The sequence below is a fragment of the Tenacibaculum jejuense genome (assembly GCF_900198195.1).
GTDB classification, from domain to species: Bacteria; Bacteroidota; Bacteroidia; order Flavobacteriales; family Flavobacteriaceae; genus Polaribacter; species Polaribacter jejuensis.
This window is the reverse complement of the sequence record NZ_LT899436.1, coordinates 3668158-3725828: the sequence shown is the minus strand read 5'-3', so window position 1 is coordinate 3725828 and position 57671 is coordinate 3668158. Positions and strand designations below refer to the sequence as shown.

Below are 57671 nucleotides of genomic sequence, written 5' to 3'. Positions count from 1 at the left end.
TGTACTTATATTTTCCATTACCAATTAAATCATTTAAAGAAGTTTTACCACCATTATAATTATCTAGATTGTTAAACTTTGGAGAGTTTTCTCCTTTAGCAGTTAGTTTTAATTTGTTGTAGATGTTAGTAATTTCTTTTTTATTATTCTCACTAGTTGAATAAAGCATATACTTTCTGTAGTATTCCTTTAAATTATCAACTCTATGAATGATTTCTTTTGCAGCATTATGAAGTAAGTCGTTTTTAACTAAGGTATCAGATACTTCAACATGAATAGTTTCAAGATAGGCTAAATTGAAATCTCTTTTCTTAGATTTTCGATCATTAGCTTTCTTTTCTAAAAGTTCTTTTACTAACAAACGATATGATAGAGAGTTGATATAATCCTCACTTTTATTAATATCAATTTCTTCAATCAAATCAGAAGGATAATATTTAGAAACAACAAATCTATTATTACCATACAACATTCTATGGTAGGGTTGATAGTTCTTTATGTTACGAACAAATTCATAATAAATATTTCTTTTTTCTTTTTGAAGGTAATTTGATGGTAGGTTAGATTTTTTTGCTAAATCTTCCAGTGAAGATTTGTATTTGTCCATTTTACTTAAAAATTCATTTTCATCTAATGAGAATAATTTTTCAGCACCTCCAAGAATAAAGCTATGTTTCTTTATTTTTTTAGTTAAATAGTTGTTGATAGTTTCGTTCTGACCTTTAAAAATAGGATCTTTAATACGTTTTTTTGCATCTACAATTAGGTTTAGGTCGTCAAAACTAGAGAGATACATATTAACTATTCTTTTGTTAATTTGTAAAGCATAGTGGCCTTCTTTAAAGTTTCTTAACGTATCAACAAAGGTTTTTGATTTTTTATGGAAACGTATATTTTTACTGAAATTATATCCAGAAATTTTAATCTTTCGTTGTTTAAAATTTTCTACTTTCCCGGAAATAACCAGAAAGTCCTTTTGTTTTTCTTCTTTACAATTGATAAAAGTTAAGCTTAAAATAAGGAGAAGTGCGTAATACTTATTTTTCATAATAAATTTTTAGGGGTTGATTTTTAGAGATAAAAAAAAGAGTTACAAATAAATTATAACTCTTTTTGTGATTATTTAGATAGAATTAGATATCTAATTCTTCAAATAGCTTAATTAATTCTTCACTTCGACTAGGTCTTGGAGCATTAGCATTAACTATTTTTCCATCAGGATCGATTAAGATAAATCTTGGTAATCCTTTAATTAAATAGTCTTTAGTGAATTGTAATTCTTCTTGAGTTTTTCCAGCGAAAAGTTGGATTCCACTCATTTCTCTGTCTTTAATAGTTTGTTTCCACTTTTCTTTGCTAGCAGGTCTATCAACACTTAAACTAACAAATTCAATGTTTTTATCGTGGAATTGCTGTTCGAATCTTTTTAATAATGGAATTTCTTTTTTACAGAAACCACACCAAGTAGCCCAAACATCTATATATACATATTTTCCTTTACCGATTAAATCATCTAAAGATGTTTTACCTCCGTTATAGTTTTCAAGTTTTTCAAACTTTGGAGAAGGTTGACCTTTAGCTGTTAATTTTAACTTATTGTATAAATCAGAAATTTCAGCTTTATTCTTAGCATTGGTAGAATAACTATTATATTTTCTAAAATATTCTTTTAAGTTAATTGTAGTGGTAATTTGCTTTTCAGCAGCTTTATGTAATAAGTCATTTTTGATTAACGTATCGTTAATTTCAGTGTGAACAGACTCTAAATAAGATAAGTCAAAATCTCCATCTGTTCTATTTTTCTTATTCGTTACTTCATCTAATCTCTTTTTGATTAAATCTCTGTAAGGCTTAGAATTAATGTAATCACCACTATTATTTAAATCAACATCTTTAGGAATATCAGAAGGGAATTGATTAGAAACTACAAATTCATCATCTCCATAAAGAATTCTATGATAGTTTTGATAGTTTTCAAGAGCTAAAGCAAATTCATAATGGATATTTCTCATTTCTTTGTCAAGATAGTCTTGAGGTAATTGAGAACTTTTAGCTAAATCTTCTAATATAGATTTGTATTCGTCTAATTTACTTAAAAACTCTTCTTCATTCATAGAGAATAGTTTAGAAGCATTACCTAATACAATACCGATTTTTTTAGCTTTTTCAGTAATGTAATTGTTGATGTTTGCAGTAGGACCTTGGAAAACTGGATCTTTGGTTCTCTTTTTTGCATCAACAATTAATTTTAAATCATCAATAGAGCTAAGATATACTTGTACAGGTCTTTTACCTATTTTTAATACATAGTGACCTGGAGTAATATTAGTAAGAGTATCAAGAAAAGTCTTTGTTTTTCTATCAAAACGAATCTTCTTTTCAAAATTGTGACCAGTAAGTTCTATTGTTCGTTTCCTAAGATTATCAACTTCACCAGAAAGCACTAAATAATCTTTAGGCTTTTCTTTCTTCTCGCAAGAAACTACTAACGAGACTGTGAATAGTATTAGCAACAATTTTTTCATAATTATAAAATTTACTTTATAGGGAATAATTAAATTACGTGTTTCAACACCGAAAGTACCTAATTTTTAAAAAACCTCAAAATCTTTAAGGTAAAAATTTGGAAAAAATACAATGTTTGCGCACTTTTGGCCAACTAATTTAATGAAAAAATCTTCAGCGGCTTCAAAAATCTTAAGTGTTTATAAATAAGCAGGTTTCGATTTATGTAATGTTAAAGATGTTATATAACTAATTCAAAAATCAATCTAAAATGAGAAAAGTAGTTTTTATCACAGGAGCTTCATCTGGAATAGGAAGGGCTATTGGAGAATATCTTATTGAAAAAAACTATGTAGTGTATGGAACATCTAGAAATCCAAAACGTATCGAAGATTCTAAATTTCCTTTAGTAGCACTAGATGTATTACAATCAGACACTGTTTTTTGTGCAATAAAGGAAGTTGTTGATAAAGAAGGACGTATAGACGTTTTAATTAATAACGCAGGTAAAGGAATAATGGGAGCTATGGAAGATATTGCCATAGAGGAAGTTGAGAATGGTTTTAATACAAATTTCTTAGGACCAATTCGTGTTATGAAAGCCGTATTGCCTTTTATGAGAAAGCAAAAAACTGGATTAATTATAAACATTACATCGCTAGCAGGTTATTCTGGATTACCTTTTAGAAGTGTTTATTCTTCTAGTAAAGGAGCTTTGGAGTTATTAACAGAATCTGTAAGTATGGAAGTCAAAAATTTTGGTGTTAATGTTGTTAGTGTTGCTCCAGGAAGTTTCGCTACAAACATTGCTTCGGGTAGATATTACACACCGGTTTCAGAAAATTCTGCTTATAAAGAAGCTTATGGGAAAAACTTAAAAGTTAGTGATGATTATGTAGACCAAGGTTTAAATCCTTTAGTTATGGCTAAAGCTATTCATAAAATTATAGAAACCAAAAAGCCAAAACTTCATTATAAAATTGGAGCTTTTATGGAACGTTTTTCAGTAGTTTTAAAAAGGGCTTTACCAGATAGAGTCTACGAAAAACTTATTATGAATCACTATAAGTTGTAAGTTTGTTTTCTTTTAAATCGAGTAATTGTTTTAAGATAGTTTCTACACCGAAGTGATTATTACTTTTTGTAGAAAAATTCGCAGTTTCTTTTACTTGAGGATGCGCGTTTTCCATAGCATAACTAAAATGAGCTCTTTTTAGCATTTCTAAATCATTATTGTAATCACCAAAAACTAAGGTCTCTTCATAAGAAATATTATATTCTTTCTGTATTAATTCTACAGCATCACCTTTGTTGGCTTTCATTTCGGAAATATCAACCCAATGATTTGCAGAAACTTTAACTTTAAAGTTTTCTTCTAAATGTTTTAAGTGAGGGTACAAAAATTGTTCAGTACTAACCTCATGGTAAATAGCTATTTTATAAACGGGTTCCTTAATGTCGTTAACCGAATTTATGGTGTCGTAATTTTTGTAAAATTCAGCAAGAAGTTTTAATAATTCAGGGTTATTACTTGTTGTAAAAGCTTTGTCTCTAGTACAAAAAACAGGGTGTGCTTCTGGTAAAGTATTCAATAATTCATTTATCATGAATAAGTTGTTCTCCTCCATAGCTGTAGATAATAAAGTTTTACCATTTTTTATGGCTAAACCTCCATTTTCTGCAACGATAATAATATCATTTTCAATCTTACCTAACTTTTCTCTTATACCATACAATGGTCTTCCGCTTGCGGCAGTAAATAAGATATTGTGTTTTTTTATTTTACTAAACAATTCAAAAAATAAATCACTTACCTCATGATTAGAGTTTAAAAGAGTTCCATCTAAATCTGTAACGATAAGTTTAACATTCGATAGGTTCATAAAAAAGAATTAAACGATAAAAATAGGTATTGATAAATGTAAAAAACTAATTTTTGTGTTAACTAATTACTAACTTATAATTTTTGATAGTAAATTGACACTACAGATTTAAGAGTAAAAGTAGTTTAGATGATTTATGAGTATCTTATTTTTTTGGATTGATAGTTTTCGTTGCAGGATTAGTAGTTTTTAATAAGAAGAAGTCTGATGATGTTGATTTTGATAGTCATGTGTTTGAAAATGATGATGACCAAGATTTTTTCTCTTTTTATTAAAGTATTCTTAATTATACTGTGTTAAAAAAACAGATTCAATCATTTTGTAACATTTATTTCACATTTCAAATGTAAAAATGTAATAATTTTGCAATTAATATTTGAATTAGTGATCCTCCTTATTACGAACAAGCAGCTTTTATTTATGGCTGTTTGTTCTCGTTTATAATAGTTACTTAATTTATATTTAAGTCACTGTTAATAATTCTCGTAACTTTATTATAAATAGGTTTATAAAAAACGTTTAAAGTTGTAGTTTTGCGGCAAACACAACAGTAAAACAAAAGATAAATGAAATTTTTTATAGATACGGCAAACTTAGATCAAATTCGTGAAGCGCAAGCTTTAGGTATTTTAGATGGAGTTACAACAAATCCTTCATTAATGGCTAAAGAAGGAATTACTGGAGAAGAAAATATTAAAAATCACTATAAAGCAATCTGTGAGATTGTAGATGGAGATGTTTCTGCTGAAGTAATTGCTACAGATTACGAAGGAATGGTGAGAGAAGGAGAGGCATTAGCTGCTTTACATTCTCAAATTGTTGTAAAATTACCAATGATTGCAGATGGAGTAAAAGCGTGTAAATATTTTTCTGATAAAGGTATCAAAACAAATGTAACGTTAGTGTTTTCTGCAGGACAAGCTTTGTTAGCAGCTAAAGCAGGCGCAACTTATGTTTCTCCTTTCATTGGACGTTTAGATGATATTTCTACAGATGGGTTAAACTTAATTGCTGAAATTCGTCAGATTTACGACAACTATATGTTTGAAACTGAAATTTTAGCTGCTTCTGTACGTCATACAATGCACGTAATCGATTGTGCTAAAATTGGTGCAGATGTAATGACAGGACCTTTAAAAGCTATTGAAGGGTTATTAAATCATCCTTTAACAAACATTGGTTTAGAGAAGTTCTTAGCAGACTACAAAAAAGGAAACTAAATAATAATTAGTATAAATAATCAAGAAGTCCACGCATATTGTGTGGATTTTCTTTTTTAGTAATACTTTTGCAAACTAATGTATCCAGAAAAACAACTTGCTCAATTAGTAATTAAAGCGTGTCAATTTTATAATGTTGATAAAGTGGTCATTTCTCCTGGTTCGAGAAATGCACCACTAACAATAGGTTTTTCGAATATTTATGAAATTGAAACGTATAGTATTGTAGACGAACGTTGTGCAGCTTTTTTTGCTTTAGGAATGGCACAGCAAACACGTAAACCAGTAGCAATTGTTTGTACTTCAGGATCAGCTTTATTGAATTATTACCCTGCAGTTGCTGAAGCTTTTTATAGTAAAATTCCTTTATTGGTAATTTCTGCTGATAGGCCAAAGCATCTTATTGATATAGGAGACGGACAAACTATTCGTCAAGAAAACGTATTCAAAAATCATATTTTATACTCTGCAAATCTTATTGAAGATGAAAGCAAATTGAAATATAACATAGAAGAAGTAGAAAAAGCTATTTTTACTTGTGTTTCAGAAAGTGGCCCAGTACATATTAATGTGCCTTTTAATGAACCGATTTACAATACTATTGAAACTCTATCAAATTTTGAGTTTAATACCAAACTTAAAAAGCTGGATCAAATTCAGGTTGAATTGGATACAGAAGTTGTTGATATTTGGAATGCTTCTGAAAAGAAGTTGATTTTAATTGGAGTGAATTATCCTGACGAAAAACTTCAAGAATTATTAAATCATTTTGTAGAAGATAGTTCAGTTTTGGTTTTTATTGAAACTACGTCAAATGTTAGTCATCCAAGATTTATCAATTCAATAGATCAATTAATTACTAAGTTAGACGCAGAAGAATTTACAGATTTACAGCCTGATTTATTAATTACTTTAGGAGGAATGGTGATCTCTAAAAGAATAAAACAGTTTTTGAGAAAATACCAACCTAAACATCATTGGCACATTGATAAGTTAGTTAAAATGGATACTTATTTTTGCTTGTCGAAACATATTCAAGAAAAACCAGCCGATTTTTTTGAAGTTCTTAAGTCTAAAGTAGTTGTAAATAAACTTAGTAATTATCAAGAAAAATGGGTTCAAGAGAAAAAGCAACGACAACTAGTACACCAAAGTTTTATTGAGGAAACAGCATATTCAGATTTTAGAGTTTTTAAAAATATTTTAGAAACATTACCCGATTTTTCTCAAGTACAGGTTAGTAATAGTGCTGTTATACGCTATATGCAATTGTATGATGTAAACCCTACTTTAAAGGTGTTTTGTAATCGAGGAACAAGTGGAATAGATGGAAGTACATCAACAGCAATTGGTGCTGCTGTGGTAGAGAATCAGAATACAGTTTTAATTACGGGAGATTTAAGTTTTTTCTACGATAGTAATGCATTATGGAATAATTATATTCCTTCAAGTTTTAGAATTATTCTGATAAATAATTCAGGAGGAGGAATTTTTAAAATTATACCAGGACCAAAATCTACAAATGCATTACAGTATTTTGAAACCCCACACGACTTAACAGCTGAGTATTTGGTAAAAATGTATAACTTAGAGTATGCTAGCGCTTTGTCGTTAAATGATGCAGAAAACAAGTTAAAGAATTTTTATGAGGAAAGTGAAAAACCTAAGATTTTAGAGATTTTTACACCATCTGATAAAAATGATATAGTATTAAAATCATATTTTAAAAATTTATAATGGAGTTACAAGAAGGAGATAAAGTAGATTTAATTATTGGTGTACAAACAGCTCTTGGATATACAGTTTTAATTAATGAAACTTATGAAGGTTTGTTGTATAATAATGAGGTTTTTTCTGATGTAGAAGAAGGAATGAAAACTTACGGTTATATAAAAAAGATTAGAGAAGATGAGAAAATAGATGTTTCTCTCAGACCGCAAGGTTTTAAAAATGTAATTGATGAAGATGTAGAAAAAATATTGAGAAAATTAGAGGAAAAAGGACCATTAATGCTAACAGATAAAAGCTCTCCTGAAGCGATTAAATTTCGTTTACAAATGAGTAAAAAAGCATTTAAAAGAGCTGTTGGAAGTTTGTACAAACAGCGAAAGATTCAGATTTTTGAAGATAGAATAGAATTAATAAAAAAGAATTAAGGAGATATAAATAACCTGAAATGAAAAAGGTGAGTGTTTTGGACACTCACCTTTTTTTATTTTTATGTAATGATAAGAGTCTTGTAAAATGTAAACTCAGAATTTTCTAGAATTTTACTTGAGCTGACTTCTTTTACTTATATCAAATTGATATTATTTATTGTCTTCGTTATCGTCATCTTCATTATTATCTTCCTCTTCTTGATCTTCTTCAGGAGCATCTTCTAGAGGTAAAGGTTCTTCTTTAGGAGCATTTTTCATTGCACTTTCTATACGAATGATATTTTCATAAAAAGCTTCAGCATTAGGATCTGAAAGTTCCATTTTTCCATAAGCTTCTTTATAATAGAATAATGCCTGTTCGTAATTTTTACCGGTCTCATGGAATTTTCCTACATAATATTCTCCTAAGTGAGATTCAGGGTGCTTAATCATTACAAAGTCTCCAAGAACTCTAAGGTAATCACCATCTTGTTTGTCAATAACAATACCTTCGATTGTATATATATCTTCAAAACGAACATTTAAATTTGTACCATACAAATATTCAATATCTAAGTATTTTTTCTCTAAATATTTAATAGCATCTAAAGGTTCAAGATCTTTTACTTTCTCCTCGTATTCTTGTTTTGATATTCTTGGGTATAATCCGAAAATATTACTAAAAGCATCAGGTAAAGCTTTTACAAGCGCGGTAGGTTTATTGGCTTCATTTTTAAAATCATTAAAAGCAATATGAAGTTTTTCTGTTTTTAAAGCTTCTAATCCTGTTTGTAATTGTTGATGTAAATCTTTACGCTCCTTTTTTTCATATGGATTCGAACTTACATACAGGTAAAATTGATTATCAATTTCATCTAAGCGTTTCAAATCAAAAGTACTCATCAAACGAAGTGTTTGATCAGTTAGTCGAGGAGAAATGGAAACGTAGGCATTAAAAATTGGATTTTTCTCTTTCAAAAAATGAAGTAGAAAATTACCAGCATCTTGATCTCCTACTATAGTTAAATAAGGAGAAGTTCTATAGTTTGCTTCCAAATAAGGAAGTAATTCTTTTTTTATGTAGTTGTAAAACTTTTTTGCATTAGAGGTTAAGTTTCCACTTTTAGTAACTACAGAAACATCTTGATTTTTTCTGGAATCTACATCTACACCAACAACAATTTGCTTCGGAGTTAAATCTGCATTAGCATAAATTTTAGAGTTACCAACATAAATGTCAAAAAGGTAATCATCGTCTAAAACAATTGCAATAGGATATTTTCTAATCGTATCACGATCATGTTCTTCTGGAACATACAATTTAATATTACGATCTCTGTTAAACTCTACAGAATTTACTTTTTTATTTGTAATTCCTTGAGAGAAAATAGTGAGATTCAAAAATAAGATAGTTAATACAAGTAAATTTTTAATCGACATATTTTGTGTTTCTTATTTAGTACTGAACTACTAAACTATAATTATAGTATTTTTGCTTTTGTAAATAACGAATTTTTTTTCAAATTATGATGCACATCGACTGGAAAACTGCAAAAGAATATACAGATATCACGTATAAGAAACATAACGGTGTGGCTAGAATTGCTTTTAACAGACCAAATGTTAGAAATGCTTTCAGACCACATACTACAGCTGAATTATTAGATGCTTTTAGAGATGCTCACGAAGATACATCAATTGGTGTTGTTTTATTATCTGCTGAAGGTCCGTCTACTAAAGATGGAATTTGGAGCTTTTGTTCAGGGGGAGATCAAAAGGCAAGAGGTCATCAAGGTTATGTTGGACAAGATGGTTATCATCGTTTAAATATTCTTGAAGTTCAAAGATTAATTCGTTTTATGCCAAAAGCGGTAATTGCTGTTGTTCCTGGTTGGGCAGTTGGTGGAGGACATAGTCTTCATGTGACTTGTGATTTAACTTTAGCAAGTAAAGAACATGCTATTTTTAAACAAACAGATGCTGATGTAACATCTTTCGATGGAGGTTACGGTTCTGCTTATTTAGCAAAAATGGTAGGGCAGAAAAAAGCAAGAGAAATTTTCTTTTTAGGAAGAAATTATTCTGCTCAAGAAGCTTATGAAATGGGGATGGTAAATGCAGTGATTCCTCACGATGAATTAGAATCAACAGCTTACGAATGGGCTCAAGAAATTTTAGCAAAATCACCAACATCAATCAAAATGTTAAAGTTTGCCATGAATTTAACGGATGATGGAATGGTTGGGCAACAAGTTTTTGCTGGAGAAGCAACTCGTTTAGCTTACATGACAGATGAAGCTAAGGAAGGAAGAGATGCGTTCTTAGAAAAAAGAAAGCCAAGTTTTGAGAAAAAATGGATTCCATAGTAGATAAAATTTTAGGAGAATAACAATTCATCCTTTATTTTAATCAATTCGGTAATAAAAAAATCTTAATTGTTTTTTCTTCAGTTAAGTTTGATAAAAATTAATCAAACAATAATGGAAGGAACAATTAAGATTTTTATTTATATACATGCTTTTTTTGGCGGTTTGGGTTTAATATCTGGCTTAGGTAGTATTCTTGTAAAAAAAGGAAACTCAAATCATAAAAAACTAGGAAAACTCTTTTCAATTAGTATGATTACTAGTTGTTTAATTTCTTTAGTGATAGCATGCCTTCCTAATCACGAAAATCCTTTTCTCTTTTTAATTGGTTTGTTTACTGTGTATTTAGTAGTTTCTGGTAAATTGATGTTGTCTTTCAAATCTAAGACTAAAGAAAAAGCAAATATTTTAGATAAAACGGTATCCGCTTTTATGTTAATTATTTCTGCAGGTATGATTTTATTTGGGACTTATGGATTATTAACTGTTGGAAACGGATTTCTATTATTTGTGTTTTTTGGAGGTTTTGGAGTGTCTTTATCTATCGGGGACTTTTTATTTTTCAGAAAGTTTGAAAAGATTAGAAATAACGGTTGGTTGTCTAATCACGTAAGTAAAATGGTTGGAGCATTTATTGCTTCTGTAACAGCTTTTATTGTCGCAGGAATTGGATTAGGAAGTTTCGTTTTTTGGATTGTTCCAACAATAATTGGATCATTTTATATTGCATACTGGAAAAGGAAATTGAAAATAGTAGAGAAAAGAAAATAGAAATTAATAATTTTGAGGAATAATTATTTCTGATGAAATCACAAATAGTAACATTCCTAATCAAATGTCCTGATCAAAAAGGACTTGTCGCAAAGTTTACTTCATTTTTCTATGAAGAAGGTTTTAATATTTTAAGTTGTCAACAGTATGTAAATGGAATTGCAGATCGTTATTATATGCGTATTCGTTTAGATGCTGAAGATGTTGGGATTTCTAAAAAAGATCTAGAAGATAAATTTTCTAATCTAGCAGAAGTTTTAGAGTGTACTTGGTCGGTTCATTACGATAGTGAAAAGCAGAATGTAGCAATATTAGTTTCTCATACAAGTCATTGTTTGTATGATTTGTTGGAAAGACAAAGAGAAGGAGCAATCGATTGTAACATCAGTTTAATTATTAGTAATCATAATAAGTTAAAACCGATAGCTGATATGTTCGGTGTGCCTTATTATCATTTGCCAATTACAAAAGAAACAAAGGCTGAGCAAGAAGCGCAAGTAATTCAATTATTATCTGAGCATAATGTAGATTTGATTGTTATGGCGCGTTACATGCAAATTCTTTCAGAAAACTTTATTAATCAATATCCTCAGCGAATTATTAATATTCATCATTCTTTTTTACCAGCTTTCCAAGGAGCAGATCCTTACCGAAGAGCATATGAAAGAGGTGTGAAATTAATTGGAGCGACTGCACATTATACAACGGTTGATTTGGATGAAGGTCCAATTATAGAACAAGATGTAGAAAGAATTACTCATGAGAGTACTCCGAAAACACTAAAGCAAATTGGAGCAGATGTTGAGCGATTAGTTTTGGCAAAGGCTGTAAAGTGTCATTTACAACATCAAATTATTGTTTCAGATAATAGAGCCATTGTTTTTCCAGAATCTGGAGAATAATATTTATATAAAATTAAGTAAAGAAACCACATGAAAATAATTTGTATTGGTAGAAATTATGCAAAGCATATAGAAGAATTAGCGAATGAAAAACCTGAAAGTCCAGTGATTTTTTTAAAGCCAGATTCTGCAATACTTCCTAAAAACATTCCTTTTTTTATACCTCCATTTTCTAATGAGATTCATTACGAAGTAGAAGTTTTAGTGAAAATTAACAAAGTAGGAAAACATATTTCACCAAAATTTGCTCATAAATATTATGATACTGTTGGTTTAGGGATAGATTTTACAGCCAGAGATGTTCAAGCTGTATGTAAAGAAAAAGGATTGCCATGGGAAAAAGCAAAAGCATTTGACGGAAGTGCAATTGTAGGGCAGTTTTTTCCGAAAGAAGATTTCGATTTAGAAAATTTATCATTCCAATTGCAAAAGAATGAGGAAATTGTTCAAGATGGAAATACATCATCAATGTTATGGAAGATTGATGAATTAATTGCATATGTTTCTCAATATTTCACATTGAAAAAAGGAGATCTTATTTTTACAGGAACTCCAGCTGGAGTAGGAAAAGTTGAAGAGAATGATATCTTAACCGGAACTATAGAAGGAAAACAATCGTTTCAAATTAAAGTGAAATGAGTTTAATGTCTATTTTATTTGTCATAATTTTAATAACTATAAGTTGGTCTTTTTATAGATTAGCTAAAAAGTATGATAAGAATAGACTAGTCTACACTTTAGTAGGCGTAATAGCTTTCATGGGATTTGTATTTATTAATGCATTGTTGTATACATTTTTAAGTGTGATTTCAGATAATATAAATATTGAAACTCATCGGTTATTAACTTTTTTAATTGGAGTTTTAATTTCTATAGTATTACATTTTATTTTAGAAAAGACTTGGTTGAAAGGTAAAAATGTAGAAGCTGAAGAAGCAATAAATGAAATAGGTGAAAATTAATAGTGATTATTTATATTAAAGTTTAAAATCTAGCATTTCTTTTTCTTAACAAAAACTTTAAGTAAGATTAGTTGAATCTTTTCTAAATTATATTAGATTTGTAATATTAATCAAAAAAAGTGCTATGTTTAAAAACTACTATGTTTTTATATTCGCTATTATGGCGAATATTTCTATTTATTGCCAAAATCCAGATCAAATCGTTAACATTCCAGATCCTGTTTTTAAAGAATTTTTAGTCTATAACCATGATGTAAATGGAGATGGAGAAATACAATATGGTGAAGCCTATTTGTTTACAGGTGAAATAGATATTTCAAGACGCGAAAGGATTACAGATCTAACAGGTTTAGAAGCTTTTGAAAATATAACAAAACTTAATTGTGATTTTAACGATATAGAATATCTCGATAAAGTACTTTTCAATTTAAAAAAATTAGAAGTTTTAAAATGTTCTCACAATTCTCGTCTAAAGAGTTTAGATGTTAGTAAGAACATTAATTTAAAATTATTGTACTGTGGTGGAGGTTACCTTTCACATCTAGATTTATCTAAAAACTTATTGTTAGAAGAGTTCGCTTTAGATAACAATAAAGATATGGATTGGGTGAATTTAAAAAATGGAAATAACTCAAATTTAAGAGCATCATTTTATACTACAGATATAGGGTGTATACAACAAGATAGAGAAGAAAGATATAGTCATTGGCAGTTTTCTTCTAGCTTTAAGGGAACATTTTCTACCAATTGTGATGCTAATTTGCATATTCCTGATCCTATTTTCAAAACTTTCTTAGTAGGAAATAATTTAATTAATCTTAATGGTGATTCTGAAATTCAAAAAAATGAAGCAGAATCATATACAGGAGAATTGCTTCTTGATGGTTTAGGTATAAGTGACTTAACTGGTGTTGAATATTTTTATAATATAAGGACGTTGTCTTGCGCAAATAATTCTATCTCTATTCTAAATGTCGATAATAATATACTACTGGAAAAGCTTAATTGTAGTAATAACACAATTGAGTATTTAGATACATCAAAAAATACTTTATTGAAAGAATTAAATTGTGAAAATAATGCGTTAGTATTTTTAAACTTAAAAAATGGTGCAAATTCTGAAATAGAGAGGGGTAAAATAACTATAGCACCTAATGATTTTTTATCGTGTGTGGCTGTAGATAATGTTCAGGAATTTAGTGGTATACATAGAGGTAGTTTGGTGAATTTAAATGCAAGTTTAAATGAAGAGTCATGTGTAGGTAAGGGAGATTTTATAGATATACCAGATGCAAGTTTTAAGTCAGCTTTATTAAATATTCCAGAGATAAATTTAAATGGAGATGATGAAATTCAAATTTTAGAATCGAAGTACTATGAAGGTTCAATTAATGTAAATAATAAAAATATTGAAAATTTAGATGGTATAGAATCATTCAAATATTTAAAAGAATTTTATTGTATCGGAAACAAAATCAAAAAAATAAATGTTGAACATAATGAATATCTAGAAGTTTTGTCTTGTGGAAATAATGAATTAGAAAATTTAGATTTATCTAAAAACACATCATTAACTACAGTTTATTGTGCAAATAATAAACTATTAAGACTAAATATGAAGAATGGAAAAAACGGACAAATTGACGCTAGGTTTAATAGTTTTGGTAATCCAAATTTAACCTGTATTCAAGTGGATAGTCCTGATTATGTAGAAAGTTTAGGTTGGATTAAAGATAGTACTTCAAGTTTTAATTCGACATGTGATTATAATGATTTAATAGTTTCTATTCCTGATCCAATTTTTAAGAATGCACTTATTACAGATGACAGCGTTAATCTTAATGGAGATTCAGAAATCCAATTAGTAGAAGCGGAACAGGTATTAAGTTTAGGTGTTAGTGACTTAGGTATACAGGAACTTACAGGTATAGAGGATTTTATCAACTTAAAAGTCTTGAATTGTAGAGGTAATGAATTAACATCTTTAGATCTGTCTGAAAACAGGAAATTAGAATATTTAAATTGTTCAAACAACAAACTAGATTTTATTAATATTAAAAATAGGAATAACGAAAAATTAAAGGATAATGATGTTGATTTTTCAAATAATGAAACATACGCTTGTATTCAAGTTGATAATAGAGAATATGCTGTAAGTGAATGGCGATTGAAGAAAGATAGAGGAGCAGTTTTTAGTATTGATTGTGTAGACACAAGACTTGTAGTTAATATTCCAGATGATGAATTTAAAAGAGTTCTATTGTTAAATAATGAAATAAATACCAATAATGATCATGAAATACAAGTTAGTGAAGCTTTAGTTTTTACTGGAGAAATAAATACAACAAGTAGTGGAATATCTGACTTAACAGGAATAGAAGCTTTCGAAAAAATAACAGGTCTAAAATGTGTATATAATGATTTGACTAGTTTAGATGTTTCAAACAATAAAGAATTAATTAATTTAGAATGTACGGGAAATGAATTAATATCTGTAAACCTTTCAGAAAATTTAAAGCTAGAAAAGTTAATTCTAGATGACAATAATTTACAAACTTTAGATATATCTAATAATACAGAATTAACTAGTTTAGATTGTTCAAAAAATGAGTTGACCTCAATCAATATAACTGGAAATTTAAAATTAGAGGAATTATTTGCTAATAATAATAACTTGCAGACTATAGATACTTCTATGAATACATCACTATCTGTTTTTAGTTGTATATCTAATGAAATAGATGAATTAAATCTAACTAATAATACTTCTTTATTAGGATTTAGCTGTGAAGGAAATAACTTGACTACTTTAGATGTAAGTAACAATTTGAATTTAAGAATTCTTTATTGCAGTAATAATGAATTGACAGATTTAGATATATCACAAAATACAGCATTAGTAGAGTTGCTTTGTAGATCGAATAAATTAGAATCATTAAACCTTAAAAACGGGAATAATGCTAATTTTACGAATATAAATGTTACAGGTAATTTAGATCTTGCCTGTATCCAAGTAGATAGTAAAACGTATTCAGATAATACTTGGAGTACTTTAAAAGATGCAACAGCAGAATATAGAGAAGATTGTAACATTTCTTCGGATGCTGTTGTAATTATACCAGATGCTAACTTTAAAGATTATTTAGTTAGTAATACAGCTATAAATACAAATGGAGATGATGAGATTCAAGTAACAGAAGCGCAATCATTTTCAGGCTCTATTAATTGTTCTAATTTAAGTATTGATAATTTAGAAGGAATAGAATATTTCCCTGCTATTACGGGATTAAACTGTAGTGATAATAGATTAACTAGTTTAAATATTTCTAGTAATATAAATTTAACATCATTAAATTTTGATAATAACAACATTGATACTATTGATATTTCTAAAAACATCTTATTAAATTCTTTATCATGTTTTAATAATAGGCTTACTGAGTTAGATATTTCATCAAATACTGCTTTGTCTTTTTTAGTATGTGCTGATAATTTTATTGAGATTTTAGATGTTTCTTCAAATGATGAATTGACTGATGTGTATTGTAATGGAAATGAATTAACAAGGTTAAATGTGTCTAACTTGAAGTTAACTAATTTCGATTGTTCAAATAACAATTTAACAACCTTAATAATAGGCAGTGGTTACAATACAACTTTAGATAATTTTTTCTTGTCGAATAATGTAGATTTAACATGTATTCAAGTAGATAATAAAGTATATTTTGATCAGAATTGGTCTACGGCAAAGGATGCTACGGCTAATTATAGCGAAGATTGTTCTGTATTACCCGATGCTATTGTTTATATACCTGATACTAATTTTAAAAGACGTTTATTATTGAATACGAATATCAATACAAACGGAGATGATGAAATTCAAGTTGCAGAGGCTAAAGCATTCTCAGGAATAATAGATGTTTCTGATTCAAATATCAATAGTTTAGAAGGGATTTCGTTTTTTACAGATATAACGAGTTTAAATTGTAGTGATAATAATTTAACGGAATTGAATGTTGAAGAAAATGTTTTATTGACGTATTTAAATTGTAGTAAGAACAGTTTAAACACACTAGATGTTACTAAAAACAAAGTGTTAAATGAATTAGATTGTCACTTAAATGAGTTAACATATTTGGCTGTATTTAAAGTTTCTTCAACAGGAAATGTAGAAAGAGATGATGTATTAACTTCTCTTGATTGTAGTTCTAATGAATTATCAAGTTTAGATGTTTCTTACAATACTTCATTAACACACTTAACGTGTAGTTATAATATGTTGGAAAGTTTAAATGTTTCTGAAAATAGCCAGTTGAAATATTTGAATTGTTTTTCAAATAAACTAGAGCAGTTATCTCTATTACAGAATACATTTTTAGAAGAACTGTATTGCGGTTCTAATGAACTATCAAGCTTAAATACATTTAATAATCAAAATTTAGAGAGATTAAATGTTAAAGAAAATAATTTAACAACATTAAATGTTTCTAATAACTTACAATTAATAAGTTTAGGTTGTAATGACAATGAACTTTCGAATTTAGATGTTTCTAGAAATACAAGCTTAGTAGATTTAACATGTAGTGGAAATAATTTAGTAACCTTAAATGTTAAAAATGGACACAATATAGATTTTGAGAGATTTAACGCATTATTAAATCCTAATTTAACTTGTATTCAAGTAGATGATGTAACTATTGTTTCTGGAAATACTTTGTGGCGAAAAGACGTAACAGCGACATACAATGAAGAATGTAATATTCCAGAAGAAGTTGTATACATACCAGATACTAATTTTAAAAGACGTTTATTATCAAACACCAACATAAATACCAACGGTGATGATGAAATTCAAATAACTGAAGCAGTATCTTTTACGGGTGTAATTCGTGTTGGTTTTGATGGAGTAGGTGAAAAAATTGAAGATTTAACAGGTATTCAAGCTTTTATCAACATTATCGGTTTACATTGTTCTTCTAATAAATTAAAAACGATAAATGTTTCTGAAAACACGAAATTAACAGACTTGTTTTGTGGACTTAATGAGTTAACAACTTTAGATGTGTCTAATAATGTAAACTTAGAGGATTTATATTGTACTGGTAATTCTTTAACGGAATTAAATGTTACTAATAATACAAAATTAAACACGCTTTATTTTGATACTAATCAAATTACAGAAATAGATTTGTCAAATAATCTAATGTTAACAACGCTAAGTTGTAATACAAATAGTTTAAGAGTTTTAGATATATCTAAAAATACGAACTTGACAGATGTTACATGTTCTTTTAATCAAATAGAAACATTAGATCTTTCTTCAAATCAAAAGTTATCAGCATTATACTGTAATGATAATGTTATAGAAGAGTTAGATTTATCATTAACTTCAATCCAGAACCTAGATTGCTCAAATAATAAATTAACATATTTGAATCTGGATAGAGGTGAGAATTATGCTTTCGATATTTTCAATACGATTAATAATTCAGAATTAACATGTATTAAAGTTCATGATGTAGCTTTTGCAAATGAGAATTGGAGTTTCGGAAAAGATACCACAGCATCTTTTAATAGAGATTGTACTTCAACAGCAAGTATTGTAGACGAAGAATTTAATGATAACATTATTATATACCCAAATCCAGCAATTAATACAATTACAATTGATTTTAAAGAAACTACTCAAAGTGCTGATTTTGAAATTTATTCAATACTAGGGAATAGTATTTTAAAAACAAATAATCGAAAAATTAATGTAGCAGGATTATCTAAAGGAATATATATCTTAAAAATTATTACAGAAGATAATAAAGTAGGCGTAAAAAGATTTGTAAAAAAATAATTGTCAACTACTGTATTTAACCAAAAAGACTAAGAATTTATACTCTTAGTCTTTTTTTATTTTGTTTGAAAATGATTTAATTCAACTTAAACCATTCAATAGCTTCTGAAATTCCGTTTTCAATAGGGTTTTGTTCAAGTTTTAATTCCTCTTTAGCTTTTTGATTCGAATAATAATTATTCACACAAAGTGTTTGAACATTAGTTAAAGAAATATCTGTTTTAATCTTAAAAAAGCGCAGTAAGTTTCCGAAGTAACCAATACCATATAATAAAAACTTAGGAATTTTTATATAAGATGATTTTTGTTCGAGTTGATGCGTAACTTTTTTATAAAACTCCTTGTAACTTAAGTTTTCTCCACATAGAATATAACTCTCACAATGCTTACCTAAATCTATAGCATTAACAACAGCATTAGCGGCATCAGTTACATTAATAAAACTTTTTCCTCCAGGAGGATAAAAAATAATTTTTTTGTTGTGTGCACTTAAAACTAATCTCCCAGAACTAGGTTTTGTGTCATAAGACCCAATCATAAAAGTTGGATTTAACGTCACAAGTTTTGTTTCAGAGTTTTCTTTTGCAAGTTGAAGAATCCTTTCTTGTCCTTCTAGTTTACTTTTAGCGTATAATGATTTAGAAAAAGGAAAACGAATAGGTTTCTTTTCATTTCCCAAATCATTCAAACTTCCAAAACCAAAACAATTGGCTGTACTTATATATACAAAGGTTTTAATATTATGCTGTAACGCTTTTTTATATAATGTTGCTGTAGCTGTCGCATTTACGTTTTTGTATATGTTGTAATCTATAATATCCTGCCCGGTAAGAGCAGCTGCATGAATAATACAATCAATTTCAGGTAAAATAGATTCAAAAGATTCACTTTTGGTAATATCACCAATATGAAGTTTTAAATTTTCATGAGTTGGTAAAGCAAAACTTTTTTCATTTCGTAATAAACCAATAACATGATATTTTTTTTTCAGTAAAACTGCGATAATATTTGTGGCTAATAAACCATTAGCACCAGTAACTAAAACTCTCATTAGGCTTGAATTTCTTTTCTCATGGCATTACTTAACATCTTTATTTTAGTGTTAGACGGTAAAACGCTTAAAATAAATTTACTAATTCTGTTTAATCGACCAGGAACAACACGTCTTTTACCTTTAAACATTTTAGAAATACTCATTCTTGCAATTTCATCAAGTTCAACTACACCAAGATTTACAAATTTACTTTGACTCTCAATTCGAGAAGTAACTTCATCATTTGTTTTCATTGGTCCAGGATACACAACAGTAACCGAAACATTTTTATCTTTTAATTCTTCTCTAAGTCCCATTGAAAAATGATCGATAAATTTTTTAGATGCAGGATAAACGGTTTTATATCCCATCGGACTAAAAGCTGCCATACTAGAAATATTCATAATATATCCTTCTTTACTTTCGATTAAATTAGGAAGTAAAAGTTTGGTCAACATTGAAGTTGATGTCACATTCAGTTGAATAATCTTTTCAATATATTCTAAAGAAACTTCAGTAATACGTTTCGAACCACCACTTCCGGCGTTATTAATAAGAATAGATACCTTATAATTATTAGCCCATTCACCAAGTGCTATAACATTGCTTTTTTCTGTCATGTCTGCTTCAAAATAATCAACAGTAACATTAAAATCGTTAGCTATTCTTTCAGAAGTATCACTTAAATTTTCATTAGGAAGCGCAGCTAAAAGCAGATTGAATTTTTGTTTAGCTAGTTCTTCAGCTAAGGCCAAACCTAGTCCCTGACTAGCTCCCGTAATTAAAGCAAAGTTGTTTTTCATTATTGGTTTTTCAGAAAAGACTATTCACATCGTATTCAGTTACATTACAATCAATGATTTTTAATCATTTTTTACAAAACGTTTAGAAAATATGTGAGTATTTTTGTCTTTGGTTGATTGCAAATGTATTCTTGAAATGTTTTCGAAACAAGAAAACAACTAAGTTTAATAAATAATTAGGATACAATTTGCTGAAAATCAAAAATAGAATCAAACATATGAAAGCAGAAATCATCACAATTGGAGATGAAATCTTAATAGGACAAATAGTTGATACAAACTCACAGTGGATAGGAAAGGAGTTAAATAAGATTGGAGTATCGGTATATCAAATTTCATCAATTCAAGATGAAAAACAACATATTTTAACTGCATTAAAAGAAGCTCAAGATAGAGTAGATATTGTCATTATAACAGGAGGATTAGGTCCAACCAAAGATGATATTACTAAAAAAACAATAGCAGAATATTTTAATGATCATAAAATTATAGAGTATCCAGAAGTCATAGAAAATATCAAGCAATTATTCAAAAAGGTGAATCATCCTTTTAATGAAGTTCAAAAATATCAAGCACATTTACCTTCAAAGGCAACACTTTTACCTAATATATATGGTACGGCTCCAGGAATGTGGTTTTATGAAAATGAAACTGTATTTGTTTCGTTACCAGGAGTACCCTATGAGATGAAAGGTTTAATGACAAATGAAGTTTTACCTCGAATTCAAGAAAAGTTTGATTTACCATATATATTACACAAGACAATTCACACTTACGGGCAAGGAGAGAGTGTAATTGCTGAAAAAATCGAAGATTTCGAGAATAACTTACCAAATCACATAAAGTTAGCATACCTACCATCTTTCGGAAAAGTAAGATTACGATTAAGTGCAAAAGGAAATGATATTGATTTTGTAACTAAAACTTTAAATGAAGAAGTAAAAAAGTTATCGGTTTTAATTTCAGACATAGTTGTTGGATTAGATGAAGGATTAACAATTGAAAAATTAGTAGGGAATTTTTTGAAAGAAAAAAATAAAACAATTGGAACTGCCGAAAGTATGACAGGAGGAAAAATTGCATCTACTTTAATATCAATTCCTGGTTCTTCAACATATTTTAAAGGAAGTTTCGTGGTGTATTCTTCTGAATTAAAGCAAAAATTGTTGGATGTTCCAAAATCTATAATTGATGAATTTTCCGTAGTTAGTAAAGAAGTTGCAGAAGCAATGGCAAAATCAGCTTTAGAAAAATTGGGTACAGATTATGCAATTTCAATTACTGGTAATGCAGGCCCAACAACAGATCATAATGATAAAGATGTAGGAATGGTTTACATTGGTTTAGCTTCCAGAGGAGAGGTTGAAGTTCACGAATTTAATTTTGGACAACCTAGAGAAAAAGTAATAAACAAAACAGTAAATAAGGCTTTAGAGCTTTTGCTTCAAAAGAATATGTAAAATTAATTTTATATAGTTTGTTTTATTGAGTTTAAAATACGTATATTTGCACCTCGTTTAGAAATAACAACAAAAACTGTCAAGAAGATGTCTAGAGTTTGTGAATTAACAGGAAAAAAAGCGATGGTAGGTAATAATGTATCTCACGCTTTAAACAGAACAAAGAGAAAATTCAACGCTAATTTAATGACTAAGCGTTTCTATATTCCAGAAGAAGATAAATGGGTAACATTAAAAGTATCTGCTTCTGCATTAAAAAACATTAACAAAAAAGGAATTACAGCTGTAATTAAAGAAGCTAGAGAAAAAGGTTTCTTAACAAAGTAATTACTTCTAGATAAAGTATTAGAGAGATGGCAAAAAAAGGAAACAGAGTTCAAGTTATATTAGAATGTACTGAGCATAAAGCTTCTGGTCAACCAGGAACTTCTCGTTACATCACGACTAAGAATAAAAAGAATACTCCTGATAGAATGGAATTAAAGAAATTTAATCCAATCTTAAAGAAGATGACAGTTCACAAAGAAATTAAATAATAAGAGGTTTTAGTTATAAAACGTCAAATACCCTATAGGTCATGGCAAAGAAATCAGTAGCAACGTTACAAACAGGTTCTAAAAGACTAACTAAGGCTATCAAAATGGTAAAGTCACCTAAGTCTGGTGCTTACTCTTTTGTTGAAGCTATTATGGACCCTACACAAGTTAACGACTTTTTAGCAAAAAAGTAATTCTTGTATACAGTTTACAAAAAAGCTGCTTTCATTATGAAAGTAGCTTTTTTTGTATATGCTAAAAAGATGTATTTTTGAAGAAAGTCTATTGGTATAAAGCAAAATAGAATGACATTTTGACTGAATTTTGATACTGGTACGATTTTTTACACCAAACTATTACGACTATAACTGTTAACTATGAGTTTTTTTAAAAAAATATTCTCGAAGGAGAAAAAAGAAACTTTAGACAAAGGGTTAGAAAAATCTAAAGAAAGTTTTTTCTCTAAATTGTCTAAAGCGGTTGCTGGAAAATCTAAGGTAGATGATGATGTATTGGATAATCTTGAGGAGGTTTTAGTATCTTCTGACGTAGGAGTGAATACTACTTTAAAGATTATTGAAAGAATTGAAGAGCGTGTAGCTAAAGATAAATATTTAGGAACCGAAGAATTAAATAAAATATTACGTGAAGAAATTGCAGGATTGCTTTCTGAAACGAATATTGGAGATGAAACTGATTTTACAATTCCAGAGAATAAAAAACCATATGTTTTAATGGTTGTTGGAGTAAATGGAGTAGGAAAAACTACAACTATTGGTAAACTAGCATCTCAATTTAAAAAGAAAGGTTTAAAAGTTGTTTTAGGTGCAGCAGATACATTTAGAGCAGCAGCAATAGATCAATTGCAAGTTTGGGCAGACAGAGTTGATGTTCCTATTATTCGTCAAGAAATGGGATCAGATCCTGCTTCTGTAGCTTTTGATACATTAGAATCAGGAGTAAATCAAGGTGCAGATGTGATTATTATTGATACAGCTGGACGTTTACATAACAAAGTGAACTTAATGAATGAGTTGACTAAGATTAAACGCGTAATGCAAAAAGTAGTAGGAGATGCTCCGCATGATGTATTATTAGTTTTAGATGGCTCAACTGGTCAGAATGCATTTGAACAAGCAAAACAGTTTACTAAGGCAACAGAAGTAACTTCTTTAGCAGTTACAAAATTAGATGGAACCGCAAAAGGTGGAGTTGTGATTGGAATCTCTGATCAATTCCAAATTCCTGTAAAATATATTGGTGTTGGTGAAGGAATCGATGATTTACAAGTATTTAATAAATATGAATTTGTAGATAGTTTCTTTAAATAAACACACTTATAGTCAATATCAAAAAAGCTACTTTCGATGCAGAAAGTAGCTTTTTTTAGTTTAATTATTTTATGTTTTTACTGTTTTAGAAAAATAGTTTAGCAGAAACGTTAGTGATAAAAAAAGCGAAATAAGAATTAAACTATATCCACTTGCAGGATCAAACTGTACAGCAGTTTTTAAATCTACTCCATTAAGTTTAGGAAAAATATTTATAAAAGTAATACATATAATTAGTCCTAAAATTAAGAATAAATTAGGTCGTATTTTTTTTAGAAAACTGTATTGGAAATTTTAATCTTTTCCACTTCATAAATTGGAATAAGAAGATAAATGCCAAAACAAAAACAATAAACGGTAAATTTCTGTAATATTGGAAAGATGATTTATTATTAAATTTTTGGTTTAATAAAATGCTTGCTATACCATCAATAATTTCGCCATCGGGAGCTTGGTTTGAATTAATTAATACAACGATAGCCTTATTAATAGAAGGCAGTATATACATGCTAGATTCAAAGCTTTTGTTTGTCCCGTAATGATAAAATATATCATTAATAATTCGCCATCCAAATCTATAATTAGATTTTTCATTTGCAGTAAACAATCGTTTGATAGAATTACTATTTAAAGTAGAATTTGTGTTATCATTATAGCTATTCATCAAATTCCTTAAATAGCTAGACATGTCATTTGCTGAACTCGATATTAATCCTGAAGGAATTTCTTGACGATGAAAACTCTTGTTAAATTTTATATTAGGATAGTATAAGAAATATTGATAACTATCGATTAATTTTGGAGTTATGCTAGCTGATGTGTCATCTAAATTCATAGGTTTAGTAATATAAATTTCTAAACATTCTTTATAACTTTTACCAGTTGCATTTTCGATTATTAAACCTAATAATCTGTAATTTGCATTAGAATATTCATAACGTAATTCTGGAGAATCAACTAAATCAACTTCTTTTAGTACTTCAGTGTAATATTGAGTATAATCAAAATCACTATTATTTTCTAAAAAAGTGTTTCCTATCTCGGTACTTATTCCAGAGGTATGCTGCAGTAAATCCTTAATTGTAACCTTATCAGAGATTTTTTTGTTTTTATAAGTAAACCATTCTAAGAATTTATGTACAGGATCATTAATATTCAATACCCCTTTTTCTTCCAAAATAAGTGTAAGTAATGCAGTAAAAGATTTTGTGTTAGATCCAATTAAGTATTTGTCTCCTTTTTTAGCATTTCCAAAATGTTTTAAGTAAATGGTTTTGTTTTCATCTGTTATTGCTACAGCTATACTTGGTGAATTGTAATACTCTCTTTTGCTTTGAACGAATTCGTTTATTTGATCAATCTTTTTTTGAGAAAGTAATGAGTCATTTTGTGAGAATATAGAGGTAAAAGTTAAAAAAGAGAATAGTAATAAGATAGTTTTCATAGAATAAATTAGTTTTTAATTTTTAACGAGCTAAAAGTATATCTATGAATTTATTTATGATTAGTTAAGAGGGGTTTAGGTGTTAAATAACAGTTTTTAGGTGCGAAACTTATATAGCTGAAAGATTATTTTTATAGTTTTTAGAAATAGGAATTTCAATTTGTGTAAGTAAAATAGTATTTGAGTCTTTCCAAGATTTAAAGTGTGACGGATTAATTAAATGCGAACGATGTACTTGTATTAAAAAAGATATCTCTGAGTTTATTTTCTTTAAAGAAGACCTAATCAGTTTTGATTGAATTGAATTATTTTCAATAAAAAAGACTTCAACATAATTTTGAGATTTTGAAATACAAACTAAATCTGAAGCTTTAATTTTTAAAATATCTAATTTATATTCTCCTCGAATAGTTATTTTCTTCTCTATTTTTTCTGGGATAGAAGTTGTAATGATTTCTTTTTCTTCTGGAAGAAACTTTAGAGTTAAACTTCGAGCAAAAATAATGATAGGAGTAAAGATGATTGTAGATTTTAAGGTAGCATAAAAAAACTCACTAAATGTTAAAATACCATACAAAAACGGACTTTTATAATATAAATAGCTAAATATTAAATTTATTGAGAGAAAGAAAAGAATTGATAGTACTTCAAAGATTACATTCCATTTATAGTTTATCCGATATATAGAATCTTGTAACATTGATGTAACAAAATAACACATAAATGCAATGAGACTAAAGCCAATACTTAAAAAAGTCCACCATGTATAATCTCCAGTAGTGCCATCAAAAGGTTTTATATAGAAGGTGAAAATCCAAATCCAAATCCCAATAAATATTCCAACGAGAGTATGATGTTTTATAGAAGGATTAAGTTGATTCATTAGTTTTTTGGTTAAAGCTATCAAAAATATAGCCAAGGTTTATTTATATTATAAATTAAATAGTAAATAAATTATTCAGTAAAAGCCTATTCTCAAGCGATTTTAAAGGATTTAAATTATTCATATCTTTATCATATTCAATAAATCTACAAAACACAACTTCGTGAAACACATAATAACCCTGCTAGTTATTTCAATTTTTATTTTAACTGGCTGTAAAGAACAAGAAAAAAAAGCAATTCAATATTTTAAGAAGTATGACGAAACTACTGAAATAGCTGAACAACAGAATCATGAAAACTCAAGAATGAAATTCAAATTACTTCAATCTAAATTTATAGATATGAATGAGGTATTTGAACCTTTTCAAAAAGAATTAGCGCAATTCTCAAAAGAAAATTACCAGAGTTTAAAACCAATAATCTTGGAACAATCAATTCCTTCAATTCAGCAATCAATTAAAGATGGAAAGTTAACGTATGAAAAACTTACATTATTTTATTTATATAGAATTAGAAAGTTTGAAAGTGATTCAACAAAATATTTAAATGCGATTATTAGTTTGAATCCTAAAGTAATAGCGGAGGCAAAAGAAAAAGATAAAGAATTAAAACAACGAACAGTTGCGAATGAGTCTGTATTTGGAATGCCAATTTTATTAAAAGATAATATCAATACAGAAAATCTACCAACTACAGCAGGAGCTTTTGCTTTAAAGAATAATAAAACCAATGATGCTTTTATTACAAAACAATTAAAAGCCAATGGAGCTTTAATTTTAGGAAAGGTTAATTTAAGTGAATGGGCATATTATTTCTGTTCTGGTTGTCCGTTAGGATATAGTGCTATTGGCGGTCAAACTTTAAATCCATATGGAAGAAAAATATTTGAAACAGGAGGTTCAAGTTCAGGAAGTGGTGTCGCAACTGCTGTAAATTATGCCGTAGCAACTATAGGAACAGAAACAGCAGGATCAATAACTTCACCATCAAGTCAGAATTCGGTAGTTGGATTAAAACCTACAATTGGTTTATTAAGTCGTTCAGGAATTGTTCCAATATCGAGTACATTAGACACGCCCGGGCCAATGACAAAAAATGTGGTAGATAGCCATATTTTACTGAGGGCTTTATTAGGAAAAGACACATCAGATCAAAAATCGTTTGAACTAACTGAAGACGAAAAGCAGTTTAAAACGCAAAGTTTAGAAGGAAAAAGATTAGGAGTTTTTACAGCATTATTAAATGATTCTATTTACAAGAGAACAATAGATAATATAAAATCAGCAGGAGCTTCAATTGTTGAAATAGCACCAGAACAAACTAGTTTACAAGGTTTCTTAACACTATTAAACATAGATATGAAACATGATTTACCAAAGTATTTAGCAGATAAAAATATAACAGATAAAACGGTAAAAGATTTAGTTGCTTTTAATAGTAAAGATTCTTTATTAAGAGCACCTTACGGCCAACAATTATTTGAAGGAATTGTAAAAGATTCAACAACTACAGAAGAATTTGCTAAAGTTAAATCTAATTTAAAGAAAGCAGGATTAACCTTTTATAAAGTTTTTGAAAAAGATCAATTAGATGCTATTCTTTCTATTAATAATTATCATGCTGCATATTCTGCTGTTGCAGAATATCCTAATTTAACAATACCGATGGGATATAAAGAAACAGGAGAACCTATTAATTTAACTTTCATTGGATTACCAAAATCAGAATTTAAATTATTATCATTAGGTATGGCTTTTGAAAAATTAACGAAAGCAAGAAAATTACCTAAAGACTATGAGTGATTTATGACGAATAAATCATAATTTTGCACACCTTAAAATTTTAGATAGATGCGTACAAAATCTACAAAGCAGAATAAGATCAATGTGGTTACCTTAGGGTGTTCTAAAAACGTTTACGATAGTGAAGTGTTAATGGGACAATTAAAAGCTAATGGTAAAAATGTTGTGCATGAAGATCCTGAAGATGATGGGAATATTGTAGTTATTAACACTTGTGGATTTATAGGTAAAGCCAAAGAAGAAAGTGTTGATACCATTTTACATTATGCGCAAAAAAAGGAAAGAGGAGAAGTAGATAAAGTTTTTGTTTCTGGTTGTTTGAGCGAACGTTATAAGCCAGATTTAGAAAAAGAGATTACGAATGTAGATCAATATTTTGGTACACACGATCTGCCAAATCTTTTAAAAGTTTTAGAGGCAGATTACAAACACGAATTAATCGGTGAGCGTTTAACAACAACACCAAAGCACTATGCATATTTAAAAATCGCAGAAGGTTGTGATCGTCCGTGTTCGTTTTGTGCAATTCCATTAATGCGAGGAAAACATAAATCTACACCAATTGAAGATTTAGTGATTGAAGCTACAAAGTTAGCAGCAAATGGAATTAAAGAAATCATGTTAATTGCTCAAGATTTAACGTATTATGGATTAGATATCTATAAGAAAAGAGCTTTAGCAGATTTATTAAGAGCGTTAGTAAAAGTTGATGGAATAGAGTGGATTCGTTTACATTATGCATTTCCAACAGGATTTCCAATGGATGTATTAGAAGTAATGAAAACAGAACCTAAAGTTTGTAATTACTTAGATATTCCATTACAACATATCAATACAGAGATTTTAAAATCGATGAAACGTGGAACAACTCACGAAAAAACAACAAGCTTAATTCATAAGTTTAGAGAGTTTGTTCCAAATATGGCAATTCGTACGACATTAATTGTTGGATATCCAGGGGAAACAGAAGAGCAATTCCAAGAGTTAAAAGATTGGGTTGAAGAAATGCGTTTCGAGCGTTTAGGTGCTTTTGAATATTCTCACGAAGAAAATACAGGAGCTTATGTTTTAGAAGATGATGTTCCTGCTGACGTGAAATTCCGTAGAGTAAATGAAATCATGGAAGTTCAAAGTCAAATTTCTTGGGAATTAAATCAAGAAAAAATAGGAAAGACTTTCCGCTGTTTATTCGATAGAAAAGATGGAGAATATTATTACGGAAGAACAGAGTTTGATTCACCTGATGTAGATAACGATGTTATTGTTGATGCAACGGAACATTATATTAAACTAGGAGAGTTTATTGATGTAGAAATCTATGACGCAGGAGATTTTGATTTATATGGTACGCCAACAGTAAAACAAGAACCTTTTGTTCCTTTAAATCAAAGAAAGAAATAATTGAATAAAAAGTAATAATAAGATATTCTTTTGTTATAAATAGAAAGATATTATTGATGCTAATTTTTTAGAAGATAAGAGAAAGTAAATTACTTTTAATGTATCATCTTAAATCTCTAAAGAATGTTTGGAATCATAAACTTTGAAACCTTTCTAATTGCAGGTATTATATTAAACATAACACCTAGTGCAGATACCATGTATATTTTGGGTAGGAGTATTGCTCAAGGAAAAAAAGCAGGAATCTTATCTGCTTTAGGAATTACTACTGGAGCTTTATTTCATGTGATATTTGCAACATTAGGTTTGTCTATTATTTTAGCTAAGTCTGCTATAGCTTTTCTAATAGTGAAATATCTAGGAGCTGCGTATTTGATTTATTTAGGTTTAAAATCCTTTTTTAGTAAAAGTTCAAATGATTTTGAAATTATTCAAAAACAAGAAACAATTAATTATAAGAAGATTTACCTTTCAGGTATACTAACTAACATTTTAAATCCTAAAGTTGCATTGTTCTTCTTGGCTTTTTTGCCACAGTTTATCAATCCAGATTATTATAATACATCTTTATCATTCTTAATTTTAGGTGTTACTTTTTTAATCACAGGTACATTGTGGTGCTTACTATTGGCAATATTTTCATCTCAATTATCAAGTCGTATTCGTAAAAATCATAATTTCAAGTTATGGCTAAACAAAATCACAGGGAGTATTTTTATTGCCTTAGGAATTAAGTTAGCATTTTCAAAAAAATAATTACTAGTTATAATAGGTATGTAAATCCTTAAATATGGGGATAGTTATAATTTTAAATGAAATATAAGTTTGTTACCGTAATAATTAACTTAAAAATTTATTTAGAATGATAAAAATTAAATACTTATTTCCGGTTTTACTACTTATTAGTTTTTCGTTTGTTTCTTGTAATAACGAAGACGATGATGATGATGACTTTTCTGGACAATCTTGTAATGTAGAAGAACTTACTGAGCTTTTAGAAGAAATCATTGATTTAGGAGCTTTGTATTCGCAAAATCAATCTACGGCCAATTGTATAGCATATCGAGAGGTTTTAGAAGATTTTATAGAAGAAGCAGAAAATTGTCCAAGTGCTCAAGACGATATAGATGACTTTGAAAGAGTATTAAGTGCATTAAACTGTAATTAGAGTAAATATGATAACTCCCTATTTCTTAGGAATTATAATTGGCTTAATTTATTAATTACTGATATTTTGAAAACCCTGCCAAAGAGTAGGGTTTTTGATAAAAAAATTATCTTATTTTTTGTTTAAAGTAGGTTTAAGTTAATATTTGATAGTAAAAATTTATATTTAAAAGATGATTTTCATTTATGATTAAGGCTTAGAAGAGAATCTCTATAAATTTGAATTTCATATTTAGTAGATGATCGGATTACAATTTTTTCACAAACTTACTTTTACCAATAATTTTACCAACTTTACTCCTTGAAATAATCAAATAAACACCGACAGGTAAATCATTCACATTGATTTCAATTTTTGAAATATTTGATTTTAAATTCTTTACCATTTTTCCTTGAATTGAATATATAGAGGTATATGTTTCTTCAGTCGTTGGTATTTCAACAAATAGCTTTTCAGTAGCAGGATTTGGATATATTTTTATTGAAGTTTCTTTAACTTCATCAAGCAGTTCTGAAAAAGGAGTCGCTTCTAGATATTGAACAACTATCGGTTTTTTATGTGCATTATCCATGACTATTTGCACTACTGGATATTTTGCATTCTTGTCGTCTGTCCACCATTTATACGATATTGTTGATGTTTTTTCTGGTTCTTTAAGTAAACCCCATTTTTCTGCCTTTTTTTGGTAGGTATAATTGGTGACATGTAAAGTATACTTCAACCGTAATGATAAAAATCTTCCTTTAGGCAAAATAACATCTCCCCATGAATCTATTTCATATTTATGCTTGTGAACTGTTTTTATTTTTATAGAATCTTGTCCTTTTCTATCTTTAAATAGCACTCTTTCATTGGTAATTTCATTAGAAGATTTCTCTAGATATTTAAGCGGTAAATTCATATCAATTCCACCATAATTCCCTGTACGCTTTTCTTTATTAATAAATAAACCATATCCTAAATTAGCTATTTTCTTTTCAGTAATTTTCATAAAAGACCATGTTTCATAACCATTGTTTGAATACAAAACAATATTGGAATTAGGATAATCTGTATGAAACGGAGTTTTTTTAGGGTCAAGAAATTTTATAGTTTGTTTATTTACAGCAATGGCATTTAAATTAGAGAAATCCCACACTTTATTTTCACCTGGTTCTCCTAAATCTATCGGATTTTGAGGAAGTCGATTATAATATTCAACAATGCTATCTCCAACAGCAAAAAAATGATGTTGTTGTAATGTTACCTGAGCATAAGAGTTTATTTTGAAAAACAATAACGCAACTAAATAAATGTTACTATTCATCTTTAAGTTTCTAATCATAAATTGTGTTATTTTACAAATAATATTTGTGTATCTCTAGCTCCTCTTTCTTTTCCACTATGTGGTATAATAATTTCTTCTTCCTTGCTTTCAAGTTCGTGTCTAATTAATCCTTCTTTTGCATAGTAGTACAAGAATTTATGATGTATTTGAATATTTGATACTGGTTGATAGTTAGTCTGGATTTTCTTTAAATCACCATTTTTTAGAGTAATTGAAAATATTATTTTATCACTTGTATAACCATATATAATATCATTGTGTTTTTCAAACTTCTCTACATCACCTTTGATAGTTTTTTCCCAAATTAAACTACCATCATTTGCATTTAAACAATATACGCCTGAATGATCACTATCAGTTTCTGTGGCAAAATACACGTTGTTATTATCTACAAATATTTTCTCACCAACGTTGTAATACGGGGCTTTAAATGTGAATTCCCATTTTTCTTCAAAAGTATCAGGTAAAAAACTAACAATTTTATCTCCTCTAGTTACAGGAACAATGATGAGTTTTCCATTGGTTACAGCTTTACCAAGATTCGATTCAAAATTCTTCTGAATTAAAGGAGTGCCTGATTCAGTTTCAAAAGAATTAATCAACGGATCATTATTAATGAAAATTTTATCGTTTATAGCTAAATAAGGTCTGTAGCTATGCGGAGATACTAATTTATAATTCCATACTAATGAACCATTTGAAGAATTTATGGCATACAAGTTTCTACTAGTTCGAGATGTTAGAAATAATTTACCTTCAGTTATTGCTAAAGATTGAGAAGTAAAATGATTTGCTGCACCATCTCTTGCTCCCACTTTACTAGCCCAGAAAGGAACACCGTTTTTCGCGTTTATGGCATAAATATTTCCTGTCATGTAAGCTGAGAAGATTGTACCATCTTTGTAAAAAAAATGATTACTACCATTATTAAGTCTTATAGTATCAAAATGTTTAAAAGTCCATTGTTTTTTAAATTTAGAATCATAACAAGTTAAAAGTCCATCACCTCTGTTTATAATGAGTACATCTTTAACTGTTTTATCATAAGTTACTTTCTTGTTTAGTGTGTTATGAAACCAATCTTTTTCTGAGAGCATAACACTAGATGTAACAGGGCCATCAGTGTTTACAGATTTTATTGTAAACTGTCCATATAGGTAGTTACAGAAGAGTATGGTTAAGGGAATTAGTATTGTTTTTTTTATTGGTAGCATTACATTAATTATTAGTAGGTTTGTTTGAGGTAAATTACTTTATACCAAAAAATGTGATATTTTTAGGTCTAAATTTTAATTGAAATTAACCTTATTTAGTTTTTTCTGCGTCAAAAATAACTATTGTAATGCGTGTTTGTAATACTATTTTTTTTTCGCTGCTACAGAATCTATTTTCGAATATGTTTTATCTTTTTCTGTAATTTAAGTTTGCTGTAAGTGTTTTTTAGCTTATTTAAGATTGTAGATATTGTAAGGTAAGTATAAGTTTTAAAACCAGAAACCTTGAAATTTTATAAATAAATTTCAAGGTTTTTTTATGTATTGTAAGATTACTTAAAAACTAAGCAATTTGTTTTTCAAGCGCTAAAAAATGTGTTACTTGATTATTATCCTTTAATGGGAAAATATGTATTTCACATTTATATTCTGTTTTATCTTTTTTATGATTGATGATAACCTCTTTAAATGGATTACCTAATTGAAGTTTTTGTTTAATTCTTTCCCTAACTTCAGCGGATGTAGATCGTCCTTGTAAAAAACTTGGTGTTTTTCTAATAGCGTAATTTTTAGGATATCCAGTCATTTTAGAAAACCCATCATTTACCCAAAGAATATTTCTATTAATATCAGTTAAAATAAGCGCTTCAAAAGAATTCTTAGATAAAATATGCTCAACATTATTTTCCCAAGTATATTTCTTTGCTAAATGTTTAAGTGAAAATATATCTTTTTTTAAAGAAGATTCTTCACATAAAAAATTATAATTCTGTAAGTGAATATCAAAACTTAACATGTTAATTCTAGTTCTATTATTAGAAATCAAAGAAGTTTTAATTCCTTCGTATTGTTTTGTAGATAAAGAATCAACAAGTATATCTAAACTCTTCATCTCAGTAATAGCATTTTTCATTATAGTTTAGTTTTAAAAAGCTAAAAATAGTTAAATATTTGATATGAGCAACTTTTTTTGTTATAAATAAAACATTGATCAAGAAAAGTTTATCATTATTCTGTAACTTGCTGTAAATAATGCGAAAATATGAGGTTTTTTATTTTTTAATAGGTAATTATTATTTTTTTATTTCACCGTCAATAAACTCTTTGTATTCGTTAAGTAGTCCATATTCGGTATATTTTTTTGAAACTCCATGCTTTATTGCTTTATCATCTAGTATTTTATATTGCTCAGATTTAGTTACTAAATCATATTTACCACCATATTTAAAAATAGATTTAAGATTGTTGTCATCAATAAATAAAACATACTTTATAGCACCTTGATCATTAGTTATAATAGTATAGTCTTTTTTAATGGAGTTGTTATGATCAAAATATATTGTTTCTAAATCACCTTTGTTAGTTTTTAAGGTTAAGTTAGCGTAATTTGTGTTTTGTTTTTGTAGTATCGATTTTACTAAATTATATGGTTTTCCATTTTTATAGTATACATAACCTAAGAGTTTTTTGGTTTGTTTAGAATAGTGAATGTGAACTTTATTCTTGTATTTTTTAGAAGTTAAATCAACAAAACTTTCAATAACCCCATTTTTATCTTTAATCCAATAGGAATCAATTTCTACAGGCTTAATTTTTTTCCCTTCATTATCATAAAAAGAACTTTTTTTAATATTAATCTTTCCATCTACATAAGTAATATTACTTTCTATTTCTCCGTTTGGATAATAATATATAGTTTCTCCATTGTTATTCGAAATATCTGTTCTTTTTTCTCGAAGAGTTCCATCAGGAAAATAATATAAAAAGGGTCCAACAGGTTGTCCATCTTCATAAGTAATTTGACGTTGAAGTTTCCCATTTTTGAAGTAGTATTTCCAAATTCCATTTTTTATACCATCTTTAAAGTTCCCTTCAGAAACAAGAACATATTCCCTAGATAAATAGTGTTTTTTATTCTCGTTAACTGCAACATAAGTATACAATTTGGCATGACCATCTAAATTACCATTTGAGTAATTAAAAAGATATTCATTTCTATATACATTTTTTCCAAGTTTAATTTTCCACGGACCATTTAGTTTACCTTCATAGAAATTCCCTTCAGCAACAAACTTTCCACTTAAGTCTATAGAATAATGAAATAAAGCATCGTTCGCTTCTTCAAAGTTGATACGATGTTTTCCAGTTAATAAATGACCATTAACAGAAAGCTGTTTTGTAGTTTTATCAAATTTTAGATTTTTAAAATCTCTTAAAAACATTACTTCTCCTTCCTTGTTTTTAAAGGTGTTGTATTGATTAAGAATAGTATCTGAAGCGGTATTGAAAATGTTTTTTTGGATTAATTTTTCTTCTTTAATTGCATTCTCAGTTTCATTAATAAAACCATAAAACTCTTTATTGTTGATAATAGAAGTGTTTTTTAGAGTAAGGTTAAAATTACGATGCTTACTACTATTAATCATTAATTTGTTTTTGGTAGAAGTGTTACGTTGAATGTTAGAATTTGAAATAGAGATATTAGCTCTAGTAGATCTTGAAAAATTAAATATATTTTTTCCAGTTTCATTATCAGTGATTTCACAACGATCAACTTTAAAATAGAGTTCGCCTACAGCTGCTTCTCCATAATTATGTTCAACATCAAAAATAGACATGTGAGTTTGATTATCTTTTATATAGCATTCTGTCAACGTTAGTCTAGTGTTTTCTTCAGATCTTTTAAAATCGGTCTCGAATAAAGTATAAGCTTTATTGTCGTGAAAATCACATCTATTTACATCAATTTCAAAACTATTATAAATGTAAATACCATAATCACTATTGTTGTAGAACTCACAATTTAAAAAGTTGAAATTGTTACTTTCAGAAATAAAACTGCCAATTGTTCCACTGCCATCAAAATGTGAATTTTGAATATTAAAGTTGTTGCATTTCGTGTAGGTTACCACTTCGCCTTCACAAGCTCCCACAAATTCTCCAGGAATATCATGATAAAAATTAATATTATCGATTAAAATATTACTACAATTATAAAAATCTAAAACATGCATATCTGAATCATTCACAACAATATGAACAAGTGTATTCTTTCCTCGAATTTCCATATTGTGATAACCACTAAGACCTAAAGTTCTAAAAGGTTCAGAAATAAAGTAAGTTTCGTCTTCAATTTCTAAATCTTCATCAGAGTAAAAATCAAAAGTGGATAATTCATTTTCATTCTCCTGAACAAATTCTTCTAAGTTTAATTTTTCTGCATCAATCCAAATAACTCTATTAGATGAAAGAGCAGTTACAAAACCTTTTACATCAGAAACATAGACTGTATCTTTCTTTATTCCTGAATTTATAGTTTCAGGAGTAACTTGATAGTCTAAAAAGTCATCAAATACATACCCAGTAATTTGTGTTTGTGCATTTTTTTGGAAAACAACCTTTACCCATTTTCCGTAATAATCGTATGTTTTGTTTGAAGGAAGTTTTTCAAATTTATCTGTAAACTCTATAATGTCTAACTGATCACCATGGTTTAATTTCAAGAGCTTGTTACTTTCGAAATTGTTTTTTTCATAAATAAAAACTGTCTTTTTATTATTTACAAAAGCTTTGTATAAACTGTTTTCTATTTCGTTATTTATTTTGTTATTTACAGTTAGCGAATCTGTGTTTTTTCTGTTTGTTTCAGTTTTTTTGATATCAACTTTTACCTCATGGTTTTCACGATCTTTTTTCTCATTTGTATTGCAAGAAAAAAAGATAAGAATAATAGCTATGATTGAAGGAAGTTTGAACTTTGTTGTAAGCATTGTTTTGTTTTTCAGTAACTTATAGGGTAATGAAGTTTCAAATATAATTACAATAGAAAAAGAATAAGATCGTCAGATGTATAATCGCTTAATTTTAGCATGAAAGAGTAGCTACGCAATATATATTTGAGATATAATTGAGAATTAAAAAAAGAACGGTAAATCAGTTAGAATTTTTCAAAAACTCCTAAACCAAAGAGTGAAAAATCATATTTGACAGGATCATTAGGATCAAAAAGTCTTAACGTTTGATCTAATTCTTGAATAGATTTCCAGTCGTTTTGTTTGCGAGTTAAAATACCAAGTTTTCTAGCAATATTTCCAGTATGAACATCTAGCGGACAGTGTAAGTTTTTGGTTTGATGAGTTTTCCAAATACCAAAATCAACGCCTTTCTTGTTATCTCGAACCATCCAGCGTAAAAACATGTTAATACGTTTTGCTGCTGAACCTTTTACAGGATCTGAAATATGCTTTTCGGTTCTCTGTAAATGTGGTATTTCAAAAAAAATCTTTTTAAAATTATGTATGGCTAATTGATAATTATCCGCTTTTTCAGCCGGAAGTAAAACTGCCTCTAATCCGTTATGATTCTGGTAAATATTTTTTAAAGATCTAATGAAGAATTTAAAATCATCTGCATTAAAAGTTCTATGAACAAATCCTTCAAACTTATCAAGATGGTCTTCTGTATGATGTAAAACAAAGTCGTAAGGAGAATTCCCCATTAAATCCATCATACGTTTAGCATTTTTAATGATCATAGTACGATTTCCCCAAGCAATGATAGAAGAAAGAAACCCTGCTATTTCAATATCTTCTTTTAAAGAGAATGAATGCGGAATTTGTATTGGATCGCTGCTAATAAAATCTAAATTTTCATAAAAATCAGCTTTTTCGTCTAAAAAATCTTTGAGTTCTTTTTGATTCATGAATTATTTACGTTGAAAGACCTGCAAAGCTAAGAGAAATAAAGAAAGCATTATAACAAGCATGCAATAAAATACTCCAACCTAAACCAAATCGAATTCTAATAAATCCTAAGTAACCGCCTAAAATAATTTGGGGCGCCACCAAAACAGGTAATAATAAAAGCACGTTGGTAGTTATTGTATAATTGGTAATGTGAACTAAACCAAAAAGTATAGCAAAGATGTAAAAACCAAACTTGAATGATTTTTTTTCTTTAAATATTGTTAAAGGACCTCTAAATATTACTTCTTCAATTAAAGGAGCAAACACTGCTGCAAAGAAGAAAACCGCAATTTTAGGAAGGTTTTCCATCATTTCTACAACAGCATGATTATCCATGTTTATAAGACCAGAAGCTTCAATTAAAGCAAGAATTGGAGTTAATAGTCCAATAGAAACAACACTAATAATAAAAAGATGACCAAATTTTTTTAATCTATATTGTAAATCTGTGTTTGGATCTTCTTCTAAAACTGGGTTTTTCAAATACGCTACTAATTCTTTAAAAGTTTCTATCATGGTTATATTAATTTATACACAATTAGTATCAAGAAACTAAAAAAAGTTACAGATCATTAATATTTTGCAGCACCAATATTTTTTGAACTTTTTAAAATAAAAGCTCTCAAATCGTCGTTGGCTTTCTTTAAATCCTCTTTTCTTAAATACATCATATGTCCGCTACGATATCCTTTAAAAGACATTCTGTTTTTTAATTTTCCACTAGGATCAATTTTACCCATTGTGTATTTCGCAGCACTATATGTTGTAGCTCCATCATAATAACCAGATTGTACTAAAAGTTGTAAGTATGGATTTTCAGCCATAGCTTTTCTTAAATTTTCTCGAGCATTATTGTTAGAAAAATCCCAAGGACGTACAGGTCCAAACATATTGTATTTTACGTCTGTTTTAAATTTTAAAATATTTTGTGTGTAATAATTTATCGCAGGTGTAAATGAATGTAACCAAGACACTAGCTCAGGACTATAATCTGGGCGCGTACCAGTTTCTTTTCTGTCGATACCCAAATATCTACTGTCTAATCTTCCAATAGTCTTTTTTGAAGAATTTCTTAATAATTCTTTCCAGAAATAAGTATTAGGGATTTCTAAATTCTGTTGAAGGATTACTTTTTTATCAATGCCAGAATAGTATGCCATTTGTTCAGCAATTGAATTTTTTTCTGTTTCTCCAATAAAACCACCTTTAGCTAAAGCAGGAAGTAATTTGTTGATTGCAAAATTTTCAGATTCTGGAAGAATTTCAAGTAAATCTTTTTGTTGTAATGCGGGAGGTAATTGTTTATGATACCAAGCAGCTGCGGTGAAATAAGGAAAATTGATTGCAAAATCTTCTGAACTTTCTGTTCGAATAATTTTATAATCAGCAGGAGAAACCATAATTACCCCATTCAAATACATCCATTGTCTACTTTGTAATTCATAAGCCAATTGCATTACTCTAGTACCACCATAACTTTCACCAATAATGTATTTCGGAGCTTTCCATTTATTATTTCTAGTTACAAAAGTGTTTAGCCAATCAGCTAAATATCTTGCGTCAGCATTAACTCCGAAAAAATACTTTTTATCAACTTTTTCACCTTTCTTAACTACAGGTCTTGAATATCCTGTATTTACTGGATTTACAAAAACAATGTCAGCTACATCTAAAACTGAATACGGATTATCTTTAATTCCATAAGGTTGAATAGGGTTTCCTTCATCATCAATTTTTAACGTTTTTGGACCTGTATAAGCAATGTGCATCCAAACCGAAGCCGAACCTGGTCCGCCATTAAACGACATAATTAAAGGTCGATCTTCGCTTCGAGTAACATCTGTTCTTTGATAATAAGTATAAAACAAAGTAGCTTTTGTAGCTCCATTCGCATCAAATACTGGTTGTGTTCCAGTTTGCGCTTTATATGTAATTTTTTTTCCATTGATCATCGCATTGTGATATGTTACAACAGTAGTATCTGTTGGAATTCGATGATCTTGAGAAGAAATTTTTAGTGTAAAAACTAAAAGAAATAATAGCGTTATTTTTTTCATTTTATTTAGTTGATTGGTGAATGTTTAATAAGGTATGCTAAACTTACAATAATTGATAAAAAAGAAATTAAATAGAAGAGCATAGATGTTATTAATAATAATATTGATTCGGTTTTATTTTTCTTATCGTAAAAAATACTATAATTTAAAAGAAATAAAGTAAGGTATACAAAAGGATTTAATAATAAAGTTATTCTAAATAGTATAAAAGTTATTAATCCTATTAAACTAGCTTGTCCAAATGAAAATGCAGCTATGGCTAAATGTTCCCAAAAATTATATTTTTTTAGAAATAACCTATTAAAAAATGCATAGGGAAAGATACACAATACCCAGAAAAACTTTAAATATTTTCTAATAAAAGCTCCAGTTTTATAACTTAAACTATACAAATGATTTTGCTCTATTAAAGGAGATACTTTAATACCTCCATTACCTTTTAAGTATGTTTCTAAAATTATAAATGCTGTTGTAATTATTATCAGATAAGATAGAGGATTAAAAATTCCTTTTCTTCTACCTTGTATGTATTCTTCAATAATGGTTTTAGGAGAAAGAAATAATTCTTTAACGTTCAATAAAAAACCTTTGTCCATTTCAATCATTCCATGGATAGAAGTTTTCAATAAAGACTGAAATGTTATTTTTTGTACATCTCTTTTTTCCCCGCAATTTGGACAAAATTTTTCATTATGATCGTGTCCACATGAAATGCAAATCATACATGTTAATATTTCCGATAAAATTAAATAAAAGTTTTAGAGTAAATATGATTAGTTTTTAGAATCATAAAAATGCAATAAGAATTTAAAATAACTTAATGACTTGATTTTACAAAGTATAATTATTTCAATAAATAGAATTAAAAAGCTACAGTAAATAAAACTTGTGCCAATCGATTGTATTCTCTTTCTTTGATTAAATTCTACAATAAAACAACCAAAATTTAGAAAATGTAATGGGGAAAGACAGGCTTTATTTTTTGACTTTTGTTTCAATAGCCTTGGCTGTTATGTTAAGTGCCACTATTGGAGTAAACTATAGTGTGAAAATCAGCGTGAATTTATTTTTGGAATCTGAACTTGAAACTGGAAAAAGTGAAGTTAAAAAATTAGCTTATTTCATTGCTCCTAAAACTAAAGATAGTATTAATGAAATAACATTTACCAAGAGAATTCAAGAGGTTTTAGAAGAGGTGGAAACAAGTACTACTTATATTGCTGTTTTTGATAAAGAGGGGACTTTAGTCTGTCACCCACAATTTGATGAAGTAAACAAAGAAGTAGCAGTTAGTAGGGAATTACAAAACATGATAAATCATGGAACCGAAATAAGTGAAATATATAATATGTTGATGGATTATGATAGATTGAATTACGATAAAGAAACAATAAATACTATCGAAGTTTTATATGAGAAATCAATCAAAAATACGGAACTAAAACTGGCTTCTATTATTAGTTTAGATAAACTATTACCTCAAATAATAAAATTAAAAAGACGTTTGTACACAATTTTTATATTAATGGGAGTATTAGTAATTATTATTTCCTTTTTTACGGTACGATATGTTGGGAGTTTCTACGAGAAAAAACTGGAGTCTAAAAATTTAGATTTAGAAAATGATATTATAAATCTAACTAAACTAAATCTGGGTGTATTTACTTATCAACAAAAGATAGCACTACAGCAAAAAGAAAAACAGACAGATAAAGTTGAAGTACATAATGATAATCAAACAGAAAATCAGAAAAATAGATTGTTAACTTATAAAGGAAACGAGTTAATTCCTGTGTTTTTTAGCGATATAGCTTATGTTTTTACAGAGAATTCAATAACTTATGTTGTTGATAAGGATGGGAAAAAGACTGTAAGTAATGCAAGTTTAGATGAAATTTATGGAAATTTAGATGCTACATTATTCTTTAGAGCGAATCGCCAGTATATCGTTCATATTACAAATATTGAAAAGATAATTAAATATGGTAATTCACAACTCAAAATTTTAATTCTTAATTCTGACGCAGATATATTGATTGGGAAAAATAAAGCATCAGAATTTAAAAAATGGTTGAATATTTAAAGATCATTTTTTTCTTAGTGAATTAATATTTCGCAGTTAGAATCATAAAAGACAGCGTTAATTTTTCACTTTTAAGGTTGTTTTTTCAGCTTCACCAAGTATTTTTAGTAATACATAGATTAGTTATCTAGGTTTATTGAATAAAAATTATTCATGACACCTCCTATTACAAAATACACAAAATCGCAAGATATTAACATTGCGTATCAGGTTTTCGGATCTGGTTCTATAGATCTCGTTTATATTCCAGGTTGGGTATCCAATATAGATTGGATGTGGTCTTGTCCAGATTTAGTCGAGTTTCTTTTAGAACTAGGCAAAACATTTAGAGTTATCCTTTTTGATAAACGTGGAACTGGACTTTCAGATCGGGTAGTAGAACTTTCTACTTTAGAAGAACGCATGGAAGATATTACAGCAGTAATGGATGCTGTAGGATCAAAAAAAGCTGTACTATTTGGTCATTCTGAAGGAGGAAGTGTTTCAGCGTTATTTAGTGCAACATATCCTAATCGTGTAATTTCTTTAATTACATTCGGAATTTTTGCACAGAGGAAACAATCTGAAAATTATCCTTGGGCACCAAGCGATGAAGAACGTCAAAAACTATATCATATGATTGAAAATAATTGGTGTAGTGGAAAAATGGATCTTGAAATTTTAGCACCATCAAAAGCTAAAGATATTGAGTTTATGACGTGGTTAATTAGTTATTTTAGGTATGGAGCTAGTCCTAGAGCAGCTTTAAAACTTACCAAAATGAATACAGAAGTTAACATTATTGCTATTCTAAAATATATTAAAGTGCCAACATTAATTATGCAGCGAACTCATGATGTTGATGTGAAAATAGCTGAAGGTAAATTTATAGCAGAGCATATAAAAAACGCCAAATTTGTAGAATTTACAGGATCAGATCATCTTTTTTGGTTGGGAAATAAAGAAGAAGTATTACTTGAGATGAAAAATTTTATTTCTAAAAATCAATCAGATTTCAAACCTAAAAAAAGTCTAATTACTTTGGTTTTTGGTCAATTTTTATCAAGTATACAGAAAAATACTACAGATAAATTTTTACATGAAATTGTAAGAAATTATGGTGGTTCAATTGTGTGTAGTGGAGAAGAAAGTTTTATTGTAGCTTTTGAAGTTTCTGGAAAAGCTGTAAAAGGAGCTGTAGCGTTACAAGAAAACTTGAAGAGTTCTAATATACAATCAAGAATAGGGTTATGTATGAAGGAAGCTTTAAGAAAAGAAGAAGTAAGTTTATGTAAAGAAGATAAAGATTACTTAAAATTGATTTTAAGCAAAGTAGGAATCAACCAGGTTTTGGTATCTCAAGGAATTAAATATTTATTATCAGGAATAGCATTCGAATTCATTAAAGAAACTTCTATTTTCAATACAAATACTCAAGACATTTGTACTTTTTATAAGGTTGAAAGAATTTCACAAAAACCAAATTTGAAAAAAGAAAAGTTATCGTTACATAAGCTCAATTCTGATTCTTTTGTAGGAGATATATTTAAAATTATTCATCAACATATTGAAGATGATTCTTTTGGTATTGAAAAATTGAGTAAGTCGATGGGCGTAAGTCAGCGTCAATTACAAAGGAAAATAAAAGAACTAACCAAAAAATCACCTACGCAATTAATAACTTCAATACGATTAAAGAAGGCCAAAGAAACTCTAATTTCTAATGATTACACTATTGCAGAGGTAGCTTTTAAATTTGGTTTTTCAACGCCTTCATATTTTACCAGATGTTTCAAAAAAGAGTTTGGTGTTAATCCAACAACATTCCAAAATAAAAAGAATAGTGAAATGGTAAATCTTCAGTTTTTGATGTCGTAAAAGTGACAGCATTCTTCGGAATTGTGAAAGTGAATCAGTCATCATCCATTTAATTTTACACTTGAAAGAAAATGATTTCAATCAAGTAAAAAGAAATGATTCACACCGCTTTAAATATACTCAAAGATAAGTTAAACGAATACTTCAGAATCAAAACGGGGTTTGATAATGATTACATAAAATTTATAGATAGTAGTAATAACGATCCTGTAAGTTTTACAAACAATGTTATCACTCCTTTTTTAATTAACATATCTGAAGATCGTAAGTTTAGAAATGCCGATCCATACAGAGGGGTGGTTAATAATGGAATTAAAACACAGCATAATCCAGAGATACGAGTAGAGTTGTTAATTCTGTTCGTATCTAAATTTAGAGATTACAACGAAGCATTAAAACTACTTTCTTATGTGATAAAATTCTTTCAAGCAAATCGAGTTTTCACACCACAAAATTCACCTGAACTTTTTGAAGAAGATATTGAAAAATTAGTTGTAGAACTAATTACTCTTCCTTTAGAAGAACAAAACCAGGTTTGGCATTCTTTAAATACTTCATATTTACCATCGGTATTGTATAAGGTGCGTTTATTGTCTTTTGCAGATGAAGAAAGTATAGCTTTCGCTGATAGTGAGCTTGCAGAGATAGATATTAAAACTAATCAAAAGAAACTTTAAAAAGGAAAAGTAAGATGAGATATAAAACACTTTTTAAGGTTCATGTGCTTCACGAGTATTTTCATGATCAAAGATTTGATATAAAAATAGTACCAACTCAAGAAACCACAAAATTATTACAGCAAGAACAATTAGTATTAAAACATTCGAATTCATTTATTGAATTACTAATCAAAGAAGGAATTCATATTGACGAAAATATATTCAGTTTTTATGTATTACCCACATCAACTTTAATTAGAACGATAACTGAATTAGCTGATGATAGTATTTTAATTTTTTCAAATAGAACTTCAAAAACTGAAATACTTGAAAGTAATCCTAAAAAGGAAAAACTTTATATAAAAGATCAAAAAGTAATTGCTGTTATAAATATCAATACGAACAATCTCAGTAAAGTCAATCATACATTCAAAGCGAGTTTTCCAACAAAAGCCTACAAATGGATGTATTATTTTATTTCAAAATCTGATAGTAGTGTACTAAAAATTATTCCAAAAGATACAGCACTAAGTTTTGAAGAAAAAGAAAATTTTGAAGACGCTAAAGTCTTAGCATTACAAAGTAATTATCCTACAGCAACAATAAAAGTTTTTGAGTCAAACCAACTCATTCCGCTTAGAGAAAAACCTATTAGCGATATAAAATTATTGATGAATGAAGAGTTGCTGGTTTCACACTTACCAAACCCCAAATTAGATGCCTCAGGCGTGCACATATTAAAAATAATGTAAAACAGAAATAAAATTCAAAAAGTAAAACGAACACTATGTCTAATTATTTAACACCAGATGTATATACAGAAGAAGTTTCTGTATTACCGCCATCAGTAGCAGGAGTATCAACTGCTATACCAGCTTTTATCGGATATACTGAAAAGGCAAGTAAATCAAGAACAGATTTATCAAATACAGCAGTAAGAATTACAACGTTTTTAGAGTATAAAGAAATATTTGGAGGAGCAGCTCCATCGTCTTTTTCTGTAGCACTCGATTCAGATGATAATATCACTTCTGTAGCTGTTACATCTCCAAAAAACACAATGTATTATGCATTAGATATGTATTTTAAAAATGGAGGTGGAGATTGTTATATCATATCTGTAGGTTCATATGATGATACTTACGAAGCAAAAAACTTTATTGATGGTTTGAATACATTGAGTAAGGAAGACGAACCTACATTAATAGTATTGGGAGATGCAGTAAATTTATCAAGTATTGATTATCATAATGTTTGCCAACAAGCACTTTTACAATGCGAAGATTTAAAAGATCGCTTCTGTATTTTTGATATCCAACATGCCGACGAAGATGCTTCTGTGTTTCGATCAGGAATAGGAAGCAACAATTTAAAATATGGTGCAGCTTACACACCATTTTTACAAACATCATTAAATCATGAATATACAGATATCGATGTTTTAATTTCTCAAGAAGTTTCATCTTCTGGTGTAACACAATTTAGCGCAGTTCATACAGGAATTCAAATTAGTTATGACGGTTTAGATTCTGATACACCTAAATATAGAATCAACGGAGGTGCTGGAGATAAATTAGAATTCACCATTTCTACAGCAAATTTATTAACGATTTCAAATATTCCTGATGAGGGAATTGAAGCTAGTAAAGTTTTAGAAGCTTGGTCGTCATTTGAAGATAAAGGAGGTTTTAATATTACAATAGTAAATGATTCTACTCTAGTAACTCAAACTTCAGGAAACTCAGGAAAAAATTTAGATACAAGTACTTCCAATACTCAAAGTTTTACTCTAGAAAGTAAGAGAGGAACTACGATGTACAGCCAAATTGTTAATGAAATTAATAAAATGCGTGTAATTCTTCCACCAAGTTCATCTGTAGCTGGAGCTTATGCTACTACAGATAGAGAAAGAGGTGTTTGGAAAGCTCCAGCTAATATTAGTTTGAACGCAATTACAGGACCGGTTAGGAAAATTAGTGCTGCTGCGCAAGAAAAACTAAATGTAGAAAAAGAAGGAAAGTCTGTAAATGCAATTCGAAGTTTTGCGGGCAAAGGAACTTTAGTTTGGGGAGCTAGAACACTAGCAGGAAATGATAACGAATGGCGCTATGTTCCAGTAAGAAGGCTATTTAATATGATTGAAGAGTCGACTAAAAATGCTTCATATTTTGCAGTTTTTGAACCTAATACTCCAGCAACTTGGTTAAAGGTTAAAGCCATGATTGAGAGTTTTTTATATGGTATTTGGCAACAAGGAGGGTTAGTAGGATCTACAGAAGAACAAGCATATTTTGTTAATGTAGGTTTAGGAAAAACAATGACTCAGCAAGATGTTTTAGATGGGAAAATGATTGTAGAAATAGGGATTGCTGCAGCACGTCCAGCAGAATTTATCATCCTTAGATTTTCGCACAAACTACAAGAAGTATAAACAAACTAAAAAATTAAAAAATGGCATTAACAAGAGCACAGATAAAAGCAGATTATCCATTAGTAACTTACAATTATAGGGTAGATATAGACGGAACTTCAATTAGCTTTTCTGAGGTTTCAGGATTAGAAGTTTCTTTTGAAACGATAACTTATAAAGAAAGTTATTCAGAAAGTGGAAAAGTAGGGCCAAACATTATGTATATGCCCGGACAAATTCAGCCAGTAAATATTGCTTTAAAAAAAGGATATGTAAAAGGAAAGAGCATTCCTGCACTATACGATTGGATTAATAGTACAGCTATAAATCAAACAGATAAAAAAGATATCATGGTACATCTTTTAGATGAAACAGGAGCAACTGTTGTAAGCTGGAAAGTAGTAGATGCTTTTCCAACTAAACTTTCTGCGCCAAGTTTTAGTGCAGATGCTAATGAGGTTGCTGTAGAATCTATGGATTTAATGGCTTCAAGAGTATTTATGGAAGAAGTATAAGGGCTTGAAAATAGGATGTGATTAACTGATAAACAAATTGTTTTTACATCATGAAAACAATTTATAAAAGAAGGTTTAACCATCATAAAAAGTACACTACTTATGGCGCTAACAAAGCAGCATATTATTGAAAACTATCCATTACCAGTATATAATTACAAAGTAACTATAGATGATGTCAGTGAAGGAATGTCTTTTTCAGAGATTTCAGGATTAGAAATTAAGCATGAAGAAGTCATTTATAAACACGGTTTCAGTTGGTTAATGGGATATAAAATAATAAAAGGACAACGCCAACCTATTCGTTTGAATTTAAAACGAGGCGTTGTCCAACAACGAAGTCTTTTTCATGATTGGATGTTATCAGAAGACAAAAAAAACATTCGAATAGATTTATGCGATCAAGAAGAGGTTCCTATAGTAAGTTGGGAAGTATACCGAGCATTACCAATAGGATTAGAAGCTCCTTCATTCAATGCAAATACAAATGATATCGCTATAGAAAATTTAACGTTAGTAGCACATGATTTAAAGGTTATTTATCATCAATAAATATGGAAGCATTAGAAAGTTTTAAAGATTTTATGGATCCTAATCCAGTGTTATCACATCGATTTGGGGTCACATTTTTTGCAGGAGGAGTAATACCCAATCCAATTGATTTTAGATTTCAAAAAGTAAGAGGTATAAATACTGAAGTACAATTAGAAACAATTTCAGAAGGAGGACAAAATTTACATAGACATCACTTGCCTAATCAGATCAATTATAACAATTTAATCCTAGAAAGAGGAGTGGTAAGTCCAAGTGTAAGTAGAGTAAGTCCAACAGAATTATTGTCTCCACTTAACTTAGAGTTTAATAATACATTTTCTAGATTTCAATTTACACCATCAAATGTTCTAATCACTTTATTTAAGAACGATCAAGGAATTCCGGCTGCATCTTGGCTTTTTCTTAAAGCTTATCCAGTAAAATGGTCTGTTTCAGATTTAGATGCAACGTCAAATTCTGTTTTAATAGACACTATGGAATTGGCCTATAGTAGATTTCAATCCATAAGATTATAAGTATGCCTGTTGAGATTAAAGAACTAGTAATTCGTGCAATTATTTCTGAAGAAAAAAAAGAAGAAAACATGACATCGGTAGAGGAGCGAAACGTTTCAACTGCAATCATACAAGAATGTGTTCAAGAGGTATTAAAGGTTTTAAAAAGACAAAAGCGTAGGTAATATGGAATTTAATTTTTTTCAACTTGAAAAGCTAAAAATAAAGAGTTATAAAACCTCAACGAGAACAGATATTCCTGAAGAATTCACAGCAATGTTTAATCCGACGTCGTATACGCTTTTTTATAAAAATGTATATGAAACGAAACAAGGGATTAATACCTCAGGAAGAGAAGCTAATTATGTAATTAGTAAACCCAAAGAGTTAAAGTTAAAGCTCATTTTAGATGGAAATAATGTTCAGGATTTTGGCATCGTAACACTTTTTAATTCAAGTAAAAATGACGTCAATAAAAAAGTACAAGAATTTTTAAAAATGACTACGCTCATGGATGGAGATATTCATGAACCTAGACCTTTAAAATTACAGTGGGGAGATCTTCATTTTAAATGTCGTTTAGCTTCGGTTAATGTTAATTACACACAGTTTGATGCTAGCGGAATTCCATTAAGAGCAGAGTTAGATACCGTATTTTTTGGAGATTTAGAAACTGCAGAACGTTTAAAAGAGGAAAATAAAAGCTCTCCAGATCTTACACATTACAGAATAATGGGAGCACATGATAAACTTCCATTGTTATGCGAGAAAATTTATGGATCTCCAGCATATTACATTGAAGTAGCAAAAGTAAACAAGCTCAAAAATTTTAGAGATTTAAAACAAGGACAAAGAATTTATTTCCCACCAATAGCAAAATAAAATGCCAGCAATTACAGCTACCATAACAGATGTAAATAGTAAAGTAATGAACCATAGGTATCAATTACTATCTATTGATGTTAATAAAGAATTTAATAAAATACCTACAGCAGAGCTGAAGTTTATTGACGGAAACATAGCTAAAAAAGAATTTCAAATACTAGATGATCCTTTTTTTGACATCGGAAAGGAACTCCGTATTGCTGTAAAACACGAAGGAAAACAAGATAATAATATCTTTTCTGGTGTTATCATAAATAAGGTAGTTACTTTAAATAGTGGAGGTTCTATATTAACAGTAGAACTAAGTGATGTAGCCATTCGCATGCATGCAAGTAGAGAAAATGAAGTATATCTGAACACAACAGACAGCACAATTTTTAAACGATTACTTCAAAAAAATCAGTTGAAAAAAAGTAGAATAGAGGACACGCAGGTTACTCATGTTCAAATGATTCAACATTACACAACAGATTGGGATTTTTTATTGTCAAGAGCAGAAGCTAATGCTAAAGTAGTACAAGTAGAAAATGGTTCTATAGCTGTTTTTCAACCTAAAATTCTGAAGAGTTCAAAACACATAGAATTAGGTTCAAATGAAATATATGATCTTGATCTACAAATTAGTGGAGAACAACAGTATACAAAGGTTGAAGCTGTAGGTTGGGACATGTCTAAGCAAGATGTTACCAAACCTCAAATAAGTTTAAAAAATAATTTTTTTGAGCATAAATCAGTAATTAATATTGATAAAGATGCCTTAGGAATAACTGAAAAAAAACTCATGTATTCTGGACATATACAACCAGATGAGTTAAAAAAATGGTCAGAAGCACAAGAGTTTAAAAATAAGTTTTCTTTAATACAAGGTTGGCTAAAGGTACCAGGAACAACTACCTATGCTGTTGGAGATACATTAGAAATTAAAGAAGTAGGAAAGGCTTTTTCTGGTTTAAGTATTATTTCTGGAATTAGGCATGGAGTTACTATTGAAGGATGGAGTACTTACATACAAATCGGATCAAATTCTTGTTGGTTTACAGATCAAACACAGGTTACAGCACCTATTGCAGGAGGATTATTACCAGGAGTAAATGGGTTACAAGTTGGAGTAATAAAAACAACAAAAGAAGACCCAAATAATCTTTTCAGAGTGGCAGTGTACATACCAGCTTTCGGAACTGAGCAAAATACAATCTGGGCGCGTCTAGCAACTCTAGATGCAGGGAGCAAAAGAGGAACATTTTCTATTCCAGAAATTGGAGATGAGGTACTTGTTGGTTTTTTAAATGATGATCCAAGACAGGCAGTTGTAATAGGGTCTTTATATAGTCCAGTAAACATTCCTCCATTAGATTTTAAAAACCATAAAAGTTCCAAAGCTATTATTTCTACTGCAGGGTATAAATTTCTTTTAGATGAATTCGAAGAACAAATAACTATAGCAACTTCTGCAAATAACAGTATAGTTATTAATGAAAAAGAAGGTGCAATAGCAGTATCTGATACTAATGGGAATCGAGTAGAAATGAATTCAAAAGGTGTTGCTATTTCCAGTACAAAAGATTGTACCATTTTTTGTGATGGAAACTTCAGTTTAGATGCTTCTGGAACAGTAAATATAAAAGGGAGTTCTGTAGAGCTTTTATAAAAATGAAAGATTATGAGTAATGAAAATAAATTTTTAGGAACTGGTTGGTCTTTTCCCCCAGAGTTTTTTGATGGAGGAGCAACTGTAGCCTTAGTTTCTGGAGAAGAAGATATAAAACAAAGTTTACAGATTATACTATCTACTTCGCTTAAAGAACGAGTTATGCATTCAGATTATGGATGTAATTTAAGAGATCTTCTTTTTGAGCATGTAACAGCAGGTCTTATTAGTGATATGAAGAATACGATTTCAAATGCAATTTTAAATCATGAACCCAGAATAGAAGTAGAAAACATTAGCGTAGAATTACGAGATGCTACTAATGGAATATTAGATATTCACATCAACTACAAAGTACGAATGACGAATAATCGATTTAATTATGTTTTTCCTTTTTATATCAATGAAGTATTTAATTAAAATTTAAAACAATGCCAACAGATAATATAATTATAGATGGAGATACAGTACAATTTAATCCATTACAAGGAATGGCTATTGTTGCTGTTAAACCAGGAGAAATAAAAGCCTCGGGAAAAACAAAAATAAAAGGAAAAAAAGTATGTATTCAGGGAGATGAGCTAAAAGTAGTTGTTGCTCAATGTACCTACACTACACCAAGTTTTCCTGAAGCAGGTATCGGCAATTTAAAGATAGATTCGTTAAACTCTAACCAAAATACAAGTAAAAGTTCCAGTGGAAATAAACCTTTGTTATTAGCGGGAATGGTGTTTAGATCAAAGTTTGAAGTAATGTCTCCTGCAAAACTAACTGTACCAGGAAGTGCTCCTGTTTTAGACACAACTCCATTTTATAATGGTACAGGAAGATTTATAGCAAGTAATACCACTATAAAAGCAATTTAATCATTACAGTATTAAGAATGAACAGTATAGAAAAATTTGTGTTATTAAGAGATGGTGCTAGTAAATATAAAGATAATCTGAGTAGCCTAAACACATCGAACTTAGCAATAGATAATAGCACTGTAGAATCTTTAATTTCTGAAGCTCAGAAAATTGCTAAAGAATTACTTTTCTTTAATCATGAAAACACACCTGTGTCTACTTGGGAATCTTTTCTAATTGAAGATAGTGAAACATATTTTAAGGCTTCAGAAACAGGAAAAAAAGCTTTACGAAAACAATGGGCAAAGCAATTAGCTACGTACATTAATAATCCAGATCATTTTAAAAATGATACCAATACATTAGAAAAATTAACGCAACCACATACCGTTCTTTTCTTAACTTTTTTAAAGCTGTTAGATCATATTAGAAATAAAATGAACAGCTTAACAGGACAACATTTAGATTTTTATTTTAAGAAATGTTTACAATTAGTTCCCCAGAAAGCTATACCAGATGTTGTTAATATATTGGTAGAACTAACAGAAAATACAGAAGCTTTAGAAATTGAAGCAGGTACCGTTTTTTTGGCTGGTGAAGACGAAGATGGAAATGAATTACAATACAAAGCAACAGAAAACACAATACTCAATCAAGCTAAAGTAGCATCACTACAAAGTGTTTTTGTAGATAAGCAGGAAATTACCATTCAGAAAGCACATATGAATGCGGTAGAAGATCCTGATAAAGGATTACTAAAAATGTTTGAATTAGCCTTAGGAGTAAATAATCCGGGAGACGAATTACCAACATTTTCAACAATAGCTACAGATTGGGAAAACTTATGCAAACTAGTAAAAGAAGGAAACTCTCTGGCGGAAAACTATGTAGTGAGTGAACTTTTTTTACGTGTCGAAGACTTCATATATATTATTGAAAAACACGAAACTGAAAAAAATCACACTACTGCAAATTGGGACAAAACATATGAGTTGTTAACCACTGCTTATATCGATAAAATTAAAAAAAATAGAGCAGATGATTTGCATAAAATCCAAGAAGAAAGCGATTTTAATCAGCTAACCAAACATATTTTTGGTTTCCCTAATTCAGGAGATAAATTACCATTGTATAATGGTAAAATAGTAACTTTTTCTTTAGTATATGAAGATCTTAAAGATGCAATAAAAAGTCAAAAAGCAAAAGATTACATTACAGATGAATTATTATTAACCGTAGAAGATTTTGTATTTATCATTGAAACATCTACGGAAAAAGACCCCACTGTTGAAGTTTCAAAAAGATATTATCAGATATTAGAACAATCAGAAAGAAGATTTAGAAGTATTATTATATCACCTCCAAGTGTAGAGAAAATAAAAATGATTTATGGAGCAGAAGATATAACAAAGTTAGCAACTAGTCTTCACAATACTTCAGAAGAAAGTAAGCAGTTTAAAATATTCGGAAGTATATCTGGAACAACTAAAGAACCAGAAATAGCTAACTTAGGTTTTGCTATAAGTTCTCCATTATTATTTCTTAAGGAAGGAAAACGAAAGATTTTTTTAAATTTTCAGTTCTCAGAAGAACTAGGAGACGGAAAACAACTAGAAAAATTATTAAAAAAAGGATTTTTCAATATACAATTTAGTGGAGAAGAAACATGGTTTCAATCTAAAAGAGCTACTGAATATAGTATATCATATGATGTTAAACCAGATGCAGAAAGAGTTTTAATAAATGATTTTAAAGTAGTTAAAGAAGATCCTTTAATCGTTGATTTTTATGAACCTGGTGTCGTATTTATCAAAGAAGAAGAGAACATAGATAAGTATATAGTAAACATTCGTAACGAGATCTATCAAATTTTAGATTTTCCTCATGATTCTAGTTTAGCAATGTCTGTAGTTTACATTGGGCAGTTGCCAGGAGAGGTAAAAGAGCCTTTTATGTTTACTAAAAACGATTTACAAATTGGGCTAAATTTAGAGCTAATACTTTCTGAAGATGAACCTCCGGTTACTACGAATTCTGAAGCTACTAATTTTGTAAATGCAACTACGCCAACCCTACTTTTTTTAGTAAATCAAGATGTTGTACTTGCATACGAAAACGAAAATGGTGTTGCTATTTTTCAAGAATTAATGGCATTAACGTTCAGTGATATTAAGTTACGAGTATCAGTTGATGGAATGAAAAATGTCATGATTCAAAATGATCAGACTACATTGAATAATAAAAAAACTTTTGAACTTTTTGGAGGACTTCCAGAAGTGGGAAGTAACTTTTATTTTGGTCATGAAGAAATATCTCAAAAGCCGATACAGAGTTTACAAATAGAAACAAACTGGGGAAATCAGCCTGAAAGTTTTACAACTCATTACGAAAATTACTGGAAAGTAAGTGAAAACAGTTTAACACCTTCTGTAGATCAAATACCAATTACTTCAAATTCAGATTTTAAAATAAAACTTTTTCTTCATGATGAATCAAGTGAAATTCCAGTTACAGATGAACTATCATTATTTACAGCGGATAATAAAATAGCGATTCAGAATATTCCTGAATTATTGAAAGAAACGAGACCGGGTTATGTATATCGTTTTAAAAGTAGCAATGAGTTTTCGAACTCAGAAATTACAGACTGGAAACGTTATTTTAGATTGGAATTAGACCCTATCGATTTTCAACATCAACTATACAACCAATTATTAATTCAACAAGCATTTGGATCAAAAGAAATTCAAGGACTTGTATTGAATCCTCCATATTTACCTAAGTTGAAAAAAATAAGTATCGGATATACTGCAGAAACTAATATTTTAACAAATTGTAAACTTGTTTCAGAAGAAAACAAATTAAGTCATATTCATCCTTTTGGTTATAAAGAGTTAACTTCAAAAGAACATTTGAGTTTACTTCCCGATTATCAAGATAATGGTTCTTTGTTAATAGGACTATCTAATATAATTCCATCCCAAACTGTCAGTGTTTTATTTCAAATGGCTGAAGGAAGTGCAAATCCTGATGTTGAAAGACCAGAGTTAAAATGGAGCTATTTAAAGGAAGATATTTGGATTCCTTTAGAAAGTAAAGCAATTATTTCTGATACTACTAATGGATTATTAAATACAGGAATTATTCGTGTTCAACTTCCAGCGGACGCTACTAAAGGAAATACGCTATTATCTAATGAATTGCATTGGTTAAAAGTTAGTGTTTCAATTCATATTGATGGAGTATCAGATATTATTGCTGTTAAAAGTCAAGTAGTAAATGCAGTACTTTCTAATACAGTAGTTGCAAGTTCTCATTTTCAGAAACCTTTACAATCAGAAAGTATTCAAGAAACTCAAGCATTTATTCCAGAGATAGAAACCATATCTCAACCTTTTACATCTAGTCAAGGAAGACCAGCTGAAGCGTTAACAGATTTTAATTATCGAATTAGTAAACGATTACGACATAAAAATAGAGCGTTAACCATGTGGGATTACGAACACATGATTTTAGATCGCTTTCCAGAAGTGTATAAAGTAAAGTGTTTACCTGATATAAAAACTTTAGGAAAAGTAAATATTACAGTAGTTCCAGATATTAGGAAAAGTTTGCCTTTTAATCCTTTTCAACCTAAAGTAGGAGCTGATGTTTTAGAGCGAATACATCAAGTTGTAGAAAAGCATGCGCCAGCATATGCAAGTATTCACGTAAAAAATCCAACGTATTTAAAAGTTTCTACACGATGCTCAGTAAAGTTTTGTGCTGGTTATGATGAGATTTTTTATCAATCAAAATTAATAAATGAAATCAAGCAGTTTTTATCACCATGGGCTTATGGAGAAACAGAACATATTCGACTTGGCGGTACTCTAGATGCTGGAAAACTCATCAATTTTATTGCAGAAAGGCCTTATGTTGATTTTGTAGCAAAGTTAAAAATGTTTCAAAGTGTAGGAAATCAGTCACTTGTAGATGTTACCAGTGTTAATAATGGTGAAAATATAGTAATTCCTAATGAACCTGATATGGTAATTGTTAGTGATGAAATTCATGTTATAGACATTGTAGATGGAACTGATTATGTTGAAGGCACACAACGTGGTATCAATTATATGATTGTAGAAAGAGATTTTACAGTTGCCAAAGACTTGTTAAAAACAGAAGAATAAAAACGAAATAAAAGGAATATGGAAATCAATAAAAAAAATAGAACAGAACTCAAACAATATTTCATAGCAGAAGCTTTACCAACAGAACGCCAATTTTCCGATTTTATAGAAGGTACAATAAATCAGGTAGATGATGGCATCGTGAAACGTGGAGGTGAACCTATAGCAATAGCATCTGAAGGAACAACAGTAGGATCACAAGAGATTTTACATCTATACCCCAATTTCGACCAAGAAGAGCCAGATTGGTCATTGAATCTAAATCCACGTGTAGATGCTGATGAACCAGAAACAAGTAAAAAAGGTTTTAATATTAAAGATACTACAGGAGAGAGTAGATTATTCATACAATCAGGAAAAGGAAATATTGGATTAGGAACTATTGAACCAACAGCAAAATTAACTATCCAAGGAGCGGGTGAAACCTCATTGTTGTCAGTAATCGATCATTCTAAAAAACATACTCAAATTTTTGAAGTAGGTCAAGAAAACGGAAATGGAGCTATTACCATTCAAAACGGTGTAGCAGATAAGAATATGAAACTTAGAGCTAACACAATTGAGTTTCAAAATTTAGAAGATAAAACCAATACGAAGTCTGTAAACATAACGGCTGAAAAGAATAATTTAAAAATAAAAGCAGATCAAGTACAAATCGCTGGAAATATTAAAATGGATAATCTTTCAGGCAGTCCAATCTTAAAAGAGAAAGACAGTGATCCTAGCGATAGTATAATTCCTTCACAGAAAGCAGTAAAAACTTATGTAGACAATAGATTACCTAAAGGAATAATTTCAATGTGGTCGGGTTCAGTAGAAACAATTCCAGAAGGTTGGGCATTGTGTGATGGAACTAACGAAACACCAGATTTACGAGGTAGATTTATAGTAGGATTCGATGCAGAAAATCCTGAATACAATCAGGCTAAAAAGACAGGAGGATTATCAGAGGTACAGTTAACAGTACAAGAATTACCAGCGCATACGCATGAAGATTCAGGTCATGATCATAATATTAATGATCCAGGACATAATCATAATCATAATAGAGATGGTAAAAACTTTAACGTTTTAGCTAGATATACTGGTAAGGATACAACCGATACTATGGATAATAATAAAGGTGCAGGAAGGGAATTTGCGTTAAATGATTATGGAACTATACAAAGTAAACAAACAGGGATTGAAATTTTATCAGGAAAGGCAAACCTGCAAAATACTGGAAAGGACCAACCTCATGAAAACAGACCACCGTTTTTTGTATTAGCATATATCATCAAATTATAGTTTATGAATACTGCGATTACCATACCTAAAGTAGTATCGAAAGATTCTGCATTGAGTTTTGATTTTCTTAAAGAAGAAGCAATACAAATCATTCAAGAGTTAAGCGGAAATATGTGGACAGATCATAATACGCATGATCCAGGAATTACCATTTTAGAGCAAATTTGTTATGCAATTACTGATATTGCTTACCGATTAGATCATGACATGCAAGACTTATTAGGAAGTCAAGATGTTGCATATCAAGGATTATACAGTCCTGCAACTATATTAACAACTAGTCCCGTAACCTTATCAGATTTCAGAAAATTAATTATAGATACTGTTGGTGTTAGAAATGCTTGGATCGAAAGAGTATCGAGTGAACAAGACACAACAATAAAAGGTTTATATACAGTTCTTGTAGAGAAAGATGACCTAGAAGATGTAGGAAGTAATTTAGTACAACGTATCACAGAAA

General features: G+C 29.2%; 51 protein-coding genes (2 of these 51 only partly in view). 35 read left to right on the top strand and 16 right to left on the bottom strand.

Features of this window, described 5'->3' with window-relative positions; all coding sequences use genetic code 11:
- Together AQ1685_RS16210 and AQ1685_RS16205 are read right to left on the bottom strand one after the other, a co-directional pair.
- Positions 1-1048, bottom strand: the 5' portion of a protein-coding gene (locus AQ1685_RS16210; protein ID WP_095073890.1) for a TlpA family protein disulfide reductase. 350 nt of this gene lie to the left of the window's left edge; 1048 of the gene's 1398 nt are visible here — the first part of the coding sequence; its start codon is at positions 1046-1048; its stop codon lies off the left edge, out of view.
- An 85-nt stretch (positions 1049-1133) separates the two neighbouring features.
- Positions 1134-2525: a TlpA family protein disulfide reductase gene (locus AQ1685_RS16205; RefSeq protein ID WP_095073888.1), complete on the bottom strand. Its 1392-nt coding sequence runs from the start codon at positions 2523-2525 to the stop codon at positions 1134-1136.
- A 251-nt stretch (positions 2526-2776) separates the two neighbouring features.
- On the opposite strand from AQ1685_RS16205, the gene AQ1685_RS16200 reads away from it, so the two are divergent.
- On the top strand, positions 2777-3580 hold the full coding sequence (locus AQ1685_RS16200; RefSeq protein ID WP_095073887.1) for an SDR family oxidoreductase: 804 nt from the start codon (positions 2777-2779) through the stop codon (positions 3578-3580).
- Here AQ1685_RS16200 and AQ1685_RS16195 read toward each other — a convergent pair.
- A complete protein-coding gene (locus AQ1685_RS16195) occupies positions 3558-4388 on the bottom strand; it encodes an HAD family hydrolase (RefSeq protein ID WP_095073886.1) in 831 nt (276 codons plus the stop codon). The two genes, AQ1685_RS16200 and AQ1685_RS16195, sit on opposite strands and share 23 nt — an antisense overlap.
- Positions 4389-4954: 566 nt before the next feature.
- Here AQ1685_RS16195 and fsa point away from each other — a divergent pair.
- The 3 genes from fsa to AQ1685_RS20600 all read left to right on the top strand — a co-directional run bounded on the left by fsa (position 4955) and on the right by AQ1685_RS20600 (position 7764).
- Complete coding sequence (gene fsa / locus AQ1685_RS16190) at positions 4955-5608, top strand: fructose-6-phosphate aldolase (RefSeq protein ID WP_095073885.1); 654 nt, start codon at positions 4955-4957, stop codon at positions 5606-5608.
- Positions 5609-5686: 78 nt separating this feature from the next.
- A complete protein-coding gene (gene menD, locus AQ1685_RS16185) occupies positions 5687-7345 on the top strand; it encodes a 2-succinyl-5-enolpyruvyl-6-hydroxy-3-cyclohexene-1-carboxylic-acid synthase (RefSeq protein WP_095073884.1) in 1659 nt (552 codons plus the stop codon).
- Positions 7345-7764: a S1 RNA-binding domain-containing protein gene (locus AQ1685_RS20600; RefSeq protein WP_095073882.1), complete on the top strand. Its 420-nt coding sequence runs from the start codon at positions 7345-7347 to the stop codon at positions 7762-7764. The genes menD and AQ1685_RS20600 overlap by 1 nt, the downstream gene beginning before the upstream one ends.
- 153 nt (positions 7765-7917) lie before the next feature.
- On the opposite strand, the gene AQ1685_RS16175 is transcribed toward AQ1685_RS20600, so the two are convergent.
- On the bottom strand, positions 7918-9147 hold the full coding sequence (locus AQ1685_RS16175; protein ID WP_157730261.1) for an alpha/beta hydrolase: 1230 nt from the start codon (positions 9145-9147) through the stop codon (positions 7918-7920).
- Positions 9148-9272: 125 nt separating this feature from the next.
- Here AQ1685_RS16175 and AQ1685_RS16170 point away from each other — a divergent pair, with 125 nt between their 5' ends.
- From AQ1685_RS16170 to AQ1685_RS16145, 6 genes are all read left to right on the top strand, one after another.
- Positions 9273-10112 (top strand): 1,4-dihydroxy-2-naphthoyl-CoA synthase, encoded by an 840-nt coding sequence (locus AQ1685_RS16170; RefSeq protein ID WP_095073879.1) that lies wholly within the window; start codon positions 9273-9275, stop codon positions 10110-10112.
- Positions 10113-10226: 114 nt separating this feature from the next.
- Positions 10227-10883: a hypothetical protein gene (locus AQ1685_RS16165; protein ID WP_095073877.1), complete on the top strand. Its 657-nt coding sequence runs from the start codon at positions 10227-10229 to the stop codon at positions 10881-10883.
- A 32-nt stretch (positions 10884-10915) separates the two neighbouring features.
- Positions 10916-11785 (top strand): formyltetrahydrofolate deformylase, encoded by an 870-nt coding sequence (purU, locus tag AQ1685_RS16160; RefSeq protein ID WP_095073875.1) that lies wholly within the window; start codon positions 10916-10918, stop codon positions 11783-11785.
- Positions 11786-11815: 30 nt separating this feature from the next.
- The gene (locus AQ1685_RS16155; RefSeq protein ID WP_095073873.1) at positions 11816-12424 is read left to right on the top strand and encodes a fumarylacetoacetate hydrolase family protein; all 609 of its coding nucleotides are present in this window, start codon (positions 11816-11818) and stop codon (positions 12422-12424) included.
- Positions 12421-12747, top strand: a complete 327-nt coding sequence (locus AQ1685_RS16150; RefSeq protein ID WP_095073871.1) for a hypothetical protein — start codon at positions 12421-12423, stop codon at positions 12745-12747. The genes AQ1685_RS16155 and AQ1685_RS16150 overlap by 4 nt, the downstream gene beginning before the upstream one ends.
- 124 nt (positions 12748-12871) lie before the next feature.
- On the top strand, positions 12872-18592 hold the full coding sequence (locus AQ1685_RS16145; RefSeq protein ID WP_095073869.1) for a T9SS type A sorting domain-containing protein: 5721 nt from the start codon (positions 12872-12874) through the stop codon (positions 18590-18592).
- A gap of 76 nt (positions 18593-18668) precedes the next feature.
- Here the strand turns inward: AQ1685_RS16145 and AQ1685_RS16140 are convergent, their stop codons facing one another.
- Positions 18669-19643 (bottom strand): NAD-dependent epimerase/dehydratase family protein, encoded by a 975-nt coding sequence (locus AQ1685_RS16140; protein ID WP_095073867.1) that lies wholly within the window; start codon positions 19641-19643, stop codon positions 18669-18671.
- The gene (locus AQ1685_RS16135) at positions 19643-20428 is read right to left on the bottom strand and encodes an SDR family NAD(P)-dependent oxidoreductase (protein ID WP_095073866.1); all 786 of its coding nucleotides are present in this window, start codon (positions 20426-20428) and stop codon (positions 19643-19645) included. The genes AQ1685_RS16140 and AQ1685_RS16135 overlap by 1 nt, the downstream gene beginning before the upstream one ends.
- A 218-nt stretch (positions 20429-20646) precedes the next feature.
- Between AQ1685_RS16135 and AQ1685_RS16130 the strand changes: the two genes are divergently transcribed.
- The 5 genes from AQ1685_RS16130 (at position 20647) to ftsY (ending at position 23755) form a co-directional block, all read left to right on the top strand.
- On the top strand, positions 20647-21888 hold the full coding sequence (locus AQ1685_RS16130; protein ID WP_095073864.1) for a competence/damage-inducible protein A: 1242 nt from the start codon (positions 20647-20649) through the stop codon (positions 21886-21888).
- Positions 21889-21975: 87 nt separating this feature from the next.
- Positions 21976-22215, top strand: coding sequence for a 50S ribosomal protein L28 (gene rpmB, locus AQ1685_RS16125; RefSeq protein ID WP_075344434.1), 240 nt, complete (start codon positions 21976-21978; stop codon positions 22213-22215).
- A gap of 26 nt (positions 22216-22241) precedes the next feature.
- Positions 22242-22424, top strand: coding sequence for a 50S ribosomal protein L33 (gene rpmG / locus AQ1685_RS16120; RefSeq protein ID WP_013070733.1), 183 nt, complete (start codon positions 22242-22244; stop codon positions 22422-22424).
- 41 nt (positions 22425-22465) lie between these two features.
- The gene (locus AQ1685_RS16115) at positions 22466-22618 is read left to right on the top strand and encodes a DUF4295 domain-containing protein (protein ID WP_095073862.1); all 153 of its coding nucleotides are present in this window, start codon (positions 22466-22468) and stop codon (positions 22616-22618) included.
- Between the two features lie 183 nt (positions 22619-22801).
- Complete coding sequence (gene ftsY / locus AQ1685_RS16110) at positions 22802-23755, top strand: signal recognition particle-docking protein FtsY (protein ID WP_095073860.1); 954 nt, start codon at positions 22802-22804, stop codon at positions 23753-23755.
- A 256-nt stretch (positions 23756-24011) separates the two neighbouring features.
- On the opposite strand, the gene AQ1685_RS16105 is transcribed toward ftsY, so the two are convergent.
- Positions 24012-25199: a serine hydrolase domain-containing protein gene (locus tag AQ1685_RS16105; protein WP_095073858.1), complete on the bottom strand. Its 1188-nt coding sequence runs from the start codon at positions 25197-25199 to the stop codon at positions 24012-24014.
- Between the two features lie 109 nt (positions 25200-25308).
- Positions 25309-26082: a LytTR family DNA-binding domain-containing protein gene (locus tag AQ1685_RS16100; protein WP_095073856.1), complete on the bottom strand. Its 774-nt coding sequence runs from the start codon at positions 26080-26082 to the stop codon at positions 25309-25311.
- A gap of 163 nt (positions 26083-26245) precedes the next feature.
- Here AQ1685_RS16100 and AQ1685_RS16095 point away from each other — a divergent pair, with 163 nt between their 5' ends.
- The 4 genes from AQ1685_RS16095 (at position 26246) to AQ1685_RS16080 (ending at position 30455) form a co-directional block, all read left to right on the top strand.
- On the top strand, positions 26246-27886 hold the full coding sequence (locus AQ1685_RS16095; RefSeq protein ID WP_095073855.1) for an amidase family protein: 1641 nt from the start codon (positions 26246-26248) through the stop codon (positions 27884-27886).
- A 48-nt stretch (positions 27887-27934) separates the two neighbouring features.
- Positions 27935-29287, top strand: coding sequence for a 30S ribosomal protein S12 methylthiotransferase RimO (gene rimO / locus AQ1685_RS16090; RefSeq protein WP_095073854.1), 1353 nt, complete (start codon positions 27935-27937; stop codon positions 29285-29287).
- A 123-nt stretch (positions 29288-29410) separates the two neighbouring features.
- Entirely contained in the window at positions 29411-30043 is a 633-nt protein-coding gene (locus AQ1685_RS16085; RefSeq protein WP_095073852.1) for a LysE family translocator, read from the top strand.
- Positions 30044-30149: 106 nt separating this feature from the next.
- Complete coding sequence (locus AQ1685_RS16080; RefSeq protein ID WP_095073851.1) at positions 30150-30455, top strand: hypothetical protein; 306 nt, start codon at positions 30150-30152, stop codon at positions 30453-30455.
- A 247-nt stretch (positions 30456-30702) separates the two neighbouring features.
- Here the strand turns inward: AQ1685_RS16080 and AQ1685_RS16075 are convergent, their stop codons facing one another.
- The 8 genes from AQ1685_RS16075 to AQ1685_RS16040 all read right to left on the bottom strand — a co-directional run bounded on the left by AQ1685_RS16075 (position 30703) and on the right by AQ1685_RS16040 (position 40520).
- Positions 30703-31761: a T9SS type A sorting domain-containing protein gene (locus tag AQ1685_RS16075; RefSeq protein WP_157730260.1), complete on the bottom strand. Its 1059-nt coding sequence runs from the start codon at positions 31759-31761 to the stop codon at positions 30703-30705.
- 26 nt (positions 31762-31787) lie between these two features.
- On the bottom strand, positions 31788-32996 hold the full coding sequence (locus AQ1685_RS16070) for an outer membrane protein assembly factor BamB family protein (protein ID WP_095073847.1): 1209 nt from the start codon (positions 32994-32996) through the stop codon (positions 31788-31790).
- Positions 32997-33339: 343 nt separating this feature from the next.
- Positions 33340-33909 (bottom strand): PAS domain-containing protein, encoded by a 570-nt coding sequence (locus AQ1685_RS16065; RefSeq protein WP_095073845.1) that lies wholly within the window; start codon positions 33907-33909, stop codon positions 33340-33342.
- A 160-nt stretch (positions 33910-34069) separates the two neighbouring features.
- Complete coding sequence (locus tag AQ1685_RS16060; protein ID WP_095073843.1) at positions 34070-36766, bottom strand: right-handed parallel beta-helix repeat-containing protein; 2697 nt, start codon at positions 36764-36766, stop codon at positions 34070-34072.
- A 167-nt stretch (positions 36767-36933) separates the two neighbouring features.
- A complete protein-coding gene (locus AQ1685_RS16055) occupies positions 36934-37698 on the bottom strand; it encodes a TIGR02757 family protein (RefSeq protein WP_095073841.1) in 765 nt (254 codons plus the stop codon).
- A 7-nt stretch (positions 37699-37705) separates the two neighbouring features.
- Positions 37706-38257, bottom strand: coding sequence for a CPBP family intramembrane glutamic endopeptidase (locus AQ1685_RS16050; RefSeq protein ID WP_095073839.1), 552 nt, complete (start codon positions 38255-38257; stop codon positions 37706-37708).
- Positions 38258-38313: 56 nt separating this feature from the next.
- Positions 38314-39798: a S10 family peptidase gene (locus AQ1685_RS16045; RefSeq protein ID WP_095073837.1), complete on the bottom strand. Its 1485-nt coding sequence runs from the start codon at positions 39796-39798 to the stop codon at positions 38314-38316.
- Between the two features lie 5 nt (positions 39799-39803).
- Positions 39804-40520 carry a DUF3667 domain-containing protein gene (locus AQ1685_RS16040; protein ID WP_095073836.1) on the bottom strand — a complete coding sequence of 239 codons (717 nt, stop codon included), beginning with the start codon at positions 40518-40520 and terminating at the stop codon, positions 39804-39806.
- Between the two features lie 236 nt (positions 40521-40756).
- On the opposite strand from AQ1685_RS16040, the gene AQ1685_RS16035 reads away from it, so the two are divergent.
- The 16 genes from AQ1685_RS16035 to AQ1685_RS15960 form a co-directional block, all read left to right on the top strand.
- Positions 40757-41881 (top strand): LytR/AlgR family response regulator transcription factor, encoded by a 1125-nt coding sequence (locus AQ1685_RS16035; protein ID WP_095073834.1) that lies wholly within the window; start codon positions 40757-40759, stop codon positions 41879-41881.
- Between the two features lie 153 nt (positions 41882-42034).
- Positions 42035-43738 carry an alpha/beta fold hydrolase gene (locus AQ1685_RS16030; RefSeq protein WP_095073832.1) on the top strand — a complete coding sequence of 568 codons (1704 nt, stop codon included), beginning with the start codon at positions 42035-42037 and terminating at the stop codon, positions 43736-43738.
- 95 nt (positions 43739-43833) lie between these two features.
- Positions 43834-44415, top strand: a complete 582-nt coding sequence (locus AQ1685_RS16025; protein WP_095073831.1) for a DUF4255 domain-containing protein — start codon at positions 43834-43836, stop codon at positions 44413-44415.
- Between the two features lie 14 nt (positions 44416-44429).
- Positions 44430-45149, top strand: coding sequence for a hypothetical protein (locus AQ1685_RS16020; RefSeq protein WP_095073829.1), 720 nt, complete (start codon positions 44430-44432; stop codon positions 45147-45149).
- Between the two features lie 35 nt (positions 45150-45184).
- Positions 45185-46828, top strand: a complete 1644-nt coding sequence (locus tag AQ1685_RS16015) for a phage tail sheath family protein (RefSeq protein WP_095073828.1) — start codon at positions 45185-45187, stop codon at positions 46826-46828.
- Between the two features lie 20 nt (positions 46829-46848).
- Positions 46849-47322, top strand: coding sequence for a phage tail protein (locus AQ1685_RS16010; protein ID WP_095073826.1), 474 nt, complete (start codon positions 46849-46851; stop codon positions 47320-47322).
- Between the two features lie 102 nt (positions 47323-47424).
- Complete coding sequence (locus AQ1685_RS16005; protein ID WP_095073824.1) at positions 47425-47874, top strand: phage tail protein; 450 nt, start codon at positions 47425-47427, stop codon at positions 47872-47874.
- Between the two features lie 2 nt (positions 47875-47876).
- Positions 47877-48392 carry a phage tail protein gene (locus AQ1685_RS16000; RefSeq protein WP_197697485.1) on the top strand — a complete coding sequence of 172 codons (516 nt, stop codon included), beginning with the start codon at positions 47877-47879 and terminating at the stop codon, positions 48390-48392.
- A gap of 2 nt (positions 48393-48394) precedes the next feature.
- Complete coding sequence (locus AQ1685_RS15995) at positions 48395-48556, top strand: DUF5908 family protein (RefSeq protein ID WP_157730259.1); 162 nt, start codon at positions 48395-48397, stop codon at positions 48554-48556.
- 1 nt (position 48557) lies between these two features.
- Positions 48558-49253 carry a CIS tube protein gene (locus tag AQ1685_RS15990; protein WP_095073822.1) on the top strand — a complete coding sequence of 232 codons (696 nt, stop codon included), beginning with the start codon at positions 48558-48560 and terminating at the stop codon, positions 49251-49253.
- A 1-nt stretch (position 49254) separates the two neighbouring features.
- A complete protein-coding gene (vgrG, locus tag AQ1685_RS15985) occupies positions 49255-50904 on the top strand; it encodes a type VI secretion system tip protein VgrG (RefSeq protein WP_095073820.1) in 1650 nt (549 codons plus the stop codon).
- Between the two features lie 12 nt (positions 50905-50916).
- On the top strand, positions 50917-51324 hold the full coding sequence (locus AQ1685_RS15980; RefSeq protein WP_095073818.1) for a GPW/gp25 family protein: 408 nt from the start codon (positions 50917-50919) through the stop codon (positions 51322-51324).
- An 11-nt stretch (positions 51325-51335) separates the two neighbouring features.
- Positions 51336-51770: a hypothetical protein gene (locus tag AQ1685_RS15975; protein WP_095073816.1), complete on the top strand. Its 435-nt coding sequence runs from the start codon at positions 51336-51338 to the stop codon at positions 51768-51770.
- 17 nt (positions 51771-51787) lie between these two features.
- Positions 51788-55924, top strand: a complete 4137-nt coding sequence (locus AQ1685_RS15970) for a baseplate J/gp47 family protein (RefSeq protein WP_095073814.1) — start codon at positions 51788-51790, stop codon at positions 55922-55924.
- A gap of 18 nt (positions 55925-55942) precedes the next feature.
- Complete coding sequence (locus tag AQ1685_RS15965; protein ID WP_095073812.1) at positions 55943-57211, top strand: hypothetical protein; 1269 nt, start codon at positions 55943-55945, stop codon at positions 57209-57211.
- A 3-nt stretch (positions 57212-57214) separates the two neighbouring features.
- On the top strand, positions 57215-57671 hold the 5' end (the start) of the coding sequence (locus tag AQ1685_RS15960) for a hypothetical protein (protein ID WP_095073810.1). Its footprint extends 1952 nt past the window's final position; only the first 457 of its 2409 coding nucleotides appear in the window; its start codon is at positions 57215-57217; the stop codon falls past the right edge of the window.

Bases quoted from the DNA above. Each gene is read 5' to 3' on its own strand.
- AQ1685_RS16205 (WP_095073888.1), bottom strand. From the start codon at position 2,525: ATGAAAAAATTGTTGCTAATACTATTCACAGTCTCGTTAGTAGTTTCT.
- AQ1685_RS16200 (WP_095073887.1), top strand. From the start codon at position 2,777: ATGAGAAAAGTAGTTTTTATCACAGGAGCTTCATCTGGAATAGGAAGG.
- AQ1685_RS16195 (WP_095073886.1), bottom strand. From the start codon at position 4,388: ATGAACCTATCGAATGTTAAACTTATCGTTACAGATTTAGATGGAACT.
- fsa (WP_095073885.1), top strand. From the start codon at position 4,955: ATGAAATTTTTTATAGATACGGCAAACTTAGATCAAATTCGTGAAGCG.
- menD (WP_095073884.1), top strand. From the start codon at position 5,687: ATGTATCCAGAAAAACAACTTGCTCAATTAGTAATTAAAGCGTGTCAA.
- AQ1685_RS20600 (WP_095073882.1), top strand. From the start codon at position 7,345: ATGGAGTTACAAGAAGGAGATAAAGTAGATTTAATTATTGGTGTACAA.
- AQ1685_RS16170 (WP_095073879.1), top strand. From the start codon at position 9,273: ATGATGCACATCGACTGGAAAACTGCAAAAGAATATACAGATATCACG.
- AQ1685_RS16165 (WP_095073877.1), top strand. From the start codon at position 10,227: ATGGAAGGAACAATTAAGATTTTTATTTATATACATGCTTTTTTTGGC.
- purU (WP_095073875.1), top strand. From the start codon at position 10,916: ATGAAATCACAAATAGTAACATTCCTAATCAAATGTCCTGATCAAAAA.
- AQ1685_RS16155 (WP_095073873.1), top strand. From the start codon at position 11,816: ATGAAAATAATTTGTATTGGTAGAAATTATGCAAAGCATATAGAAGAA.
- AQ1685_RS16150 (WP_095073871.1), top strand. From the start codon at position 12,421: ATGAGTTTAATGTCTATTTTATTTGTCATAATTTTAATAACTATAAGT.
- AQ1685_RS16145 (WP_095073869.1), top strand. From the start codon at position 12,872: ATGTTTAAAAACTACTATGTTTTTATATTCGCTATTATGGCGAATATT.
- AQ1685_RS16140 (WP_095073867.1), bottom strand. From the start codon at position 19,643: ATGAGAGTTTTAGTTACTGGTGCTAATGGTTTATTAGCCACAAATATT.
- AQ1685_RS16135 (WP_095073866.1), bottom strand. From the start codon at position 20,428: ATGAAAAACAACTTTGCTTTAATTACGGGAGCTAGTCAGGGACTAGGT.
- AQ1685_RS16130 (WP_095073864.1), top strand. From the start codon at position 20,647: ATGAAAGCAGAAATCATCACAATTGGAGATGAAATCTTAATAGGACAA.
- rpmB (WP_075344434.1), top strand. From the start codon at position 21,976: ATGTCTAGAGTTTGTGAATTAACAGGAAAAAAAGCGATGGTAGGTAAT.
- rpmG (WP_013070733.1), top strand. From the start codon at position 22,242: ATGGCAAAAAAAGGAAACAGAGTTCAAGTTATATTAGAATGTACTGAG.
- AQ1685_RS16115 (WP_095073862.1), top strand. From the start codon at position 22,466: ATGGCAAAGAAATCAGTAGCAACGTTACAAACAGGTTCTAAAAGACTA.
- ftsY (WP_095073860.1), top strand. From the start codon at position 22,802: ATGAGTTTTTTTAAAAAAATATTCTCGAAGGAGAAAAAAGAAACTTTA.
- AQ1685_RS16105 (WP_095073858.1), bottom strand. From the start codon at position 25,199: ATGAAAACTATCTTATTACTATTCTCTTTTTTAACTTTTACCTCTATA.
- AQ1685_RS16100 (WP_095073856.1), bottom strand. From the start codon at position 26,082: ATGAATCAACTTAATCCTTCTATAAAACATCATACTCTCGTTGGAATA.
- rimO (WP_095073854.1), top strand. From the start codon at position 27,935: ATGCGTACAAAATCTACAAAGCAGAATAAGATCAATGTGGTTACCTTA.
- AQ1685_RS16085 (WP_095073852.1), top strand. From the start codon at position 29,411: ATGTTTGGAATCATAAACTTTGAAACCTTTCTAATTGCAGGTATTATA.
- AQ1685_RS16080 (WP_095073851.1), top strand. From the start codon at position 30,150: ATGATAAAAATTAAATACTTATTTCCGGTTTTACTACTTATTAGTTTT.
- AQ1685_RS16075 (WP_157730260.1), bottom strand. From the start codon at position 31,761: ATGAATAGTAACATTTATTTAGTTGCGTTATTGTTTTTCAAAATAAAC.
- AQ1685_RS16070 (WP_095073847.1), bottom strand. From the start codon at position 32,996: ATGCTACCAATAAAAAAAACAATACTAATTCCCTTAACCATACTCTTC.
- AQ1685_RS16065 (WP_095073845.1), bottom strand. From the start codon at position 33,909: ATGAAAAATGCTATTACTGAGATGAAGAGTTTAGATATACTTGTTGAT.
- AQ1685_RS16060 (WP_095073843.1), bottom strand. From the start codon at position 36,766: ATGCTTACAACAAAGTTCAAACTTCCTTCAATCATAGCTATTATTCTT.
- AQ1685_RS16055 (WP_095073841.1), bottom strand. From the start codon at position 37,698: ATGAATCAAAAAGAACTCAAAGATTTTTTAGACGAAAAAGCTGATTTT.
- AQ1685_RS16050 (WP_095073839.1), bottom strand. From the start codon at position 38,257: ATGATAGAAACTTTTAAAGAATTAGTAGCGTATTTGAAAAACCCAGTT.
- AQ1685_RS16045 (WP_095073837.1), bottom strand. From the start codon at position 39,798: ATGAAAAAAATAACGCTATTATTTCTTTTAGTTTTTACACTAAAAATT.
- AQ1685_RS16040 (WP_095073836.1), bottom strand. From the start codon at position 40,520: ATGATTTGCATTTCATGTGGACACGATCATAATGAAAAATTTTGTCCA.
- AQ1685_RS16035 (WP_095073834.1), top strand. From the start codon at position 40,757: ATGGGGAAAGACAGGCTTTATTTTTTGACTTTTGTTTCAATAGCCTTG.
- AQ1685_RS16030 (WP_095073832.1), top strand. From the start codon at position 42,035: ATGACACCTCCTATTACAAAATACACAAAATCGCAAGATATTAACATT.
- AQ1685_RS16025 (WP_095073831.1), top strand. From the start codon at position 43,834: ATGATTCACACCGCTTTAAATATACTCAAAGATAAGTTAAACGAATAC.
- AQ1685_RS16020 (WP_095073829.1), top strand. From the start codon at position 44,430: ATGAGATATAAAACACTTTTTAAGGTTCATGTGCTTCACGAGTATTTT.
- AQ1685_RS16015 (WP_095073828.1), top strand. From the start codon at position 45,185: ATGTCTAATTATTTAACACCAGATGTATATACAGAAGAAGTTTCTGTA.
- AQ1685_RS16010 (WP_095073826.1), top strand. From the start codon at position 46,849: ATGGCATTAACAAGAGCACAGATAAAAGCAGATTATCCATTAGTAACT.
- AQ1685_RS16005 (WP_095073824.1), top strand. From the start codon at position 47,425: ATGGCGCTAACAAAGCAGCATATTATTGAAAACTATCCATTACCAGTA.
- AQ1685_RS16000 (WP_197697485.1), top strand. From the start codon at position 47,877: ATGGAAGCATTAGAAAGTTTTAAAGATTTTATGGATCCTAATCCAGTG.
- AQ1685_RS15995 (WP_157730259.1), top strand. From the start codon at position 48,395: ATGCCTGTTGAGATTAAAGAACTAGTAATTCGTGCAATTATTTCTGAA.
- AQ1685_RS15990 (WP_095073822.1), top strand. From the start codon at position 48,558: ATGGAATTTAATTTTTTTCAACTTGAAAAGCTAAAAATAAAGAGTTAT.
- vgrG (WP_095073820.1), top strand. From the start codon at position 49,255: ATGCCAGCAATTACAGCTACCATAACAGATGTAAATAGTAAAGTAATG.
- AQ1685_RS15980 (WP_095073818.1), top strand. From the start codon at position 50,917: ATGAGTAATGAAAATAAATTTTTAGGAACTGGTTGGTCTTTTCCCCCA.
- AQ1685_RS15975 (WP_095073816.1), top strand. From the start codon at position 51,336: ATGCCAACAGATAATATAATTATAGATGGAGATACAGTACAATTTAAT.
- AQ1685_RS15970 (WP_095073814.1), top strand. From the start codon at position 51,788: ATGAACAGTATAGAAAAATTTGTGTTATTAAGAGATGGTGCTAGTAAA.
- AQ1685_RS15965 (WP_095073812.1), top strand. From the start codon at position 55,943: ATGGAAATCAATAAAAAAAATAGAACAGAACTCAAACAATATTTCATA.